The sequence below is a fragment of the Salinisphaera orenii subsp. halophila YIM 95161 genome (genome assembly GCF_003732545.1).
GTDB classification, from domain to species: Bacteria; Pseudomonadota; Gammaproteobacteria; order Nevskiales; family Salinisphaeraceae; genus Salinisphaera; species Salinisphaera orenii_A.
Window position 1 is genome coordinate 1 of record NZ_AYKF01000057.1, and the last position, 56,432, is coordinate 56,432.

Here is a 56,432-nt window from a genome sequence, read left to right on the forward strand (position 1 = left end):
GGCTCGAAGCGCAGCTTCACGTTGGAGTCGCTGCCGTAAGTGCCCGCGGGCGTCTCGATACCGATGACGTCCGGCGAGGGCGCGCCCTGGCCGAGCAGGCCGTGCTTGAAGCTGAATTCGGCGACGCGCTGCATGGTCTCGAGCAGCTCGTCGTCGTTCATCAGCTCGGCGGCCTCGGCCGGATCGGTATAGAGGTGGGTCGCGTCGAGCTGTTCGCGATAGCCCGCGACGTCGGTGCCGGCGGCTTCGGCCATGATCTCGAGCGCTTCTTCGTCGTTCTCGGCGATGTGGTCCATGACCTCGTACCAGGCGCCGGCGAGCGCCTTGCCGAAGTCCGGGTTGTTCTTCAGCGTCTCGGTGTTGACCACCATCATGTCCAGGATTTCGCGCGGGATCTGCTTGGACGTGTAGACGACGTGGCTGTCGGGCATTTCGTCGATCGACATCAGCTGCGGGTTCCAGGCCGCCACGGCGTTGACGTCGTCGTTGGCGAACACGCCGACGATGTCGGCATCCGAGGTGTTGACCGTCTCGATGTCGCGCTCGGTCAGGCCGACGGATTCCAGCGCCCGGGCGAGGAAGTAGTGGGAGACGCTGAACTGCACGAGATTGACCTGTCGGCCTTCGATATCGGCGAGATCGTCGCTGCCCTTGAGCACGATGCCGTCATTGCCGTCGGAATAGTCGTTGATCAGCAGTGCGGTCGAATCCACGCCCGAGGCCGCGGGGATGGTCAGCGCATCCATGTTGGTCATGGCGCAGCCGTCCATGTTGCCGGAGGTGTACTGGTTGACCGACTCGATGTAGTCGTTGATCTGGACCACCTCGATATCGATGTCGTATTTGTCGGCCCACTTGTCGACGATGCCCGCCTTGTCGGCATAGGCCCACGGCATCCAGCCGGCGTAGATGGACCAGCACACGCGGAAGCTGTCGCGGCTGCCCTCGGCCGCGTGGACCGGAGCGAAAGCGGAAAGGGCCATCGTCACGATGGCGAGGAGAGTGGCGATGCGGTAACGGGCGGGCATGGAAAGCCTCCGGTTTGCGGCGGAAAAACACGGGGGTACCGGTAGCAGCGCTGCCTGGTGACCTCCCGGGCTTTTGTCCCGCCGTGTAACCCCGCAGACCGTGTCAGCCGGCGAGGTCGACCGCTCTCGGACCAGTCGCTGCCGATCTCTCGGCAGCCGGAACCCTAGCGTTCCATTGCATATCTGATTGTGTGGCAGCCGAAACTGCCGATACCCGATCTATGTCGTCATCCGCTACCTAGCAGGATTCCTGCCAAGTCGCGCCTCTGCTTTTATTTCATAAAGTTAAGTAGTGGCGGCGGTGTCGGGGCCGGGTTCGTCGCGGGTGGCCGCTGCGCCCTGATCGCGCGTGATGCACCGCCGCGGTGCGTTCTGCTGGTGCAGGTCGTGCTCAGCGCTCGGGCTGGTCGCGCGAGCGTGAGATCCGGAGTTCCTGGGCGAGCAGATGACGCGCCAGTTCGACCAGGTCGCCGATGCTGTCGACCACGGCGTCGGGACGGTCCGGGTGGCGGGTGGTGCCGGGAAAGATCCGGTCGAGCCACGCCTGATCCCAGCCCGCGCCGTTGTAGAAAACCGCGGTCACGCCCGCACGCTTGGCCGCGATGACGTCGGTGGTGGAGTCGCCGACGTACCAGGTGTGCTCGTCGGCGTCGCGGCCGAGGTTGCGCAGCGCGCACAGCAGCAGGTCGGGATGCGGTTTGCGGTGGTCCACGTCGTTGCCGCAGGTCAGGGTGTCGAACAGATCGGCCCAGCCGGTGCCGTCGACGATGGCGAGCTCGTGGTTCATGAACTCGCGGTTGCGGTTGGAGATCACGCCCAGGATGAGGCCGAGCGAACGCAGGTGCTCGAGGTGGGCCCGGATATCGGGCTCGAGCGGGGTCACCTCGCCGACGAATTTGCGGTAGGCCTCGTCGAAGGCGCCGTGCGCGCGCTGCTTGGCGTCAGGATTGTCGCCGAACAGCACCTCGAAGATGTCCGTGCGCGAGATCCTGCGCTCGGCGACGATGCGCGGGTGCAGCGCACGGTTGTCGCGGACGTACTTGACGAGCTTCGCGTCTTCGATGGTCTTGGACTGATCGGGCGAGAGCAGTTCGTCCAGCAGGCCGAGTTCGTCCAGCCGCGGCAACACGTCGTCGACGGCGTGATACATGGCGTCGTGGGTGTCCACGAGCGTGGCGTGCCAGTCGATCAGGATGACCGCAGGCGAGGCATGCGGCAGTTGGCGAATGCTCACGATCTGGCTTCGGTTTGGATCTCGGAGCGGGCGGCGGCGTGTCGGTTCCGGGCGGCGAGTGGCCGGCGGCGATCGAGCGCCGGGCCGGCCCGCCGACGGCGCTTGCCGCCGGCGGATGGCTTCGAGTCGGGTTCGTCCCTGCCTCAGGCCGGCAGCGCGCCGGTTTCCTTGGCCTTGTGCGTCGAGATCGCGTCCATGAGCTCGGGGGCCAGCACGTCATAGGGCTGCAGACCGAGCTCACGCAGGCGATCGCGTACCGCGCCCATGTTGTCCGGATTCTCGCCGGTCTCGATGATGGAAGAGACGAAGGCAGCGAACTTCGGCTCCGACCAGCCGGACTCCGAGGACAGCTCGGTGTGGACGAAATCCAGACCGTGGAAGGGATGATGCCGATCCTCGATACGGCCGAACATGTGCACGCCGCATTCCTTGCAGGCGTGACGCTGGATGGCCGCGCTCGAGTCGACCACTTCGAGCTTGTCTTCGTTCTCGACCACGCTTACCGCGTCGCGGGAGACGACCGCGATCAGGGCGAAGCGGGCGCCGTCCGGCTTCCAGCACTTGCTGCAGCCGCAGGCGTGATTATGGGCGGTCTGCGCTCCGACCTTGACCTTCACCGGATTGCTGCTGCAGTGGCAGCTGAGCGTGCCGCCGGCGAAGTTCTCGCTGCCGGGTGTGATGCCGTTGTCGATGGATGGATGGATCGCCGGTTTGCCGTTCACCGTGCCGCCCGATGCCGGCCCCTTCGACGTCGAACTGTCGGCCTGTGGCGGTCGTGCGGCGGTGTCTTCGTCGCTTTTGCCGGTCAGGGCGTTGATGATCTTCCTGAGCATGATTGTGCCTCCTTCTCGCAGAGCGGTTTATTGATATCGGGTGTCATCGAGCGTCGCGATCGACGCCTGTGTCGATCACGCTCGATGCATAACCACTCGTACTATCAGGTGCACGACCGCTTCTGTCCAATAGGGATTGTGCGCGCCTCGCATAACGCGCTGTTATGCGAGGCGTCACCGCGGTCCCGAATGCGGGGGCGCGGGCCGCCGTTCAGGCCGCGTCCTGATCTTCCGCCTCGGCGGCGAAGTTCTCCACCATGTCGAGCAGAATCTGGGCGCTTTCGATCTGATAGGCGTCGATCTCGTCCTCGCTGCCGGCGTTCTGCGCACGCAGCTCCTGTTCCTGCGGGGACTCGCCCTCTTCGCTTTCCTCGAACGCTTCGTAGTTCTCGAAGGGGGGCTTGCCCTTGGCTTCGCGCTGGGCGTTGGCCAGTTCCAGGCTGCGCTGCTTGATGGCCTCCTGTTCGGCGCGGCGCTCGGCCAGGTTGAGCGATACTTCGGTGCGCTGACTCTGCTCGCGGGCGAGTTCGATCCGATTGACCCGATACTGGTAGTCGGCTGCATCGGCGACGCGCGCCTCGTGCTGGCGCTCGAGCGTGTCGATCATGCCCTTGAGCTGATTCGACTTGGGGTAGACGGTCGGGTCGATGCGATCCCAGGGCAGCGCATTCGGCAGCGCCGACTCGCCGATCTTCTCCGGATCGACCGTGGCCGGGAAGGAGATGTCCGGGGTCACGCCGCGATCCTGGGTGCTCTCGCCGGTCACGCGATAGAACTTGGCCTGGGTCAGCTTGATCTGGCCCTCGGACAGCGGCAGCAGCGTCTGCACCGTCCCCTTGCCGAAGGTGCGGGTGCCGAGCACCAGGGCGCGCCCGTAGTCCTGCAGCGCGCCGGCCACGATCTCGGAGGCCGAGGCGCTCAGCCGATTGACCATGACCGCGAGCGGGCCGTCATAGAACGGGCCGGAATTGCGATCGCCCAGCACCTGGGTTTCGCCCGCGGCGTCGCGGATCTGGACCGCCGGGGCGGACTTCATGAACAGGCCCGTGAGCTTCATGGCCTCGCCCAGCGCGCCGCCGCCGTTGTTGCGCAGATCGAGCACGACGCCGGCCACGTCCGCCTGCTTGAGTTCGCGGAGCAGCTTCTTCACGTCCTCGGCGGTACCGTTGTAGAACGAGGGCAGGGCGATCAGCCCGACCTTGACGGTCTCGCCGCCGCGCTCGAGTTCGATGATCTGCTTGCGGGCGGCCTGATCCTTGAGCTCGATCTTGTCGCGCTCGAGCTTGACCGTCTTGGTCTGGCTGTTGTCGGCGGGCGAGATCTGCAGACGCACGGTGGAGCCCTTCTCGCCGCGGATGAGCTGCACGGTCTCGTCCAGGCGCATGCCCACCACGTCCACGAACTCGCCGTCCTCGCCCTGGGCGACGGCGGTGATGCGATCGGTGGGCTTGAGCTTGCCGGACTTGGCCGCCGGGCCGCCGGGGATGAGCCGCACGAGCTCGGCGTAGCCGTTCTTCGAGCGCAGCTCCGCACCGATGCCCTGCAGCTGCAGGTTCATGTCGATGTTGAAGTCCTCGGAGCGCCGCGGGGAGAAGTAGTCGGTGTGCGGATCGTAGCTGTGGGTGTAGGCGTCCATGTAGGCCGAAAAGGCGTCCACCGGTTCGGCCTGACGCAGCTGCTTGAGTTCGTTGGAATAGCGCTGGGTCAGCCGTTTCTGGATCTCGGCGTCGTCCAGATCGTCGAGCTTGAGATTGATGATCTGGTTTTCGAGCTGCTGGGTCCACAACGCCCGGCGCGCGGCCGCATCCTCCGGCCACGGCGCCTCCTCGCGGTCGACGTCGAAGCTCTCGTCGTCGGTGATGTCGAAGGAGTCGATGCCCTCCTCGATGCGGTCCAGCGCCCACTGGTCGATCTGGATGCGACGCTTTTGATAGGTGTTGTAGATGTCGAACGCCGCACGCGTCTCGCCCTCCTTGAGTTCGTCGTCCAGCGCGTGTTCGTACTTGTCGCGCAGGCGCTCGATGTCGGATTCGAGAAACACGCCGCGGGTGCCGTCGAGCTCGTCGATGTAGGCGTTGAAGAACTTCTCGGAGAAGTCGTCGTCGAGCGTGACCTTGTTGTAGTGATTCTCCTGGAGCTGCTCGACGATCTCACGATCGATCTCGTCCTGATTGTCCTCGGGCTCGAGCGGCTGGTAGCCGTCGGCTTTGCCGCCGCCGGCGTCAGGCACCGCCTCGGGCGTGTCCGAGGCGCAGCCGGCCTGTGCGAACAGGGCGAGGGTCGTCACCAGGGTCAGGGCGAGTTTGCGCATGAAGAACTCGTTGTCGTTGGGGCATGTGCGAACCGCCTCGACGGATTCGCAGTCGCGGCCGCTGGGGGGCCGCTTGTGTGCAATGGTCGTGTGTACAGGCTTTATCGCGCGACGGATTCACGATACACGATCCGAACCTTTCAGCTGGACAGTTCGAGCCGGGGAAATGTTTCGGCAGCGGCTCGTTTCCGACGCGTCGAGGCCGTCGCAGGCCACAAGATGCCTGTTTTCATGCGACCGTGCCAGAGATCGGGCCCGGATGCGCTCCGGTTCAATCCGTAGTGTCGACAGCGCAGGCGGCTTCCGGGGGCCCGCCCTCGGGCAGACGGAAGAAAGTGAGCTCGTGCTTGTTGTGCGCCAGATGCAGCAATCGAGCCCCCGGAATCGCCAGAAAACGCGCGCAGAGGGCGGCGTCGACTGGCCCCTGACACTTGATCGTGATGATGACCGCTGCAAGGGGGCAGGCGGCACACCAGTAGCGCGCCAGCTCGAGCAGACGCTCGGGATAGGCGATCAGATCAGAACAGATCCAGTCCAAATCGCCCACATCGTCCGCGCGCACCGCGAAGGCGTCGCCCGCGCGATGCTCGATCCCGGGTCGGCCCGCCAGCGCCGGCGCCAGCTCGGCCCGGTCGACCGAGATCACCGTGGCCCCGAGCGTGGCGAGCACCCAGGTCCAGCCGCCGGGCGCTGCCCCCAGATCGAGGCAGCGATCGCCGGGGCCCGGCCGTCGGCGGGCCAGCGTCAACGCCTCCCAGAGCTTGAGATAGGCGCGGTTGGGCGGGTTGTCGCGATCCTCGACGAAGGCCGGTGTACCGTCGGCGAAGGCACTGGTCGTCACCGGCGAGGCGATGAGCGTGTGCCGGTCCCACAGCGTCCAGGCGCCCAGCGCCGCGGTCGGCGGATCGGCCGGAAAGGTCAGGGCGCGAAACCGGATCGGCGGCAGCCGGTCGGCGATCAGCCGCGCCCGGCGATGATGCGCCACGGGATGCAGCGCCCAGTTGCGCTGCAGTGCCCGCAGCGCCCGTGCGCCGTCGCCGATGGAGTCGATGGTGATCGTCCGGGGCGCCAGCCAGCTGTTCCGGGCCCAGGCGGCCGGCCGCGCGGCGCCGGCGACGAAGACCAGATCGTCGGCGACCGCCACCACCCGCTCGCCGCGCTCCGATATCTCGTCGATCAGCGCGTCGACGTGCTCTGCCGCGGCGACGTGGATCACGTCGTGACCCGTGGGCGTGTCCGAGCCGGACGCAGCCACGTCTACGCCAGGAGCAGCCGGAGCGCCGGCAGCAGCAGGATGAGCGCGAGTGCGCGTGCAAAGGTCTTCTGATTCACGCGGTAGTGCAGCCGGTTGCCGACGAGTATGCCGAGCGTGATGCCGGGCACCGTGGCCAGCGCCATCAGGGCGAGTTCGCCGCTGAGCAGACCCAGCTGCGCATACACGAGGTTCTGCACCACGGTGCCGAAGAAGAAACCCATCGTGAGCACCGAGCGGGCCAGCGCCTTCGGATAGCGCAGGCTGACGTAGATCAGCAGCGGAATCGGCGAGACGCCCACCGCGCCGACGATCACCCCCGAGACCAGGCTGCAGCCGCCGAGTGCCGCGCCCTCCGCGGTCGAGGTCGGCGGCGCCGTGCTCGGTGTCGGCGTGCGCCAGAGCATCAGCGCCACGTAGACCAGAATGACGCTGCCCAGCCCGCGTCGCAGCAGTTCCGCCGGCAGGAACGCCAGCAGCTGGGCGCCGATGACAACGCCCGCGGACAGCCCCAGCGCCGCGATCGGCCCGCGGCGCCAGTCCATCTCGTGCCGGGTCAGCCAGGCGAGGATGAGGTTGGGCACCATCACCACCATGGCCACCACCGGGATCACCTCGCGAAACGGAAACAGCATCACCAGCAGGGTGGCGGTGACGGTGCCCGAGCCGAAGCCGGTCAGACCCTGCGCACAGGCGCCGGCCAGCGCGGCCAGATTGAACAGCACGATCTGCATGTCCGGGCGTCTCTCCGATGGGCGGCCGTGCAGGAGCGGCGGCGCGACAGGGTAACCGAGCCCGCCCGTCGGCGTCGTGCGCGGCCCGTCGCCTCGACGCGCATCGAGGCGGGTGACGGCAAGCCGGCGAAGAGGCCGCGTGCGGTACAGTCGGCGTCCGCTTCGGCCGTATCGGCGACCGCAGCGCCCCGGGCGCCCGGATCGATATCGGGGACTGCTAGGGTCGCCAGTGTGTGCGCAACCGCCTATGCCGCGAGACCGGCGCCACCCCTACCGCGAGTGCGAAGCCGTGAGCGACGTTGCCCCGCCGCTCGAACGGCACGATTCGCACACGAATCGGCGGAAGGCCACACGGGCGTGCCGGACGACGATCGCGGTGGCGGGGCGGCCGTGTCCGCTGTCCGTGGCCGACAGGCGCGCCGGTGCGACGCCGTCGGCCTTGGGAATGTGGCGTGCCGGCGCCCGGCCTGATCCAGGTTGCGGATGAGTTGGATCGCAGGAGGCGAGCACGACGCCTGGCGATATCTGCCGTGCCGGCTTGCCTGGCGTGCCGCGACGGCGGATCGGGCGCGATCGCCAGCGGTGGTCGGCCGCCGGCAGCGGTTCGAGCGCGTCCGGCCGGCCGTCGCGCCCCAGAGCGCGCCTCGCGGCATGCGGAGTGGCCAGCGCCTCGATCATGCCCGTGACGCTCGCCGGAGGCGACGGTGCGCGGGCCACACCCCGCCGCGCCGTCCGGCGGTCAGAGGCGCGTTGCGGTGCTTGGGCACGGCCCCGGCTGGCGCGTGCCGGCCGGGGCCGTTCCACATCCGTAGAATCGGCGGCATGATTCGACCACCGCTTTACGCGATTTCACGCACGTGCGCCTGACTCGTCTGCAGCACCTGGCCGCATTCGACCGCCTGGCCGACAGCCTGCGCGTGCTCATCGCGCTGGCCGGCGTGGTGGTGTTCACGGGGCTGCGGGACGACCCGCACGAGCTGATCCCCCTGCTGCTGGGCGTGATCGCCAGCGCCATCGCGGAGACCGACGACCACTGGCGTCACCGGGCCCGGGCGCTGGCCGTGACCCTGCTGTGCTTCTCTCTGGCGGCGCTCACCGTCGAAGCCCTGTTCGGCCACCCCTGGGCGTTCGCGCCGGCGCTGTTCGCGGGCTGCTTCGTGCTGGTGATGATGGGAGCGATCAGCGGCCGCTACGCGACCATCGCCAACGCCACGCTGCTGCTGTCCGTCTACACCATGATCGGCGTGGACCAGCACAGCCAGCCCGGGGCGCCGTTCTGGCGCGAGCCGCTGCTGCTGGTGGCCGGGGCCGGCTGGTACGGGGTGCTGGCGCTGGCCTGGAACGCGGTGTTCGTGCGCCGCCCGGTGCGCCATGCGCTGGCGCGACTGTACGACGCGCTCGGCGCCTATCTGGACTGCAAGGCCGAGCTGTTCGAGCCGGTGCGCGATCCGGACATCCCCGGCAAGCGCATGCGCCTGGCGCAGGCCAATGCCCGGGTCGTGGCCGCGCTCAACGACACCCGGCTGGCGCTCATCGATCGGCTGGAGGGGCGACGCTCGCGCTCGGCCATGGATGCCAACCTGCGGCTGTATCTGGCCGCTCAGGATATCCACGAGCGCGCCAGCTCCGCGCATTATCCCTACCAGGCGCTGGCACGCGTGTACTTCCACAGCGATCTGCTGTTCCGCTGTCAGCGTCTGATCCGGCAGATGGGGCGCGCCTGTCGCAGCCGGGCCGAGGTCCTGCGCGTCGGTGAGCCGTTCACCGATACCGGCGGGGTGGAGCAGGCGCGCGCGGATTTCGAGGCCGCCATCGAACACCAGCACGCCGCGCCGTCGCCGGCCGGCGAGGATCTGCGCTACGCCGTCGACGAGCTGGCGGGCAACATGGCGCGGCTGGCCGAACGCGTCGGCGCGGCGCACGAGGCCGCCGAGGACTGGCCCGACCGTGTCCTGCAGAACCCGCTGCCGCGCACGCCCGCCGAGTCCTGGCGGCGGGTCACGGTCCAGCTCACCCCGGCGTCGTCGCGCTTTCGGCACGGGCTGCGGCTCGCACTGGCCATGCTCGCCGGCTATGTCGTGCTGGAGCTGGTGCACCCCGATCAGGGCTACTGGATTCTGCTGACCACCATGCTGGTCTGCCAGCCGGACTACGGCGCCACCCGCCAGCGCTTCGTCCAGCGCGTGGGCGGGACCGCGCTCGGTCTGTTCGTGGGCTGGGTGCTGCTGCGTCTGTTCCCGGCGCCGGAATTCCAGCTGTTGCTGATGATCGGTGCCGGCGTGGCCTTCTTCGCCGCGCGTTTCCGGCGGTATTTCGTCGCCGCGGGTGCGATCAGCGTGTTCGTGCTGCTGGCCTTCAACCAGGTCGGCAACGGCTTCGACCTGATCCTGCCGCGCCTGCTGGATACGGTCATCGGCGGGGCGATCGCCGCCGCGGCGATGCTGCTCGTGCTGCCGGACTGGCGCGAGCGCGAACTGCACCAGCGTCTGGCCGAGGCCCTGGCGGCCTACGGCCGCTACCTGCGCGCGATCTTCGCGCAGTACGGCAGCGGCAAGCGCGACGATCTCGACTACCGCATCGCCCGCCGCGACGCCCACAACGCCGACGCTGCGGTGAGCACCCATGTGGCCTCGGCCCTGCGCGATCCGCGCGGCTCGCGCGGCGACAGCCGCGAAGCGCTCGCCGTGCTCGCCTGCGCGCAGACGCTGATCGGGCACCTGTCCACGCTGGGCGCCCACCGGGCGGCCCTGGACGCGCGTGACGACAACGGCCGGCTCGCCGAGGCGGTGACCTATGTCGCCGACAGCCTGGAGGAGGCCGGCCATGCGCTCATTCGCGGCGAGCCGATGCCGGTCGACAGCGACCACGAGGCGGCACTGCGGGCCCGTCTCGCGGCCTGGCCGGCGGACGACGACGGCACGCGACGCCTGCTGGCGATGCAGCTGCGGCTGCTCATCGACGAATTGTCGGTGCTGCGCCGCATCGGCCAGGCCCTGGTGCGCTGAGGTTCAGCCGCGCTCGGCGCGGGTGTCGTCCCCGGGCATCGGCAGGCTGGCGAGATGGAATTCGCGCAGCACCTTGATCGTCGGTCGCAGCATGAAGTTCACCGAGCCGATCACGAAGCACCAGATCGCGGCCGTCTCCAGACTCTTGTAGAAGAACAGGATCGAGCCGACCAGAAACATCAGCGCTGCGCAGAAATCATTGAGCGTGTAGAGTTTTTCGTAGATGCCGTAAACGCGGGCGTGCGTTGGGCTCGGATGCGCGCCCGGCCGGGTTTCGAACGGTTTCATCGGCACTCCTTGGCGATCGTGTCGCGGCCATTGTAGGCGTGCGGTCACGTGAGCTGTCTTGGGTGAACTACGGAGTCGGCCGCCGCGGCGGCAGCGCGGTCGCGGCCGGCGGCGACGGCAAGGGCCGGTGCGCGGGTTGTCCGCGTCGGTGAGCGCGCTGGGGCCATGGGCACGGCGCCTCGAAGTCGGCCGGTTCCGGTTCGGTGTCTGCCAGTCCGGCCGGTTTGCGCCTTTGTGTCGGTGCAGCGGTGCCGTGGGGTCGGCGTCGTCGAACGGCTCTTCAGCACGCCAGTGTCAGCAGCAATACGACGAGAGGCGGCCCCGGGACCCGGATGCCGAGAGGCCCGGGTTGCAGCGCGCTTCGCGCGCGACCGGCGCCGTAGAGCGATCGATGGACGACAGACGTCGGCCGGTGCGCTGCGCTTTCCCGCATCGCGGAGTGCGCGGAAGCTGGGTGCGGGTATCGCCAACCAAGGGCGGGCAGTTCGGCAAACCGGGTTCTTGCCGAGCGCGGCAGAAGCACGCGTATCGCCGCGCGAGTGGCGCTCCCTACGAGAATCGAACTCGTGTTTCCGCCTTGAGAGGGCGGCGTCCTGGACCGCTAGACGAAGGGAGCGTCGCGGCGCGAGCCGCACAGTATAGCGTTGTTGCGTAATGTCTCAAGGGCTGGCGTGAACGCGCGCGTTCATTCGGGCCCGCCGCGTGATTCGACGAGCCCGTTGTAGCGGGCCACGAAGCGCCGGTCGATGCGGTCCTTGATGCGCCACAGCCAGTGCCCCGCGGGCGCGATCGGCAGCCCGCGCGAGGCCACCGCGCGCCGGTCGCCGGTGCTGATCAGGGCCAGCGCGTGGCGTGGCGGGTCAAAGCGCCGCAGTCGGCGGCCTTGAACACTGCGGCGCAGATTGGCCGCGAGCACGCGCCCCTGGCGTACGGCGGTGACGCCGGCGCGCGGCGCCCCGGCCGGCGTGCTGGCGAGGTCGCCGCCGGCAAAGACCGTTTCGTGCGAGCTCGATCGCAGCGTCGCCGCGACCTGTACGAAGCCGTCGTCGTCGCGGCGCAGGCCGCTGCCGGCCAGCCACGCCGGCGCCTCGGCGCCGGCCGCCCAGATCACGCGCTCGGCAGCGATGCGGCGGCCGTCGGCGGTGACGAGCGCGCCCGGTGGCGTGTCGACGACCGCTTGTCCGGTGTGCACGGTGATCCCTGCGATTGTCAGGGCCCGAATCAGATAACGCCGGACCGGCTGCGGGTGGTCGGTCAGCAGGGCCGGCGAACGGGTGAACAGCGCCAGCCGCGGTGGGGCGGGCCGGTTTCGGCAGCGGTGGGCGAGTGCCAACGCCAGTTCCACGCCGCCGGCGCCGCCGCCCACGATCGCCACCGGCGCGGCGCGGGTTTCGTGCGCCAGTGCGTCGACGGCCGCGAGCAGCGGCCCGGTCGGCTTGACCGCGATGACGTGTGACGCCGCCGCCGGCGGCCGGGGCGGCGCGCCGATGTTCAGTGAGAGCCGGTCGTAGGCCAGCGTGCGGCCGTCGTCCAGCGTCAGCCGCGCGGCGTCCGCGTCGAGGCCGGCGGCGGCGGCGCGTATCCATCGGGCACCGGCGTAGCCGGCCAGGCCAATCAGATCGATCTCGATCTCGGTGCGGCGGTAGTGGCCGGCGATCCAGCCGGGCAGCATGCCGGAGTAGACCATGCGCGCCTGCGGCTCGACCAGGACGATCTCGAGGCCCGGCAGCGGCCGTTGGCCGAAAGCCCGCAGCACTTCGACGTGGGCGTGGCCGCCGCCGACCAGCAGCAGCCGCTTCCGGGCTGTCGTCGTCATCGGCGGCCGGGCGGGGCGTTCATCGGAGTGCCGCCATGCCTTCGGTGCTCAGCCGCCAGAGGATCAGCACGGCATAGATCGTCACCAGGGCGATGCAGACCAGCGTGATCGTGCGCGGACCCTTCTGTTCGGGCACCGGCTCGCCGCGCAGACGCCGCAGGCGGATGATGACCAGACGCACGGCGAGCCAGCCGACGAACGACAGGATCAGCAGGCCGAGGAGCAGCTTCATGTCGGCTCAGCCGCCGGACAGCGGCGCCGTCAGCCGCTCGACGAACAGCCCGGCGAGCCGGGGCTCGAGGCAGAGCGCGAATACGACGCCGAAGGCCGCTCCCCACAGATGCGCGCTGTGGTTGATGTGGTCGTGGCCGAAGCGGCCGGCATACAGGCCGTAGGCCGTGTAGAGGCCCGCGAACACGATCGCCGGCAGCGGAAAGAAGAAGACATAGATAGTCGACCACGGCGCGATCAGGATATAGACGAACAGCACCGCCGAAACCGCCCCCGAAGCGCCCAGGCTGCGGTATCGCGAATCGTGTCGGTGAGCCAGATAGCTAGGCAGGATCGCGACCACGATCGCGGCGAGATAGAACAGCGCGTAGCCCGCCATGCCGATGTAGCGGGTGAAAAACCCCTCGATCGCGCGGCCGAAGAAGAACAGCGTGATCATGTTGAACAGCAGGTGCGGGGCGTCCGCGTGCACGAAGCCGTGGGTCAGCAGCCGCCAGGCCTCGCCGCGGTTGACCGCGGGCGGCCAGAACAGCAGGCGTTCGAGCTGGGTCCGGTTCTGGAACCCGGTCATGGACAGCGCGCAGGTCAGCGCGATCAGGGCAATCGTGATGGCCATGGGCGTTCTTCGGCTGGAAACGACGAACCACCGACGACGCCGGCGGCGCTCCGATTATACGGGCGCCGGCGTCGCCGGGTGTCTTGGTAGCGTCCTGGTTGGCGTCGAGAAGGCCGGCCGGTCCGTTCGCGCGCCGCCGCCGTGCGCCGGCCGCGCCGCGGTTCGCTTGGCCCCGGCGTAACCGGTGTCGCGGCCCCTGGCGTGCGCGTTAGCGCTTGACCGCCGAATGCGCGCGCCCGGCCGCGCCGAGCATGATCTTGCCGATGCGCAGCCCCGCCTGGCCGGCGGTCTCGCCGCGGTGGAAATCCTCGTTGCGCGGGTCGAGCTCGTAGAGATGGTGGCCGCCGTGCGGCGAGGTGGTCACATAGTCCACGCGCTCGGCCTCCGGCACGTCGGCGCGCTTCTGCAGGCGATACAGCAGGTACACCGCCAGCAACAGCAGGAAGCCGGTGTTGGTGAAGAACAGGCCGTTCGGGCCCGCCCGGTCCATGACCGAGGCGGCCACCACCGGGCCGATGCAGCTGCCGATGCCGTAGGCCAGCAGCAGTGTCGTGCTCGCGGCCGTGATCTGATGCGTGGGCATCTGATCGTTGGTGATAGCCACCGCCACCGGGTACAGCGCCGCCGCCAGCCCCATGTAGAGGCCGACCATGCCGATGAGGGCGTACGGATGCACCGTGCCCATGGCGGGAATGGCGATGCTCGCGCCGGCGGCCACGGCCAGCACTCCGAACAACACCCGCCGGCGATTGAAGCGATCGCACATCCGCCCGACCGGCCAGGCCGCGACCATCGCGCCGACGATGGCGCTGGCCATGAACAGCGACACGCGATCGGTGCTCAGGCCGACGCGGTCGGCGTAGACCGGCGCCATGGCGTAGAAGGCGCTGGTGAGCAGGCCGCCGATCAGGGAGCCGCTCACGCCCACGGGCGATACCTTGTAGAGCCGCTTCAGCGAGATGCGCTCGGCGTCCTCGGTCGCAGGCGCGTGCATGCGCGTCAACGACAGCGGGATCACGGCGAGCGTGACCAGGATCGCGGCCAGCGTGTACGGCAGGGTCGAATCCGGCGAGCCGATGTTGATCAGCAGCTGACCCGACGCGGTCGAGAGGAAGAACACGACCTGATACACCGCGAACAGGCGCGCCCGGTTCTCGTTGGTCGCGCGGCTGGAGAACCAGCTCTCCATGACGATCATCAGCCCGGCCATGGCGAAGCCCGCCAGCCCGCGCAGCGCGGCCCAGAGGGGGGCGTTCACCGCCAGCGGATAGATCTGGATGCTGACCGCCAGCGTGGTCGCGAACACGGCGAAGGCGCGGATATGGCCCACGCGCTCGACCACGCGTTCGGCGAAGACCGTGCCGCCGACGAAGCCGATCGAATAGCAGACCATGATCCAGCCGATCAGACTGGTGGAGAAGTTCTCCATGCTCAGTCGCAGGCCGAGCAGCGTCATCAGGAAGGCGTTGCCGGCGACCAGCAGCACGATGCTGGAGATCAGGGCGATCAGGGACGTGGCCAGTTTCGTCATGGCGGAACTCGAAGAGCGGCGAAGAGGGCGTCGCCCGTCCGGGGCGGCGCTGGATTGTGGTTACGGTATCGGCGGCAGGCGCGAGACCCTGCCCCCCGGGGCGTCATGCGCTTTCGACGTGCAGCCTCAGCTGCGGATGATCGAAGGCCACCCGGCCGGCGATGGCCGCGACGGCCTCGATCGGCTGCCTGTAGGCCCAGGCGGCGTCCTCGAGCGTCTCGCCGCCGGGCAGCTGCAGATGGTAGTACTGCGCCTCGCCCTTGTGGGGACAGTGCGTGCGTGTGGTCGAGGGATTGAGCCGATCCGGCGCGATATCCGCGTGCGGCAGGTACCACCGCGTCGGATAGCCGCGTTCGTGCAGCGTGATCGCATCGCGCGAATCGGCCAGCAGCACCTCGCCCGCGGACACGCGAACCCGTACCGGGGCTGCCTCGAGATGGATGCGATCATCACGCTTCGCCGCCATGGCGCTGCTCCGGCCGGAGAATAGGGAACGCGCGAGCGCACACCGGTCCGCGCGTACGCTAAGAATTGGTTGTCCACCACCGGTTTTCAAGACGCCACCGCGCGCTGTCATGAAAGTTTCTTGGCGCATCCGCGCGCGGTGGCCGCGGGCCGGGCCGGCGCTGCTAATCTGACGCCCTTTGGGGCGGCGGCCGATAGGGCCGGAACGACAGGAGCAGCGCATGGATTTCTTCTACAACCGGGCCGACGATGTCGTCGACGAGGTCCTCGACGGCTGGAGCCGGCTGGCGCCGACCGCGCGCAGCGCGCGCGCCTCGGGCGTACGCGTGATCGTCGATCGCGACTGGTCGCGCGATCACGTGGCCGTGCTCTCCGGCGGCGGCGCGGGCCACGAGCCCGCGCATGCGGGCTTCGTCGGTCGCGGCATGCTCGCCGCGGCCATCGCCGGCGATCTGTTCACCTCGCCGAGCGTGGCGGCGGTGCTCGCCGGCATCCGCGCGACCTGCGGGCCCGCGGGCTGCCTGCTGGTCATCAAGAACTACACCGGCGACCGGCTCAATTTCGGCCTGGCCGCCGAGCGTGCCCGCCGCGAGGGCTATCGGGTGCGCTCGGTGATCGTGGCGGACGATATCGCGCTGGCCGGCACCGACCAGCCGCGGGGGCTCGCCGGCACCGTGCTCGTGCACAAGATCGCGGGGCACGTGGCCGCCGACGGCGCCGATCTGGACACCGTGGCCGACACCGCCCAACGCGTCTGCGACGGCCTGTGTTCGATCGGCCTCGCCCTGTCCAGCGCCACGCTGCCCGGGCATGCCATCGATCCGCGCGCGCCGGAGCTCGGTCTGGGCATCCACAACGAACCGGGCGTCTCCGCGGTCGCGCCGCGGGATGCGGCCGAGGCCATGGCGCTCGCGCTCGAGCCGCTGCTCGCGGCCGCCGACGCCCGTTTCGGTGCGGACGTACCGATGGTGGTGCTGCTCAACAACATGGGCAGCTGTTCCACTCAGGAGATGGGCGTGCTGCTCGACGCCCTGCTGAGCCGACTGCCGGCGGCGCGCGTGGCCCGCCTGATCACCCCCGCACCGGTGATGACGTCGCTGAACATGCACGGTTTCTCGGTCACGCTGCTGCCCGCCCATGACGACTTCATCGAGGCGCTGGCCTCGCCGGTCGCGGCCATCGGCTGGCCCGGCATGCATATCCCGCATGCGGTCGAGACCTTCGAGCCCGAGCTCGACACGCGGGAGCCGGCACGGACCGGGCGTCGCGACGCGGCACGCGAAGATGCGATCCGCGCCGTGGTCGATGCCCTGATCGACGCTCGCGACGAGCTGGATGCCCTGGATGCGAAGACCGGCGACGGCGACACCGGCGCGACGTTCGCCGCCGGCGCCCGGGCGGTCGCTGCCGCGCTGGACGCGGGGGTCCTGGCCAGCGGTGACGACGCCGGTCTCGCCGAAGGCATCGGCGATATCCTCGCCCGCGACATGGGCGGCTCCGCCGGCGTGCTGCTGTCGATCCTGGCGACGGCGACCGGCGCCGGCCTGAACGAGGGCCGTGACTGGGCCGCGGCGCTGGCTGTCGGGGTCGAGCGCATGCGCCACTACGGCGGCGCCGCGCCGGGCGATCGCACCCTTCTGGACGCGCTGATGCCGGCGATCGACGCCCTCGCGGACAACGGCGATCTGACCGCCGCCGCGGCGGCCGCGCGTGCCGGCGCCGATGCCACCGCGAGGATGACCGAGGCCCATGCCGGGCGTGCCGCGCAGGTGCGCGCCGACGCCCTGACCGGCGTGACCGATCCGGGCGCCGAGGCGATCGCACGCATCTGGGCGGTGTTGGCGCAGGCCTGACGGAACCACGAGGAGCGAATTGGAACGCGGCCGCCGCCGACCGGCCGTGCGCCGCCTCTCGCGCGGGCGCGGCGGGCTGTCGGCGGGCGGTCGCTGGTGTCCTGTCCCGCAAGTAAGCTTCCACTGCGCGCGGCCCTCACCGCGGCGAACGGCGTTGCGAAACCGCGCCGTATGGCCCGATACGGATTGGTTTCGCGCCTTGCCCGCCACGCCGATGGCTCACGCTCGTCCGGTAAGCAACTTACGAGACGGGACACACTAGTGGCCGTTGCGGCGTGGGGTTCAACGCGCCTCGAGCGCGCGTTCGACGAAATCCAGCCGGTCCTGCCCGAAGAACATCGCCTCGCCGACGAAGAAACTCGGCGCGCCGAACACGCCGCGGGCCACCGCCGCGTCCGTGGCCTCGCGCAGCGCCTGCTTGGTCTCGGTGGACTCGATCCGGGCGCGAAAGTCCTCGGCGTCGAGTCCCGCCGTGTGCAGGACGTCGGCGATCACCGCGGGGTCGGCCATGTCGCGGTTGTCGGCCCAGAAGGCCCGGAACACGGCCTCGACGTAGGTCGGGAACGCCGGCGTGTCGAGATACGCCATCGCCCCGCGCATCACCGCGATCGTGTTGATGGGAAAGGCGTCGTTGAAATGGAATTCGATGCCGTGCACATCGATGAAGCGCTGCATGTCGGTGCGCATGTGGCGGCGTTTGGCCGTGCACGGCGTGGCCGCCGGCGAGGTATTGCCGGTGGCCTTGAACACGCCGCCGAGCAGCATCGGCCGCGGGATCAGGCGTGCGCCGGTGCGTTCGAGCAGGGCCGGCAGCCGCGCGTGGGCGATATAGGCGTTCGGACTGCCGAAATCGAAGAAGAACTCAAGGCTCTTGTCGGTCATCGGGATATCTCCGGGTCAGGCCGCGGGACCCGCGTGGGTCCCGCCGGCGATTGTTGTCGTGACGAACGAGGGGCGGGGCGCGACAACGCCGTGGGGCACGGGCCGACGCCGATGCCGGGTGGCGGGGCTGCAGCCGCGTGCCTGCGGGCTGTGTGCGCGGTCGTGCCTCGCGGCCTCGTGCCGCCGCGCCGCGGCACTACCCGCGTCGGGGGGCCGCGTCCTGCGGGAACCCGCTCCTGAGTCGCCATGCGGCTCGTGCGGCTCGTGGCGATCGGCCTCAGAATTGCTCCAGCCACGGCCGCAGGTCGAGTTCGTGGGTCCAGGCGTCGCGCGGCTGGCAGTGCAGCTGCCAGTAGGCGTCGGCGATGTGTTCCGGGTCGAGGATGCCGGCGCGGTCCCTAAGGGCGTAGCGTTCCGGAAAGTTGTCGCGGATGAAGTCGGTGTCGATGGCGCCGTCGATGACGGTGTGGGCGACATGGATGCCCTCGGGGCCGAGTTCGCGGGCCATGCTCTGGGCCAGCGAGCGCAGCGCGAACTTGGCGCCGGAGAACGCTGCGAAGCCCGCCCCGCCGCGCACCGAGGCGGTCGCGCCCGTGAAGATGATCGTGCCGCGGCCCCGCGGGCGCATCGCGCGGGCGGCCTCGCGGCCGGTGAGGAAACCGGCGAAGGCCGACATCTGCCAGACCTTGTGATAGACGCGGGCGGTGGTCTCGGTGATGTCGAAGCGCACGTTACCGCCGATGTTGAACACGACGGCCTCGAGCGGGCCCACCTCGGCCTCGATGGTCTCGACCATGGCTACCACCTCGTCCTCCTCGCGAGCGTCGCAGCCGAAAGCCCGGGCGGCGCCGCCTTCGGATTCGATCCGGCGTACGAGTGGTTCCAGCCGCTCGGCGCGGCGCCGCGCCACGCAGGCGACATGACCCTCGCGCGCGAAGCGCCGGGCGATTGCGCCGCCGGTCGCGTCGCCCGCGCCGACGACCAGCACCGCGGGCCGGGCGGCGCTCATGACGCCGCCTCGGCGTCGAACACGAGACAGGTGGTCGTGGCGTGGGCGTAGAGCCGGTCGTCCGGACCGAACAGCCGGGCCTCGGCGGTCGCCACGCGGCGGCCGACGTGGATCACCTCGCCGACGGCGCGCACCCGGGCGACCCGATCGGTCAGCGCGCGCACGTAGTTCACCTTGAGTTCGAGCGTGGTGTAGGCCCGGCCCGCGGCGAGCGTGCTGTGGACCGCGCAGCCCACGGCCGAGTCCAGCAGGGCCGCGAACCAGCCGCCGTGGACGCTGCCCAGCGGATTGTAGTGGGCCTGCGCCGGCGCGCCCTGGAACACCGCGCGGCCGTGTTCGACCTCGACCAGCCGGAAATCCAGCGTCCGGCCGATCGGGGCGGCCGGGCCGTGGCCGCGCAGCACGGCCTGCAGCCGATCTAGGCCGCTGCGACGATCCGGTTCCTGCGTCGGGGCGGGGTCGGGCGTGGCGCTGGCCAGCTGCTGTTCCGTCGCCAGCCAGTCCTCGAGTCGTGCCGTCATCCATCATGCTCCATAAGTAATTGCATATACAAATATCAGGACGGCACTGCGGCGTCAACGCGCGGCCGGATCAGCCGCGGTAGCGATAGCGTAGGTGCTCGTCCTTGCTCGGGCCGGCGATGTGCCAGATCAGGTCGAAGCCGTTGTCCACCAGCTCCAGCCGGGCCCGGTAGCGGTCCGCGCCGCAGTGGTGGGCGCGGCAGCACGCGAGCGCGCCGGCGGTGGCCGGGGCCAGTTCGAACAGCGGTACCGGCCGCTCGCGGCCGAAACGCTCGTGCGCCAGCGACAGCCGATCGTCGGTCCGCTGCCAGTGGTAGACGTTGCGAAACGCCACCGCGCGGTCGTGACTGGCCGGCACGAAGCGGCCGTGCTCGTGCAGGCGGATGCCGTCGGCCTCGCTCACGGCCTCGATGCGGGCCTCGCCGTGGCCGCGCCAGCCGGTGCCCGATCCGGGTCCGGGGGTCGCTTCGAAGCACAGGCGTTTCAGCCCGGCCAGACGTCGCCACGTCTCTATAATGGGCGCGCTGTTTTCAGACGACGGGGCCGATCCCGGCATGGCGATACTCGTGGGTGTGACGGTGCTGTGGGCGTTTTCCTTCAGCCTGATCGGAGTCTATCTGTCCGGCCAGGTCGATAGCAGCTTCGCCGTGCTCACGCGCATCACGCTGGCGCTGGCGGTGTTCGCGCCGATGATGCGCTTCCGCGGCATCGGCCGGCGGCCGGTGTTGGGGCTGATGGCCGTGGGCGCGCTCGAGCTGGGGCTGATGTATTTCTTCTTCTACCACGCGTTCACGCTGCTCAGTGTGCCCGAGGTGCTGCTGTTCACCATCTTCACCCCGGTTTACATCACCCTCATCGAGGATCTGCTCGCGCGGCGTTTCAGCCCCGGCTATCTGGCCACCGCCCTGGTCGCGGTGGCCGGGGCGGCGGTGATTCGCTACACCGAGCTCGGCTCGGACTACTGGGCCGGCTTCGCGGTCGTCCAGGGCGCAAACCTGTGTTTCGCCGCCGGGCAGGTGGGGTATCGCCGGCTGGCGCCGCGGCTGCCGGCGGACGTACCGCTCCACGCTCTGTTCGGCTGGTTCTTCGCCGGCGCCTGGCCGCTGGCCGCGCTGCTGTTTCTGCTGATCGGCGATCGCACCATGCTGCCGACGACCGGCCTGCAGTGGGGCGTGCTGCTCTGGCTCGGGCTGATGTCGTCGGGGCTGGGCTACTACGCCTGGAACCGCGGCGCGGTCCGGGTGGACGCGGGCACGCTCGCGGTCATGAACAACGCGCTGATTCCGGCCGGTCTGGCGGTGAATCTGCTGATCTGGAATCGCGACGCCGATCTCGCGCGCCTGGCCGCCGGGGCGGTGATCATCGTCGCGGCGCTGGTGATCAATCGGCTGTGGGTGCGCCGGCGGGCGTCTCAGCCGGGTTCCGCGTCCACCGGCTGATCGAGCGCTTCGGTCAGCGTATCGAGCAGGGCGTGCAGCCGGACCACTTCGGCCTCGCCGAGGCGGGCGTTGAGCGCCTGCTGGGCCCGTTTCCAGCAGCGCTGCGCCTCGCGGCGTCGGGCGGCGCCGTCCACAGTGGCCGCGATCAGGCGGCTGCGCCCGTCCGCGCCGCTGTGGCGCGTGATCCAGCCCTGGCGTTCGAGCGTGGTCAGGGTGCGGGTGAGCGTGGAATTGTCCAGGTGCATGCGCTGCGCGAGTTCGCCCGCCCGCAGCGGGCCGTTGACCACGATCTGCGACAGCAGCGAATACTGGGTGCCGCGCATGCCGGCGGCGGCGAGGTATTCGTCGTAGTGGCGGGCGACCACGCGACCCAGCTGGTGCAGCTTGAAGTTGGTGCAGCCCTGCGGCCGTGCTGTGTCCGTATCCATGACGTCATTGTGCGTGTCGCCGGTGCCTTGGCAAGCCGCCCGTCGCCGTGCGGGCTCATCCGGCCGCGGCTGGCGAGGCGCTCGGCCCTCGATCGTTCGCTCGGACGGTATCAGCGTCTTGCATCGGCGGCCCCGGTGTCGGCGCAGCGTGCCGAGATCACCTGCAGCGCGCCCAGCCAGATCAGCGGCACGATCTCGATGAAGATGCGCTGTTCGACCAGGCGGCCGACCACGACCGCGAACAAAGCCAGCGGCAGGGCGAAACCGATCAGGGCCAGCGCCAGCCGGCGGTCGAGATGACGGCGCCAGACCAGCAGCGGCAGGTATAGGCCGGCCGCAAAGCGGGCGATGTAGGTCAGCGCATACAGCGGACTCGACAGTGCGATCAGGTTGTAGACCAGATGGAACTCGTACTGGGTGCTGCCCAGCTGCGCGTTCGGGTTGACGTTGTCGGCGAACAGCCACTGCAGTGGCAGCTGAATCGCCGCGAACAGCAGCGCCTGCGCGGCGAGAAAAGCCGCCCAGCGTGTGAACGACAGCCGCTGCCAGAACAGCAGCGCGACGAACGGCAACAGGAAGACCGTGGTTTCGCGGTTGAACGTGGCTACGGCGAACACGGCCAGATAGGCCGCGATGCCCGCGGCGTGCGGCCGTTCGGCCAGCCGCGAGAGCATGAGCACGAGCGCGAGCGTGAACACCGCCGCCGGCAGATCGTAGACGTAGTAGTAGATCGCACGCGGTTCCCACGTGCCGAGGTCGAGTCTGTCGTCGCTGGCCGAAAAGGACTGCGTGATCTGCAGATCGGGTGTGATCAGATGCAGCAGCATCGGAATGACGATGGTGAAGGCCAGCAGCCGTCGCGATAGCGTGCTTTCGCCGATGCCGAACTGCGCGAGTGCGCGATAGGCCACACCGATCAGGGCCATCCAGAAGCCCATCTCCATCAAACCGAACAGCAGGGTTTCGCCCAGGGGCGCGACAGCCTGGATACCGGCGGCTGCGGCCGGCAGCAGCACGCGGTGCTGGAAGGGCTCGACCGCGTCGAAGTCGATCAGCCGGGCGAATGTGCTCAGCTCGAACGGCTCGGTCGTCGTCAGACGCAGACACGTCAGAAACAGCGCGATCAGCCCTGCGGCGGACAGCCATAGAAGCCGTTCGGTGCGGGCATCGGCCGCAGGTGTTCGAGGGGCGACGGATAGAGACATGGCGAGGCGGCGGCCGAGCGGTGTTCGATTACGAAAGCAATAACGCCTGCGACCGCGCGGAAGTTCCACTCAGCCGCTGCGCGCCCCGCCCCGGCATTCGCGCCGTTTCAGTCTAGCAGCACGGCGGCGCGAGGAATGTGATTTGCGCGCGGCCGGTGGCTTCGACGACACCGCCGGCGTCATCGTCGTGCGGTTGACGCGCTGGCGGCGGTGTCGTGGATGGCGGCCGGTGTACCGGCTGAAGTCGTCCCGGAGGTGACCACGCTGTGCCGGCGCGAAAACGGCAAGTGTGACGCCCATCGATTCGTCGACGCAGCCTTTCGCCTGCGTCCGCTGAAGTCGCAGGCTGCGGCTGGCCAGCATGCGCCGACTTTTGCGGAAAAGACCGGCGCGAGCGCGTCGAGGCGTGTCGCGATGCGGTGCACACCGAGGCGTCGATGGCGACGCCGGCGATCCGGCTGGCCAGCCGTTGTGCGGGCACCGGTTCGGTCGCGGTCTTAAGCCAGTCGTCGCCTCGGACGGTGCCCGCGCCCACGGCGTCGGTGGCCACGACCACGTAGTCGCCGTTGGCCGCGGCGTCGCCGCAGCGCGTGGCCATCGCGACCCGGCCGGGAGCAACAGGATGAGCGCGATCGTCCGACGCATTGTTTCTGCTCGTCGGGCCGGGGCCGTACCGCTCCGGGCGCGGGCGAATCGCCGTGACCTGCTATCGTTTCGGGCTCGTTCGAATCACCGTGTCGGAGATTGCATGAGAGCCGCCATTCTGAAACAGCCGGGAGGACTGGAACGCATCGAGACCGTGGAACGCGCGGCGCCGGAGCCGCGCGACGACGAACTGCTGGTCCGGGTGCATGCCAGTTCGCTCAACTATCACGACTATGCGGTCGCCAACGGCAGCATTCCGACCGAGGACGGCCGCGTGCTCATGTCCGACGGCGCCGGCGAGGTCGTGGCGGCGGGCCGCGACGTCGAGGCATTCGCGGTCGGCGATGCGGTGATCTCGACGTTCTTTCCGCACTGGACGGACGGCCCGATCTCGCCGGCCAAGCGCGCCGGCACGCCGGGCGACCGCGGCCCGGGCATGGCCGCGGAGTACGTCGTCGGCCCGGTCGGCGCCTTCACCCGCGCGCCGGCGGGCTGGTCGCACGCCGAAGCGGCGACGCTGCCCTGCGCCGCGCTGACCGCCTGGCGCGCGCTCATGGTCGAGGCGCGCATCAAGCCGGGCGACACCGTGTTGACGATGGGCACCGGCGGCGTGTCGATATTCGCGCTGCAGTTCGCCCGCGCCGCCGGGGCGCGGGTGATCGCCACCTCCGGTTCCGACACCAAGCTCGAGCGCCTGCGCGCGCTCGGCGCGGATCACGTGATCAACTATGCCGCGGACCCGAAATGGGGCAAGACCGCGAAACGGCTGACCGACGGTCGCGGCGTCGACGCGGTGGTCGAGATCGGCGGCCCGGAGACCCTCGGCCAGTCGATCGCGGCCTGCCGCATGGGCGGCCATATCAGCCTGATCGGCGTACTCACGGGCGTGGCCGGCGAGGTGCCGACCGCGCTGTTCTTCTACAACAACCTCCGCATGAGCGGCATCACCGTCGGCAGCCGGGCCCAGCAGCAGGACATGGTGCGCGCGATCGAGGCCAACGACATGCGGCCGGTCATCGACACCACCTTCGCGCTCGACGAGCTGGCCGACGCTTTCCGCCATCAGGCCGCCGGCCGGCACTTCGGCAAGATCGGGGTTTCGATCCCGTGAGCGCGTCGGCGCCGCTCGAGCCCGGTTGCCGCATCGCGCTGCTGGCCACCGGCGGTACGCTGGAAAAGCGCTACGACCCGCATACGGGCACGCTCGCGCTCGGCGCGCCGGTGGTCGAGGAACTGCTGGCCACGCTGGTGCAGCCAGACGTCGCGGTGGACGTCGAGCGCGTGATGGCCGTCGATTCACTGGACATGGACGACGCCGGGCGCGATGCGATCGTGGCCGCCGTCGCACGCCGCATCGCCGCGGGCGGCTGCGATGCGGTGATCGTCACCCACGGCACCGATACGCTCGCCGAGACCGCCGCCGCGCTGGTCGCCGGACTGAACGCGCCGGCGGTGCCGGTGGTGCTCACCGGGGCGATGGTGCCCTGGGCCTGCGCGGGCAGCGACGCGGCCCAGAATCTCGCCCAGGCGCTGATGGCCGCGCGCCTGCTCGCTCCGGGCGTGCACGTGGTCTTTCACTCGCGGGTCGTGCCCGGCGAGCGGGTGGTCAAGGACTACGCGCGTCTCACGCTCGTCGACGGCCGCCCGGGCTGAGGCGGCCCCGGCGGGCGTGGCACGGTCGGATCGGATGACGGGTAGGTTTGGACGCCCGGAGGCGGCCGGCGCATGAGCCGGGTCGTGCGCAATCTCACCGAGGGACCGATCGTCAGCGCTCTGGTGCGCCTGGCCGTGCCGATCGTGTTCGCCAATCTGCTCCAGACCGCCTATCAGCTGATCGACACCTTCTGGGTCGGCCGGCTGGGTGCGGCCGCGGTGGCCGCGGTCTCGCTGAGCTTTCCGGTGATCTTCTTTCTCATCTCGCTCGGTCTGGGCCTGGCGATCGCCGGCACCATCCTCGTGTCCCAGTACAGCGGCCGCGGTGACACCGTCCAGGTTAACCGGGTCGCGGCCCAGGCGCTGGTCGGCGTCATCGCGCTGTCGCTGGTGCTGGCCGTGGCCGGGGTATTCATTGCGGCGCGGCTGGCGGCGTTTCTCGGCGCCGACGCCGAGGTGCTGCCCATGGCCACGGCCTACATGCGGGTCTCGTTCGTCGGTCTGCCGTTCCTGTTCGCCTACGTCATCTTCCAGTCGCTGATGCGCGGCGTGGGCGACGCCGCGACGCCGCTCTACATCGTCACCGGGACGGTGGTGCTCAATTTCTTTCTCGACCCGCTGTTCATCCTCGGCTGGGGACCGATGCCGGCGCTCGGCGTCTCCGGCGCGGCGCTGGCCACGGTGGTCACCCAGGGGCTGGCGGCGGTGGTGGGGCTGTGGATGCTGTTCTCGGGCCGCTACGGCATCGCCCTGCGCGCGCGGCATCTGCGTCCGGATCCGCGGCTGCTGTGGCGTCTGTTCAAGCTCGGCGCGCCGTCGGCGGTGGAGCAGTCCACACGCGCGCTGGGACTGATGCTCATGACCATTCTGGTCTCCGGCTTCGGCACCGTGACCCTGGCCGCCTACGGCATCGGCACGCGCATGCTCAGCTTCGTCATCATCCCGGCGCTGGGTCTGTCGCAGGCGACCTCGGCGCTCGTCGGCCAGAACATCGGCGCGGGCAAGATCGCGCGCGCCGAACGCACCACCTGGCTGAGTGCGGTCGTGGCCCTGGTCACCTTGTCCGCCTTCGGGGTACTGGCCTTCATCTGGGCGGAGGCGATCGTGGCGCTGTTCGTGCCGAACGCGCCCGCAGTGATCGCGGAGGGCGCGACGTTCGTGCGCTTCACCGCGCTGGCCTACGGCCTGATCGGCGCCCAGATCGTGATCACCGGCGGTTTCCGCGGCTCGGGCAACACCCTCGTGGCGATGGCCATCGCCCTGATCTCGCTCTGGATGCTGCAGTTTCCGCTGGCCTGGCTGTTGTCCGAGCGCACCGGGCTGGGAGCGCTGGGCATCTGGATCGCCTATCCGGTGCAGAACGTGCTGACCGCGGCGATCGCCGCGATCTGGTTCGCCCGCGGGACCTGGAAGCGACGCCAGGTCATCGAGGCGGATGACCCCGAACGCGCCGCCGCCCGCTATAGGCCCGGAACGCTGACAAACACGACACTGCGCTGACCGGCTTTCAGGCGGTCTCGATGTCTGCGTTGGCGGGTGTCACCTGGGCCGGGCGCGCGTCGCCGCCGGCATCGCAGCGACCGAGATGGATCGCACAGACGACACGCAGCATCGAGGCGAGATTCGCGACCTCGCCGCGCTCGGAGACGATTTCACTGTAGAGCTCGCCGATGAATTCGGATACGGAATAGCCCTGCTGGCCGGCCAGCGCTTCGAGAATCCGCCAGAACTCGTGTTCCAGCCGGACGCTGGTCACGCAGCCGTGCAGACGGATCGAGCGGGTGGTGCTGCGATAGCGCGCCGGGTCCGCCGATGCGTAGATATGGCACATGTCTCCTCCGGATTGCGTTTTGCCCGCAATTTGATCGTTAGCGGTCTGAAACTAACGCTCGCGCCGGTCATCGGCAATGTAGTAGGCGGGTGTTACCACCGCCCGAGTCGCCCGCGCTAGCCTCGAAGTCGAGACAAAGAGACGGACTTGAGTCCGCCGTGGACGCCGAGGAGATCACACCATGTCCGATCATGCCGTATCGCGGCGCGCGTTTCTGCGCGCCGGCGGGGCCGTGCTCACGGGGACGCTGGCATCCACCAGCGGCGTGCTGGCACTGATCGCGCCGTCGACGAGCTGGGCGCTGGAACTCGAGGCCCTCGACGCCCATCAGGGGGCGACCGTGCTGCAGTTCACCCGGCACGTCTTTCCGCATGATCGCCTGGACGACGCGGTCTATGCCCTGGTCGTCAAGGATCTCGATGCCGGCGCGGCCGAGGACCCGACGACTCGCCGCATGCTGATCGACGCCGTCCGTCGGCTCGACGAGGCCTCGGGCGGCGAGTGGCTGTCGCGCAGCGCGGCCGAGCAGTTCGTTCAGGTCCAGGCGATGGAGGCCACGCCGTTCTTCGTCAAGGTCCACAGCACGGCGGTCGTGTCACTCTACGACAATGACATGGCCTTCGCCCATTTCGGCTATCCCGGCAGGAAGGGTGATCCGGGCTATATCCATCGCGGATTCAACGATCTGCACTGGCTGCCCGATCCGCCGGACGGGGCCAGCGGCCCCGTCCCCGAAACGGCCTGAGGAGGCGAGCATGGATATGTACGACAACCGAACGACTTTCGCCGCGGACGACGACGGCGTCGTGGTGGTGATCGGCTCGGGTGCGGGCGGCGGCACGCTGGCCAACGAGCTCGCGCAGAAAGGTGTGGACGTGGTGCTTCTCGAGGCGGGCGGGCTGCACACCACCGATGAATTCATCGCCGACGAATGGCCGTCGTTCAGTCAGCTCGCCTGGACCGACACCCGCACGACCATGGGCGACTGGCGGGTGGCGCGCGATTTTCCCAATCTGCCGGCCTGGATCTGCAAGGCCGTCGGTGGCACCACGGTGCACTGGGCCGGCGCCAGCCTGCGCATCGAGCCGCACGAGTTCCGCGCCCGCAGCACGTACGGCGATCTGGCGGGCGCCACGCTGCGCGACTGGCCGCTGTCTGCCGACGATCTCGCGTCCTACTACGACACCGCCGAGAAGAAGCTCAACGTCACACGGACCAACGGCCTGCCGGGCCTGCCGGCGAACAACAACTTCAAGGTCATGCATGCCGGGGCGACACGCCTCGGTTATGAGACCTGCCACACCGGTCGCATGGCGATCAACAGCGTCAACAAGGACGGCCGGAATCACTGCATGCAGCGCGGCTTCTGCTTCCAGGGCTGTCGCTATGCCGCGAAGTGGTCGACGCTATACACCGAAATTCCGGCCGCATTGCAGACCGGCCGGGTCGAGCTGCGCACCCGCGTGCACGTCGCGCGGATCGACCACGACGACAACGACCGCGTGACCGGCGTCGTCTACTTCGATGCCGACGGCCGCGAGCGGCGTCAGGCCGCGCGGGTAGCCGCGGTGGCCGGCAATTCGATCGAGACGCCCCGGCTGCTTCTCAATTCCGAGTCGTCACGATTCCCCAACGGTCTGGCCAACGGTTCGGATCAGGTCGGGCGCAACTACATGCGCCATACCACCGGCACCGTCTGGGGCGTGTTCGACAAGCCGGTGGAGATGTACAAGGGCACGACCATGGCCGGCATCGTCCAGGACGAGGCGCGTCACGATCCGAAGCGTGGGTTCGTCGGCGGCTACGAGATGGAAACGATCTCCCTCGGTCTGCCGTTCATGGCGGCGTTCTTCAACCCGGGCGGCTGGGGCCGCGGTTTCACCGAGGCCATGGAGCAGTATCGCCACATGGCCGGGATGTGGCTGGTGGGCGAGGACATGCCGCAGGCCGACAATCGGGTCACGCTCAGCAGCGAGGCCAGGGACGCTTTCGGTCTGCCCGTCGCCAACGTCCACTACACCGATCACGCCAACGACGTCGCCATGCGCGAGCACGCCTACACCCGGGGCGCGGCGATCTACGAGGCGGCGGGTGCGACCCGCACCTACCGGACGCCGCCGTATCCGTCGACGCACAATCTCGGAACCTGCCGTATGAGCGAGCGCGCCGCGGACGGCGTCTGCAACGGCCACGGACAGAGCCACGAACTGGCCAATCTGTTTATCTCCGACGGCAGCCAGTTCACGACCAGCGCGGCCGAGAATCCGACGTTGACCATCGTCACGCTGGCGATACGCCAGGCCGATTACATCGCGGAACGAATGCGCGCACGGGCGATCTAGCTAGCCGGCGGGTGATGGACGGGCGATGACCACGCCCCAGCATCATCCGCTCGAACCAAACCGTGGCCCGGTACGTCGAGGCCCGGCCGTGCTGCGTGGCCGGGCAGCTGCTGCTCCGGCCCGGCTCGTTCAGTGTTCGCGCAGGGCGCGGATGAGTTCGTCCTTGCTCATTTCCGAACGCTGGCCGATGCCGATCTGCTGCGCCTTCTCGTAGAGCGCATCGACCGACCAGTCCTCGTATTCGGGATGCCGCCCGCCCTTCCGGCCGGCGGCTTCGCGGTCGGTATTGGCGATGCGTGCGGCCTTTTCCTTGCTCATGCCATCGTCGCGGAGGGCGTCGTACTGCTCCGGATCCTTGATCCGGCGGTTATCGTCCCGGCTGTCGCTCATGTCATGCTCCAATGTTTAGCTGGCCTTCATTGTGGCGGCCCGTCCGCAACGGGGAACTCGTGAAACTACCTAGGCAATCCCACGGCCGGGCGAGGGCGCGCGCATGACTGCGGCCGACCCGGATCTCCAGATCCACGCCGCCAACGCGACGGGGCGGGACTATGTCGTGGGCGACATCCACGGCTGTTTCTACATGCTCGACGCGCTGCTGGAACGCATCGGCTTCGATGCGACGCGCGACCGGCTGTTCTCGGTCGGCGATCTCGTCGATCGCGGGCCGGACAGCGAGCGCGCCGCGGAATATCTCGATCGGCCCTGGTTTCATGCGATCCGCGGCAATCACGAGGACATGCTTCTGGACGCGGTCGCCGAGGGCGGCGAGGCGGCCTCGCTCTGGCGCATGAACGGCGGCGGCTGGTTCGATGCTCTGGATGCGGCGAGCCGGGCGGCGTTGACGCGCCGGGTCGCGGCGCTGCCGCATGCGATCGAGGTCGCGCTGCCGAGCGGCGGCTGCGCGGTACTCGTGCACGGCGATCTGCCCGGCCGGGACTGGCCGGCGCTGCGGGCCGGGCTCGCCGCGGGTACGCTGCGCGAGGACGATCGGGTGGCCATGGTCTGGGATCGCGAGAGCGCCCGCCGGATCGAGACCGGCCGCGGCGGGGTCGAGGTGACCGGCGCGGCCGTGGTGTTCCTCGGCCATACCCCGATGCCGGCCCCGATCGCCTCGGCCAACACGCGCTGGATCGATACCGGCGCCTTCATGGGGCGCCGCCTGACGCTGGCCGAGCTGGCCGCCGATGGCCGCGTCTGGTCGCTGGCCGCGGATCTGGAGGACTGCGAACACGACTGGCGGCACGTCGGCACGCCGGGCTGATGCGCCCGGCTGATGCGTAGCGTCGATGCGGCGCGTCATTCGCCGCCGGTGAGCGAGGCGCAGTCGCTGGTCGGGGGGCGGCCGGCGAAGCGTTCGTCCAGCCAGGCGACCGCCGCGCCGGCGTGCGTGACCGCGGCACTGATGTGCTCGCCGAAGGCGAGATCGAAGCGCACCGGCACACCCGCGCGGCAGTAGCGCCGCGCCAGGGCGAGGGCGTCCGCGCGGGGCGTCACCTGGTCGAACCGGGCGTGATAATAGAGCAGCGGCGCGTCGAAGCCGCGCTGACCGAGCGTGTTGGCGGCGGCGACCCGCGCCAGCGCCGGCTGCTCGAGCGGTTCGTCGACGGTGGTGTATTCCGCGAAGGTGTCGAAGCTGTAGCCCGACAGCAGCGGGTCCTTCACCCAGGCCAGCTCCTGGCCGACGCAGCTCTCGGCCAGATCCGCGAACATCGCCCGGCCGCGCGCGTTGAGCAGCGCATCGACGTCGATCTCCTCATGGGCCCGGCTCAGCCCGATCACGGCCGCGAAGTACAGGCCGGCGAACAGGCCGCCGTCGATATGCCGTGCGGTGCCGACGAGATCGGCCGGCGGGCCGCCGGCAGCCACGCCCGCGATCGGCAGCTCCGGCGCGTAGTCGGCGGCCAGCTCGGCCGCCCAGAGACTGGCGAAGGCGCCGCCCGAATAGCCCCAGAGCGCGACCGGCGCCTGCGCGTCGATCGGCGTGTCGGCCAGCAACGCCCGCGCCGCGCGGATGCCGTCGAGCACGCCGTGGCCGGCGTTGGGCCCGGCCAGGAACTGGGCCTCCGGGCCCTCGTAGTCCGGCAGCACGACGATCCAGCCGCGGCTGAGCGCCTTGTTCATCAGCCCGTGTTCGACCATCGAGCCGGACAGGATCTCGCGGGAGGGCGCGCAGCGACGCGTGAGCGCATCGTAGGCCACCTGGTAGGACAACAGCCGCGGTTCGGGATCCGCGGGGATCAGCACCGTGGCCACGTTGATTTGGGGGCGGCCGTGGGAGTTCGTGCTGCGGTAGGCCACCTGCCAGGCGCGTGCGTCGACGTCGAAGAAGTAGTAGGCCTGTGGCGCGATCGGCCGGTAGCGCAGGATCATGCCCGGCGGGGTCGCGGCCAGTTCGGCCGGCAGGCCACGGGCGTGGAACGGATCGTCGTCGGGCTCGGCGAACGGGGCGGCCGGTGCCGGATAGGCCGCGGCGCCGGCTGCGACGGCCTCCGGCGGCATCGCCGCGCCGACGGCGGGCGGCCGCCCGGCGCAGCCGACGACCTGGGCCAGGACCAAGGCCAGGGACAACAGCAGACCGGCGGCGGGCCAACGCAATCGCGACTCCCATTCAGGCCGCCGCGACCGCGGCGGCGCGATCGCCGAGACTATACGCTCAGATGTTTCTGCACCAGGTCGTCGGTGAGGGCGTCGATCTCGCCCTCGGCGACGAGCCGGCCGTTCTCGAGAATGCGGAACTCGTCGGCCACGCGCCGGGCGAAGGGCAGTTTCTGCTCGACCAGCAGCACGGTGAGGCCGTCCTCACGGTTGAGTCGTTCCAGCGTGTCGCCGATCTGGGCGACGATGTTCGGCTGAATGCCTTCGCAGGGTTCGTCGAGGATCAGCAGGCGCGGCTCGAACACCAGCACGCGCCCGATCGCCAGCTGCTGCTGCTGGCCGCCGGACAGGTCGCCGCCGCGGCGGTTGCGCATCTCCTTGAGCACGGGAAACAGCTCGTAGACGCGTTCGAGGGCGTTCGCCGAGCGATCCGCACGCACGTGCACGCCGAGCTGCAGATTCTCGGCAACCGTCAGCTGCGGAAAGATCTCGCGCCCCTGGGGCACGTAGCCCACGCCCAGGCGGGCGCGCCGGTCAGCCGGCAGCCGCAGCAGGTCGGTGTCGTCGAGCCGGACCTCGCCCCTGGCGTGCACGAGCCCCATCACGCACTTGAGCAGGGTGGTCTTGCCCATGCCGTTGCGGCCCATCAGGCAGCTGATGCGCCCGGGCGTGACGGTCATGTCGACGTTCCAGAGGATATGGCTGCCGCCGTAGTACTGGTCGAGCCCGCGCAGGGTCAGGCTCGCGGCCCGGCGGTCGGGCGTGGTTGCGGCATCATTCACCGAGATAGACCTCCACGACGCGCGGGTCGTTCTGGATGGTGTCCATGGGCCCTTCGGCCAGCACCCGGCCCTCGTGCAGCACGGTCACGGTGCGCGCGATCGAGCGCACGAATTCCATGTCGTGCTCGACGACCACCACCGAGCGTTTGCCGGCCAGACGGGTGAGCAGATCGGCGGTGCGTTCGACCTCCTGGGGCGTCATGCCCGCGACCGGTTCGTCGATGAGCAGCAGCTCGGGCTCCTGCATGAGCAGCATGCCGATCTCCAGCCACTGTTTCTGGCCGTGGGACAGGCTGCCGGCGGCGTCGTGCCGGCGCTCGGCCAGGCCGACGAGCTCGAGCGTCTCGTCGATATGCGCGGCCTGTTCGCCGGACAATCGCGCCAGCAGCACCGGCCAGACGCCGCGCGCTCCGGCCATCGCCAGTTCCAGATTCTCGTGCACGGTATGACGCTCGAACACGGTGGGCTTCTGGAACTTGCGGCCGATGCCGGCCTGGGCGACGCCCGGCTCGTCGAGGCTGAGCAGGTCGATGTTCTGGCCGAACCAGGCGCGTCCGGCGTCGGGGCGGGTCTTGCCGGTGATCACGTCCATCATCGTGGTCTTGCCGGCGCCGTTGGGGCCGATGATGCAGCGCAGCTCGCCGGCGTCGACGTAGAGCGTGAGCGCGTCCAGTGCCTTGAAGCCGTCGAAGGACACGGTGATGTCCTCGACGTAGAGGATGGTGCCGTGGCGCACGTCCGGCTTCGCCCCCGCGGCCGGGCGGTTGACGAAGTCGAACACCCGCGAGCGATCGGAAAAGCTTTCCAGCAGGGCCGGTGTTTTCATGACGGCTCCTTTCGGCGCATCCGCCGGCGTAGTTGCGACACCAGGCCGACGATGCCCTTGGGCAGAAACAGAGTGACGGCCACGAACAGGATGCCCAGCGCATAGGGCCAGATCTCCGGGTAGGCGCCGGTCAGCCAGGTCTTGGCGAAGTTGACCGCGCCCGCGCCGAGCGCGGCGCCGTAGAGCGTACCGCGCCCGCCGACGGCGACCCAGACCACGGCCTCGATCGAGGCGATGGGCGAGAACTCGCTGGGATTGATGATGCCGACCTGCGGCACGTAGAGCGCGCCGGCGACGCCGGCGAGCATCGCCGAGACGGTGAAGATCCACAGCTTGTAGTACGCCACGCGGTAGCCGGTGAAGCGGGTGCGGCTCTCGGCGTCGCGGATCGCCTCGAGCACACGCCCGAGCCGCGAGGTGACGATGAAGCGGGCGATCAGGAAACCGAGCAGCAGACCGACGCCGGAGGCCACGAATAGGGCGTTGCGGGTGCCGTCGGCCGACAGCTCGTAGCCCAGGATATCCTTGAAGTCGGTCAGGCCGTTGTTGCCGCCGAAGCCCATCTCGTTGCGAAAGAAGGCCAGCATCAGGGCATAGGTCATCGCCTGGGTGATGATGGCGAAATACACGCCGGTCACCCGGGAACGAAACGCCAGCCCGCCGAAGACGAGCGCCAGCAGACCCGGCACGAGTACGACCATGGCCATGGCGAAGGGAAAGATATCCATCCCGTGCCAGTACCAGGGCAGATGCTCCCAGTCGAGAAAGACCATGAAATCCGGCAGCACCGGGTTGCCGTAGACGCCTCGGTCCCCGATCTGGCGCATCAGGTACATGCCCATGGCATAGCCGCCGAGGCCGAAGAACGCGGTGTGGCCGAGGCTGAGGATGCCGCAGTAGCCCCAGATCAGATCGATGGCGACCGCGAGCAGGGCGTAGGTGAGATATTTGCCGATCAGCGCGACCGTATAGTCGGTCACGTGCAGGGCGCTGGCCTCGGGCAGGTAGACGTTGCACAGCGGGACCGCCACCGTCAGCGCGATCAGTACGACCACGAAGATCAGGCTGCCGGTATCGCCGAGCATGCGCGTGAGCACGGGGCCGTGATTGGAATGACGCATCACGAGCCCTCCGCCGCGCGGCCCTTCTGCGGGAACAGCCCGCGCGGTCGCTGCTGGATGAACAGAATCAGGAATATCAGCATCAGGATCTTGGCCAGCACCGTGCCGGTGTGTGGCTCCAGGAACTTGGTGAGCACGCCCAGCGACAGGCCGCCGACCAGCGTGCCCCAGAGATTGCTGACGCCGCCGAAGACCACGACCATGAACGAGTCGATGATGTAGGCCTGACCGAGGTTGGGCCCGACGTTGGTCAGCTGCGACAGCGCCACCCCGGCGATGCCGGCGATACCCGACCCGAGGCCGAATGTGAGCGCGTCCAGGCGCTGGGTACGGATGCCCATCGCCCGTGCCATGTCGCGGTTCTGGCTGACCGCGCGTACCTTCAGGCCCAGCGAGGTGCGGTTCATCACCAGGATCAGCGCCGCGAACACGGCCAGCGAGAAGGCGACGATCACCAGCCGGTTTTCGGTGAGCGCGAACATGTCGTTGAAGTGCAGCTGGCCGCTCATCCACTCCGGTGCCGAGACCGAGCGGTTGAGCGGCGTGAATACCGTGCGTACGAGCTGCTGCAGGAACAGGCTGACGCCGAAGGTCGCCAGAAGCGTCTCCAGCGGGCGGCCGTAGAGCCACTGCACGATCGAGCGTTCGATCAGGATGCCGACCAGCCCGGAGACCACGAACGCCGCGGGGACCGCGAGCACCAGCGCCAGCCCGACGTGGCCGGGCAGCAGCTGCTGCATGACAAACGCGGTGTAGGCGCCGAGCATGATCAGCTCGCCGTGGGCCATGTTGATCACACCCATTACGCCGAAGGTGATCGCCAGGCCGATGCCCGCGAGCACCAGGATCGAGCCCAGGCTCAGGCCGAAGAACAGCGTCTCGAGCTGGTCGTAGACGCCGCGCCACCAGTCGATGCGCTCGACCTCCGCGGCGACCGCGGCGCGCAGTTGCGCCTGGTCGCGGTCTTCGGTGTCCTCTGGAATGAGCAGTAGGATGTTGTTCAGACGGTTGTAGACCATCTGGTTGAAATCGCCCGACAGCCGTTCGACGGCCGCGAGCTTGGCGGCGTTGTCGCCGGTGTTGAGGTCGTTGATCGCCAGCGCCCGGTCGATCGCCTCGCGCACGGCGTCGTCGCTTTCCTCCGGGCGGTGGGCGCGCAGGGCGTCGGCGGCCGTGTCGTCGAGTTTTTCGGTCATGGTCTCGACCGCGGCCAGACGCGTCTCGGCGTCGTCGGCCTGCAGGCGCAGCCGGGCCTGGCCGGACTCGATGCTGCCGCGCAGGCCGACGTTGGTGCGCACCGGCTCGAAGTCGCGGGTGGCGGCTTTGCCGGCGGCCTCGAAGGTGATCGGGTCGCGCAGCACATAGGTTTCGTCGCGCTCCTCGGCGGCGACGAATATCGTCTGATCGGATTCGCGCACGACCAGCCGGTTGTCCGCGAAGGCGGTGAGCAGTTCCGCGGTGTGCGCGTTCGGATTCGCGACCAGGCGGTTCAGGATGTCGCGTTTCTCTGGATAGCTGGCGTCGGCGAGCTCGGCGATTGTCGCTGCGTACTCGGTGCTGTCCTCGTCTTCACCGGTGTCGGCTCCGGGCTCGGATTCGCCATCGGCGCCGGCTTGCGCCTCGGCGGTATCGCCGGGTTCGTCGCTCGCCTGGGCGTCGCGGCCACTTTCGACCGTCGCGTCATTGGCGGGCGCGGGGGATTCGGACGTGGCCGGCGTTGCCTCGCTCGCGTTCGAATCGGTGTTCTGGCCTTCGTTCTGGCCGTTGTTCTGCGCCAGGGCGCACGGCGCGAGCGCGAGCACTGCAAGCAGCGCCAGCACGGCGGCGGCCGTTGTTCCCCGTGGTGTGCATGTCCGCATGATGGACTCGGTTTTGGCTGTGAAAGACACCGGACCCGCTCGGGCCCGGTGTCGCCTCTGTGGATCGAGGTCAGGCCGTGCGGGCCGTTATTCCTCGTCCTCGGCCATGTCGCTCATCTGTCCACTGCATTCCTCGGTTTCGGTGTTGTAGTGACCGCAGTCGAGATCCACCCAGTCAGCCTTGAGCTTGGCGCTCTCGGGCAGGAAATCCGACCACGCGTCGCCCGGGACTTCCTCGTCGGTCTCCCAGACCACCGAGAACTGGCCGTTGTCGGTGATCTCGCCGATGTAGACGGGCTTGGTGATGTGGTGATTGGGCAGCAGCTCGGCGGTGCCACCGGTGAGGTTGTCGACCTTCAGGCCCGGCAGCGTGTCGATCACCGTATCCACATCCGTGGTACCCGCCTTCTTGACCGCCTTCACCCAGAGGTTGAAGCCGATATAGGTGGCTTCCATCGGGTCGTTGGTCACGCGGTCGTCGTCGCCGGTGTAGTCGTGCCAGTTCTCGATGAACCGTTCGTTGGCCGGCGTATCGATGCTCTGGAAGTAGTTCCAGGCCGCCAGATGGCCGAGCAGCGGATCGGTATCGATGCCCGAGAGTTCCTGTTCGCCCACGGAGAATGCCACGACCGGAATGTCCGCGGCCGAGATCTGCTGGTTGGCCAATTCCTTGTAGAAGGGCACATTGGCGTCGCCATTGATGGTCGAGACCACGGCGGTCGGCTTGCCCATCGAGCCGAAGGCCTTCACCCGTGAGACGATGCTCTGCCAGTCCGAATGGCCGAACGGCGTGTAGTTGACCATGATGTCCGAGTCGGCCACGCCCTGATCCTTCAGATACTGCTCGAGGATCTTGTTGGTCGTGCGCGGATAGACATAGTCGGTACCCAGCAGCACCCAGCGTTCGATGCCCACCTGATTCATCAGGTAGTTCACGGCCGGGATCGCCTGCTGATTGGGCGCCGCGCCCGTGTAGACGATGTTGCGCGAGGATTCCTCGCCCTCGTACTGCACCGGGTAGAACAGCAGCCCGTTCAATTCCTCGAACACCGGCAGCACCGACTTGCGCGAGACCGACGTCCAGGTGCCGAAGACCACGTCGACCTTCTCCTGGGCCAGCAGCTGGCGCGCCTTTTCGGCGAACAGCGGCCAGTCGGATGCGGGGTCCACGACCACCGGCTCGAGATCGCAGCCCAGCAGGCCGCCCTTCTCGTTCTGCTGCTTGATCAGCATCAGCGCGGTGTCCTTGAGCGTGGATTCGCTGATGGCCATGGTTCCGGACAGCGAGTGCAGCACGCCGACCTTGATCGGGCATTCGACATCGGCGTTGGCGTCGCCGTCGGCGGCGTGGGCTGAACCCAGACCGCCGGCAGCCAGCAGCGCCGGTGCGACCCAGCGCGTGATGAGCGTGTGTTTCGTCCAGTTCTTCATCGTGATGTCCCCCTGATGTGACGGGTGGTAGCGGATGATTTCGTGTGTTGTCACGCGTCAGGCCGGCGTATCCGCCAGCGCGGCCCGCGCCTCGTAGAGCCCTTCGAGCGTGATCTTTCGCACCTCGCGCCGGCTGGCTTCGATATGCGCCGCCAGCAGGCGCTGCGCGGCGGCGGCACGCCGGTCGGCGAGTGCCGCGAGAATCGCCGCGTGTTCGTCGTAGGTGGCGGCGATGCGCGCCGAGACCGTGAAATCCAGCCGGCGGATCACGCGGATGCGTTCGGTCACGTCGCGGTGAATGCGCGCCATCTCTTCGTTGCCGGCGGCGGCGACCAGGCCGGCGTGAAACTGTTCGTCCAGATGCCAGGCCCGCGTGCTGTCGGCGGTGCGCCGGGCCGCGGGTACCCGCCAGACCGCCTCAAGCTCGGCCAGTGCGGCGGGCTGGTCGGCACGCGCGCAGAGGCGACGCACGGCGGCGCTTTCGATCACCACGCGAACCTCGTAGAGTTCGTCGAAACGGGCGAAGTCGAAACGCCGCACCTGCCAGCCGCCGCCGGCCGGCGTTTCGACATAGCCCTCGCGCTGCAGCCGGAACAGGGCTTCGCGCACCGGCGTGCGGCTGGCGCCCACCCGGGCGGCGATCCCGTTCTCCGAGAGCCGATCGCCCGGCATCAGCCGGAAATCGAAGATGTCCGCCTTGAGCCGGTCGTGCACGCGATCGGCCAGCGGCATCCGGGGCCGGCCCGGCGCGGCGGGCTCGGTCGCGGCCGTGTTGCGGGTGGCCGGCGTGCTCACGCGGCCGCCTCGTCGGCGATCACCAGCAGCGCGTCGCCGGCCGAGACCAGCGTGCCCTCGCTGCAGCGCAGGGCGCGAACCACGCCGGCGGCGGGCGCTTCGACCGCGAACTCCATCTTCATCGCTTCGACGACGAGCAGGGTGTCGCCTGCGGCCACGCGGTCGCCCTCGGCAACGTGCAGCTTCCAGACGTTGCCGGAGACGTCTGCACTTACCGCCTCGCCCTCGACCGTGTCCTTGATCGGCGCGGCGGCGGGGCCGGCCTCGGCCTCGGGTTCGGCCGCGGCCTGGGCCTGCCAGTGCTCGACTTCCTTCGCGAAGGCCGCGCTCTGGCGCTCGCGAAACGCGGCAATGTCGTCGGCGTTGGCGTCGAGAAACTGCCGGTACTCGGCGAAATCGAAGACCTCTTCGGTAATCTCGGCGTGCAGCCGGCCGGCGCGAAAGTCCGCGCGCATCTCGGTGAGCGTGTCCTCGTCCACCGGGTAATAGCGCACCTGGTCGAAAAAGCGCAACAGCCACGGCTCGCCCGGATCGAACTGTTCGTTGTGGCCGAATTTGTTCCAGATCGGCAGGGTGCGCCCGACCAGCTGATAGCCGCCCGGCGAATCCATGCCGTAGATGCACATGTACACGCCGCCGATGCCGACCGTGCCCTCGGCGGTATAGGTGCGTGCCGGGTTGTATTTGGAGGTGACCAGGCGGTGGCGCGGGTCGATCGGCACCGCGCAGGGGGCGCCGAGATAGACATCGCCCAGGCCCAGCACCATGTAGCTGGCCGCCAGGATCGTGTCGCGTACCTGCTCGCGCGTGTCCAGACCGTTGATGCGCTGGATGAAGTCGACGTTGTTGGGCAGCCAGGGCGCGGTGTCGCGCACGGACTGGCGATAGCGATCCACCGCGTCGAGCGTGGCGCTGTCCTCGAAGGCCAGCGGCAGATGCAGCACGCGGGTGGGCAGTTTCAGGTCGTCGACTTCGGGCAGATCGGCCTCGAGGGCGACCAGCGCGTCGACGAGATCGGCCTGATGGATCACCCGGCCGTCGTAGTTGACCTGCAGCGAACGCACGCCGGGCGAGAGCTCGAGAATGCCCTCGACCGGGTTCTTGTCGAGCGCCTGCATGAGCAGGTACACGCGCAGGCGAAAACGCAGATCGAGTTCGTTGGGCCCGTATTCGATCAGGATGTAGCGATCGCCGGCCTGGCGATAGGCCACCGCCGGCCGGCTGCCCGCGGCGGGCCGCTCGGCGAGCACGCAGGGCGACACGGTATCCGCCGGCGCGGGGATGGGCAGCGCCTCGCGCGTGTCGGCCACGGCGAGTGCGTCGCAGGCGGCGTCATGCTCGTGCTGGCGGGCGGTGGCTTCGTCGAAGCCCAGCGCCACGAAGCGGATGGTGTCGCCCGGCGACACCTGGCCGACTTTCCACAGCTCGGCCGCAGCGATGGTGACCGGACAGACGAAGCCGCCCAGGCTCGGCCCGTCGCGGGTCAGGATCACGGGCATGTCGCCGGTGAAGTTGATGGAGCCGACCGCGTACTCGGTGTCGTGGATATTGGAGGGGTGCAGCCCGGCCTCGCCGCCGTCCTCGCGGGCAAAGGTGGGCTTGGGGCCGTTCAGGCGGATGCCGAGGCGATTGGAGTTGTAGTGGACTTCCCAATCGGTGGCGAAGAAGGCCTCGATCGAATCCTGCGTGAAGAAATCGGGCGCGCCGTGCGGGCCGTAGAGCACGCCGATCTCCCAGTGCGTGGGATAGTCCGGCACGAGCGCGGTGGGCGCGGCCTGCGGCTCGCGGATAGGCGCCGGCGTGGGCGCGTTGGGTCTGGAAGCATCGCAGATCGCGAGCATGTCGGTCGCGCGCAGCGGTCGGCCGGCGTGGCCGCCGAACTGGCCGAGCGCGAAGGTCGACTTGCTGCCCAGATAGTCCGGCACGTCGATACCGCCGCGTACCGCCAGATAGCTGCGACAGCCGGCCTCGGCCTTGCCGACCACGAGAGTCTGGCCGGCCGCGACCGTGACCGGCGCCCAGAACTCGATCGGCGTGTCGTCGAGCGTGGCCGGGGTGGTCGCGCCCGTGAGGGCGATCACCGCATCGGTATGAAAACGTATCGTCGGCCCGAGGATCGTGCACTCGATCCCGGCCGCCGACGGGTCGTTGCCGACGATCGCATTGGCCAGGCGAAACGCGTAGTCGTCCATCGGCCCGGAGGGCGGCACGCCGATATGCCAGTAGCCGGTGCGCCCCGGATAATCCTGGATCGTGGTGTAGGTGCCGGGTTTGACGATCTCCAGCACCGGCGGCGCGTAGGCGAAGTCGGCCAGGAAGGCGGTCGAAACCTCGCCGGCGGCGAATCGTTCGTCGGCCACGATCTGGCGCAGATAATCAAGGTTGGTTGCGATGCCGGACAGCCGTGTGGCGTCGAGCGCATTCGCCAGCCGCGCAAGTGCTTCGTCGCGGGTGTCGCCGTGCACGATCAGCTTGGCGATCATCGGATCGAAGTGCGACGACACCTCGGTGCCGGCGGCCACCCAGGTATCGACCCGGACATGATCGGGGAACACGACTTCGGTGAGCACGCCGGGCGAGGGCGCGAAATCGAGCGCCGGCTGTTCGGCATACAGGCGCACTTCGAAGGCCGCGCCCTGCGGATTCGCCTCGAAAGCGGCGAGATCGGGCGGCGTGCCGGCCGCGGTCCGCACCATCCATTCGACCAGGTCCACGCCGGTCGTGGCCTCGGTGATCGGATGCTCCACCTGCAGGCGCGTGTTGACCTCCAGAAAATAGAATTCGTCGCGCGCGCCGTCGTAGATGTATTCCACGGTGCCGGCGGAGCGGTAGTTCACCGACTCGCCCAGGCTCACCGCGGCCGCCATCATAGCGTCGCGGGTGGCCGCGGGCAGATGCGGCGCCGGGGTTTCCTCAACCACTTTCTGATTGCGCCGCTGCAACGAGCAGTCGCGCTCGCCGAGTGCGACGACCGTACCGCGGCCGTCGCCGAAGATCTGGACCTCGACGTGGCGCGCCTTCTCGATGAAGCGCTCGAGAAACACGCCGTCGTCGGAGAAATAGTTCTTGCCGAGGCGCGCGACCTTGTCGAAGGCGGCTTCCAGCTCGGCCTCGTCGTTGCAGCGCGACAGTCCGATCCCGCCGCCGCCGGCGGTGGACTTGAGCATGACCGGATAGCCGAGTTCGGCCGCGGCGGTCTTCGCGTCGTCGAGGCTGTCGAGCAGGCCGGTGCCGGGCGCCAGCGGCACGCCGGCGGCCTCGGCCAGCTCGCGTGCGGCTGCTTGAGGCCGAACTGTTCGATCTGCTCGGGCGTGGGCCCGGCGAAGGCGATACCTTCGGCCTCGCAGCGGCGGGCGAAGTCGGCGTTCTCCGAAAGGAAGCCGTAGCCGGGCAGGATCGCCTGCGCGCCGGATTCGCGGGCGGCTTTCAGCACCGCGTCCACGTTCAGATAGCTTTCGGCCGCGCTATCGCCGCCGAGCGCGATCGCCACGTCGGCGGCGTCCAGATGGGTGCTGTCGCGGTCGCTGTCGGCATAGACCGCGACGCTGCGAATGCCCATCGCCTTGAGGGTGCGCGCGCTGCGCACGGCGATTTCGCCGCGGTTGGCGATGAGGACGGTGTCGAGTTCAGCCATGATCGCTGTGCTCCGGGTTGGCCATGAAGGCGCGCCAGCCGCCGTATTCGGTGATGTCGCGAGCGGTGTCGGCGGCCCAGCCCTCGCAGATGAAGCTCTTGACTTCGCGCCCGTCGGCCAGCGTCAGCGTGCCGATGCCCAGCGGCGCCGGGATGAGGGCGACGAAGGAGCCGAAGGCCGCCACCGGCACATCCCACAGCTCGACCTCGATCGCGGCCCCGCCGCTGGCCGGTTCGCGGATCAGCCCCGGTTTGGGCGGCGTGGTGCCGGCAAGCGCGAGCAGTCGGTATTCGGGTGCGGTCGTGGTCTGTTCCACGAACCGCGCGTCGCGTTCGGTGAGCTGCCCGTTCAAAGGCATGCCCCGCAGGTGCGCGCCGACCACCGCGAGCCGGATGTGATCCGGCGGCGGCGTTTGCGACGTGACGTTCGGGATCGCGTCGGCGGGCCGGTCGCTGTTGCCCAGCGGCCAGCGCCGGTGGTTCTGCCAGTCGCGGCCGAGCGCGGCGAGGCGCGCGTCCTGCCAGGCCGGGGCGATCAGGGTGATGCCGGCCGGCAGGCCGTCGCCGCGAAAGCCGCCGGGCAGGGCGAGCGCGCAGCAGTCGAGTAGGTTCACGAAATTGGTGTAGGTGCCGAGGCGGCTGTTGCGTTCGATCGGCTCGGCCGCGATCTCGGCCTGGCTGTATATCGTCGGTGCCGTCGGCACGATCAGGGCGTCGATCGGCGCGAACGCCGCGTCGGCCGCGCGCCGCAGCTCGGCGAGGCGGTATTCGGCGCGAAACGCATCGACCGCGCGGGGTGTGCGGCCCGCGGCAATGATCTCGGCGACGGCGGGGTCCGCGTCGGCCGGGTGGATGTCGATGAATTCGCCGACCGCGGCGTAGCGCTCGGCGATCCATGGCCCCTGGTAGAGCAGGGCGGCGGCCTCGGCGAACGGCGCGTAGTCGATCGTCACGATCTCGGCGCCGAGCGCGCGCCAGTCGGCGACGGCGGCTTCGAAGGCTTTCTGCGCGCGCGCATCGCCGAAGAATTCCGGCGAGTCCGGCACGCCCAGCCGCCAGCGTGTCGTCGTCCCCGGTACCGCGGCCGCCGGCGCGGGGCGCGGTCGGGCATAGGCGTCGGCGGGATCGAAGTCGACCAGCACGTCGGCGACGCGGTCCGCGTCATCGACCGTGAGCGTGAACAGCGACACGCAGTCCAGCGTCCGGCAGGCGGGCACCACGCCGCGGGTGCTGATCGCGCCGCAGGTGGCCTTGAGGCCGACGATGTTGTTGAAGCCCGCCGGCACCCGACCCGATCCGGCGGTATCCGTGCCGAGCGAGAAGGGCACCTGGCCGCGGGCCACGACCACCGCCGACCCCGAACTGGAGCCGCCGCTGATCATGCGCTCGTCGAAGGCGTTGGGCACCGCGCCGAAGGGCGAGCGCGTGCCCACGAGGCCGGTGGCGAACTGGTCGAGGTTGGTCTTGCCGATCAGCACGGCGCCGGCCGCCTGCAGGCAGGTGACCGCGTGGGCGCTGGTTTCCGGGGTATAAGTGAAGGCCGGGCAGCCGGCGGTCGTCGGCAGGCCGGCGACATCGATGTTGTCCTTGACCGCGAACGGCACGCCGTAGAGCGGCAGGCGATCGATATCGCCGTCGACGGCGGCCAGGCGCTCGCCCAACGCGGCGAGCTGGCCCGCCAGATGGCTCTCGTCGGCGACGCATATCCAGGCGCTGTCGTCGGCCGCGATGGCACGGCGCAGTGCCGTCAGGTGTGTCTCGGGCGTCGCGTCGCCGCTGCGGTAGTCGGCGAGCCAATGTTCAACGGTGAGTGGCGGCATCGGTCTGCATACGAGGATGTATACAACGACTGAAGCAAGCGCTGTGCCACATCACCGGAAGGCCGCAAAACGCCGATCCGGCCCCGCGGCCGGCCGGATCGTGCGGCCTCGGGTGACATCGGCTGCGTTCTCGTGGTGCAGATGCCTCACCAGGGTGCGGCGCGCGGCACCGGGCGACGCCGCCGCCCGAGATGGGCCCGGAGCGTCGGGACGCGCCGGTCGATGCCCCCTCTGGCGGCCGAAAACGTGTGCTGGAAACGGCCGGATGTGTCGCGGGTATTGCAACTCCGCGGCGACTGGCCGATATATCTCTCCAATGGCGCACTCAACGACGCCGCGAGGCGATATGTCGCGTGGAAACGCCCACTCTGAAAATTGAAATCGCCTGTTGGCACGATCGCGAACGCCCCGCGACCGGTCGGCGCCTGTTGGTCGGCGAACCCGAAGCGGCCGGTCTGAACCGGGCCGGTTACGACGCGCGCATGGCCGCGCTTGCGCCGGCGCCCTCGATCTGGGCCGATGACGCCGAGCCGAACATCCTGATGCGTCGCTACGAGCTTCAGCTCGATCGCATGCCCGCCTCGGTGTTCGGTGCCCTCACCGGCCTCGCGCAAGAGCCGGGCCTGGTCCTGCTCGTCGAACGGGCCTGGATCGGCAACGTGCTGGCGCGTTATCTGCGCGACTGGGCCGCGCGTACCCCGCGCATGGAGCGGCGGATGAACCGGGCCTGGCAGCAGTCCCGCCACGCCGCCCAAGTCGTGTTCGACGCCATCGATCCGTCGCCCGACTCGGCGCCGCCGACGCGTGGCGACGGTGATCAAGGATCCTGAAAACGCAAGGCAAACGCTGGCTCAACGTCTTGTGGGCTGCCGCACGTCGCCTCCTTCAAGGTCCGAGCTATCGATCGCCGCGCGCCGCGATCGAGCTGTGCAACGGCGCAGGGGGACATGAGGAATGGTTCATGGGCGGCCCGATTCACGGGTACGAGCGGCCATGACATTTACGAGGTGCGGCCTCCGTGTTGTCGCGTGCGGGTGCCGAGGTGAGACCCGGTGCGCACGACGCCTCGTCCTGCCGTCCCAAAGTACCGGGCGCGGGCTCGCATGACGTGTTGGCCGGGCCGGGCCGCGCTCGGGTGGCCCGGTCGCAGTGGTCACGGGGCCTGCGATATGGGACCCGGACGACATGCGGTGTGCGGATTGGATAGGCGCCGTGGCCGGATGATGTCGCCGCGTGGGGCGAGGACGACGGGCATGTCGCAGCCCCGGTCTAGCTCCGCCAACCCCATGGGTGTGTCGGCGATATCGCCGTGTGTCGTGCGGTCCGAGTCACCGGGGCCTTAAACCCGTGCGTCTCGGGGCAGTTGGGGTAGACCGCCCGCCGGTGCGCGACCGGCACGGCGGATACGGCCCGCGGAAGGCGTGAGCCGTGGCGAAGACTGCGCCCGCTCGGTTTCGTTGACGGTGGGCAGCAATCGTGGCCGCGCGAATCGCACCGCCGTCAACGGCGATGACGAGTCGGGTGCCGAGCGTCCATGCGCTACGCGCCGGGCGTGTCACGGCGCGGGGCAGAGAGATCGGCCCCGGTGGGTGCCGGCTCGAAGGCTGCGTCCAGAGCGCGGTGCGACCAGGGCCGGCGCCATCGCCTGGCCGGAGCATCGCCCGGGGCGGCCGCGCCCGCGCGGTGCGTATCGCCGGATTCTAGAAGATGCCGGCCTCGAGACCCGCGGCGAGCGTCAGCCCCAGCTCCTCGCACTGGGTCTCGAAGGCATCATCGAAGGCGCCGCGGCAGATCAGCGGGTCGCAGACCGCCTTCCAGCGCAGGCCGGTGGTGATGCTGGCCACCGCGCGTTGCGTGCCCGTGCCGTCGCGGCCGGCGCGCACGTACAGGGCGTAGGGCAGCGCCTCGGTGTGGTCGATGCATTCGTAGTAGATGCGGTCGAAGAAATCCTTGAGCGCGCCGCTCATGTACCCGAGGTTCTCCGGCGTGCCGAGCACTACGGCGTCCGCGGCCAGCACGTCGTCGGCGCTGGCCTCAAGCGGCGCGATCCACTCGGCCTCAACGTCGGTGACGTCCGGGTGGCGCGCCCCGCGCAGTACGGCCTCGGCTAGGCGGCCGGTATTCGGGGAGGGGGCGTGGGCGACGATCAGCAGGCGTTTCATGGCCTCAGTCTAGGGGCTGTCAGCACGTCATACGAGCGCCGCGTTGGTGCCCGCACATCGTGTGCGGCAAGGCGTGAGTCGCCGGTCGTGGCGCGTCACGAGCGAGACTGACACCGTCGCAGCGCGCCCCTGGTCGATTGTTCATGTGCAGCCCAACTCTTCGGGCCAAGTGCTCTGGGTCGGCAATCCCGCGTTGTCGCACGCTGGCGCAGAGCGACTGTGCGGCGCGCACGACGCCGGGTCTTGCCGCCCATGGCCAATGTTCAGGACGCGCCTGGCGCGAACTCGCATGAAGTGTTGACAGGCCCCGACCGCCCGGGGCCAGGGCGATCGTGACGCCCCATAACGAGAATCCCGCAGCTGCCTGTGTATCATTCAGGCCATGAATATCCGTGACATCGACCTGAATCTGCTCGTCTTCCTCGACGCTCTGCTGCGCGAGAAGAGCGTGACCAAGGCCGCATTGGCCATGGACATCAGCCAGCCGGCGATGAGCAACGCCCTGCGGCGGCTGCGCAAGCTGCTGGGCGATCCGGTGCTGGTACGCACGGCCTCCGGCATGCAGCCCACCGCCCGCGCCGAGGCCCTGCGGCGGCCGGTGCGTAACGCGCTCTCCCAGATGGAGGCCGCGATCGCGCCCAACCGCGCCTTCGAGCCGTCCACCGCCGAACGCCTGTTCACCATTCTGATCACCGACTACGCCGCCTCGGTGCTGATGCCCCGGGTGGTGGGGGTGCTGGAGGAGGAGGCGCCCAACATCGCGCTCAACATCCTCTCTGCGGGCAGCGACGCCATCGACCAGGTCGAGCGCGGCGAGGCCGATTTTCTGGTCAATCGCTTCGGCAAGCTGCCGGCGAACTTCCACCAGCAGCGCCTGTGGAGCGACCGCATGGCCTGTCTCATCCGCAAGGACCATCCGGCGCTGCTGGCCGCCGGCGGCGAGCTGACGCTGGAGACGTTCCTGTCGGAGAAGCATATTCTGATCACCCAGACCGGGGTCGGTCTGAGCCGGATCGACGAGGTCCTGGCCGACGCCGGCCGCTCGCGGCGGATCAGCGTGCTCACCCGCCATTACCAGCTCCCGCGCGAGCTGGTCGCCAACAGCAACATGATCGTGGCACTCCCGGCGCGCATCGCCCGCTACCAGGCCCGGCATCTCGGCCTCGCCGTGCTCGAGCCGCCGCTCAAGCTGCCGGCCTTCGACATCGGCATCGCCTGGGGCGCGCTCGACCATCACGACGTCGCCCATCGCTGGCTGCGCGAACGCATCGTCACCATCGCGCGCGAGGCACTTCAGCAGGGCCCGCACCACGCCTGACCGCAGCGGTGGTCGACGACTGTGGCGGCAGCCGGCCGCGCGGCGTCTCGCCGGTGGGTGCGCGGGCGGCGCGGGCCCGTGCCGGGTCGCCGCGGCACGGCGGTACGTCGAATGGGAGACCATACGCGGTGTGGCAGGCCGATGAGGGCCGGGCGGCCGGTCGCGGCTTCGTTCGCGGTAGCGCCGACACGACGCCGTCGGACCGGCTGTTGCGTGCGAAGGCGCGGGACGCGTCGGCAGGCAATCGCCTGCAGCGGATCGCGGATGCCCGAACCATCGTGCGGGCGCTTTCAGCCGGGGCGTCCGGAAGCGATCGACGGCGGCCGCGCATCAAGGCAGCGTTGGTCTGAGACCTTGGTCGCAGGGATGCGCTTTCGTGATTGTAAATTTCGAGCGTTCGCTATATTTTTAATCCGAGGAGGAAACGCATGACCGACAGCCCCAACGAACGATTCGATCTCACCGGCCGCGTGGCCCTGATCACGGGCGCCGGCGGCGGCCTGGGCGCCGGCTTTGCCGAAGCGCTCGCCGCGGCCGGCGCCCTGACCGTGCTGTGCGCACGCCGTGAAGGCCCGCTCGAGGCGGTGGCCGAGCGTATCCGAGCTGCGGGCGGCGAGGCGGCCGTGATCCCGATGGACGTGGCTGATAGCGCCTCGGTTGCGGCGGGCTTCGACGCCGCCGAGGCGCAGTTCGGCACCGTCGACGTGGCGGTCTGCAACGCCGGCATCGCGATGGCGGGCTTCGCCATGGACATGCCCGAGGCCGACTGGCTCAAGACCATCGAGGTCAATCTCAACGGCTGCTGGCGCGTCGCCATGGAGACCGGCCGGCGCCTGCGCGCCGCCGAGAAGCCCGGCAGCGTGATCAACATCAGCTCGATTCTGGGCCACCGCGTGGCCGCCGCGGTCGCGCCCTATGCGGCCTCCAAGGGCGCGCTGGAACAGCTCACGCGCAGCCTGGCGCTGGAATGGGCGCGCTACGGGATCCGCGTGAACGCGATCGCACCGGGCTATATCGCCACCGATCTCAACCGCGAGTTCTTCGAAAGCGAGCCGGGACAGAAGATGATCAAGCGCATTCCGCAGAAACGCCTCGGCGACGTCGACGATCTGGTCGGCGCGCTGCTGCTGCTGGCCTCGGACGCCGGCCGCTACATGACCGGCTCGACCATCGCCGTCGACGGCGGCCATCTGCAATCCTCGCTTTAGGACGCTTTCCATGGACTTCAGCCTTCCCGCCGAGATCGAGGACTATCGCCAGCGCATCCGCGCCTTCGTGGAGGCCGAGCTGATCCCGCTCGAGGCGGATCCGGCGAACTACGACGCCCACGAGAACATCGCCCCCGACGTGCTCGAGCGCATGAAGGCCAAGGCCAAGGACGCCGGCCTGTGGTCGCTGCAGATGCCGCGCGCCCGCGGCGGCCAGGAACTGTCGATCGTCGGCATGGCCGCCTGCTACGAGGAGATGAACCGTTCGATCTTCGGGCCGGTGGTGTTCAATTCGGCCGCGCCCGACGACGGCAACATGATCGTGCTGGAGCGCGTCGGCACCGATGCGCAGAAGGCGTGGTTCCTGCAGCCGATCGTCGACGGCGAGGTGCGTTCGTCGTTCGCGATGACCGAACCGCCGCCCGGCGCGGGTTCCGATCCGACCGCGATGCGCACCACCGCCACGCGCGACGGCGACGACTGGGTGATCCACGGCCACAAGCACTACATCACCGGCGCGGGCGTGGCCAAACACTTCATCCTCATCGCGCGCACGTCGGAGGACACCCGCAAGGGCCTGACCGCATTCCTGTTCCACGCCGACGATCCCGGCTGGGAGATCGTGCGCCGCATCCCGATCATGGGGCCGGAGGAGCACGGCGGGCACTGCGAGATCCGCTTCGACGGCCTGCGCATTCCCGATCGCAACCGGCTGATGGAGATTGGCGACGGGCTCAAGGTCACCCAGATTCGTCTGGGCACCGCACGCCTGACCCACTGCATGCGCTGGCTGGGCCTGGCGCGGCGGTCGATGGAGATCGCGGCCGACTACGTCGCCAACCGCGAATCCTTCGGCATCCGCCTGGCCGATCGCGAAGGCGTGCAGAACATGCTCGGCGAGGCGGCGATGGCGATCCAGACCGGCCGGCTGCTCACCATGCACGCCGCCTGGCAGCTCGACCAGGGCAGCTTCGCGCGCAAGGAGGTCTCGATGGCCAAGGTCAACGTATCCGAAACGCTGCACCAGGCGGTGGATACGGCCATTCAGCTCAACGGTGCGCGCGGCTATTCCAAGGACACGGTGCTGGAATGGATCTATCGCTACGCGCGCCAGGCGCGGCTGGTCGACGGCGCTTCGGAGGTGCACAAGATGGTGTTCTCGCGCACATTGATGAGCGAGGGCGCCGACTTCTGGCGCTGGGACTGATGCCGGCGACGCGCACGACATAGCAGGACAGCCCGGCGGTACCGCGCCGCCAGAACGCGCGGGCCGCCTTGTTCGACAGGACAGGGCCTTTTCGGAGGAGACCCCATGGCACAGGCCGACTACGAGCAGCTGGCGCGCAATCCGGCGAACCATTCGCCGCTCACGCCCGTGAGCTTTCTCAGGCGCTCGGCTTATATCTATCCCGAGCGCACGGCGGTCATCGACAGCGATGTCACGCTCACCTACCGGGCGTTCGACGAGCGCTGCCGGCGTCTGGCCAGCGCGCTGTCCGAACGCGGCATCGAAAAGGGCGACACGGTCGCGGTGCTCTGTCGCAACACCCACGAAATGCTCGAGGCCCGCTACGCGATCCCGATGCTCGGTGCGGTGATGAACCCGATCAACACGCGCCTGGATGCGGCCACCATCGCCTTCATCCTCGAGCACGGCGACGCGAAGCTGCTGATCTGCGATCACGCCTTCGGTAACGAGGCCGGCCCCGCGCTGGAACGCCTCGACGCGCCGCCCGAGACGGTCGTGGTCAGCAGCCACCAAGGTGCGACCGGCGAACTCTACGGCGAGCCGTATGAAGACCTGATCGCGGACGGCGACGCCGCCTTCGACTGGGACAAGGTCGCCGACGAGTGGGACGCGCTCACGCTGCTCTATACCTCGGGCACCACGGGTGACCCGAAGGGCGTGGTCTATCACCACCGCGGCGGCTATCTGGCGGCGATGAGCAACGCCATGGCCTTCAACATGACGGCCGACTCGGTCTATCTGTGGACCCTGCCGATGTTCCACTGCGACGGCTGGGGCTATGTGTGGTCGGTGACCGCGGCGGGCGCGACCCACGTGTGCCTGGACCGTATCGATTCCGAGCTCATCCACGAGCGTATCGAAGCCCACGGCGTGACCCACATGTGCGGCGCGCCCATCGTGCTGAATACGCTGCTCGGCGATTTCGACGCCCGCGGCATCACGCTGAGCGCACCCGCGGCGTTCGCGCTCGGCGGCGCGGCGCCGCCGGCCACCGTCATCCGCAAGGCCCAGGAGATCGGCTTCGACATCACCCATCTCTACGGGCTGACCGAAACCTACGGCCCGTCCGCGCTGTGTGTGTGGCAGCCGGAATGGGCCGAACTGGAGATCGACGCGCTGGCCGGGCGCATGGCGCGCCAGGGCGTGGCCAACTTCGCGATCGACGATTTCACCGTGCTCGACGTCGACGGCACGCCCGTGCCCCACGACGGCGAGACCATCGGCGAGATCTGCATTCGCGGCAACACCGTCATGGCCGGCTATCTGAAGAACCCGTCCAAGACCGACGAGGCCTTCGCCGACGGCTGGTTCCATTCCGGCGATCTGGCCGTGACCCATCCGGACGGCTATATCGAGATCAAGGACCGCGCCAAGGACATCATCATCTCGGGCGGGGAGAACATCTCCAGCCTCGAGATCGAGGAGGTGCTCTACCGCCACGAGGCGGTGGTCGAGGCCGCGGTGGTCGCCCAGCCGGACGATAAATGGGGCGAGACCCCCTGCGCCTTCGTGACCCTGCGCGCCGACGCGGCGCTCGACGAGCGCGCGCTCATCGATTTCTGCCGCGAGCATATGGCGCACTTCAAGGCGCCCAAGCGCGTGGTCTTCGGCGAACTGCCCAAGACCGCGACCGGCAAGATCCGCAAGAACGTGCTGCGCGAGCAGCTCTGAGGGGCGTCTGCGACGAATGGACGGCCCATGAACGCGCATCGATGCGCTAAAGGTGGAACCGCGACGCCCACCGCGAGATAGACGGGGCGTCGCGCCGGAACACATCGGCCGATCGCCCGCGGCGGATGTGCAACAGAAAACATCAACGGGTGCGCAACGAGGAGAAAACGACATGGCTTCGACAGCAATTCGGCGCATGGCCGTGGCGGCACTTGCCGCGGCCGGCATCGTCGGCAGCATGGCCGCCCAGGCGGCCGAGGATCCGATCAAGCTCGGCGCGGTTTATATCCGCTCCGGCAGTGCCTCCAGCTACGGCGAATTCGCCGAGCAGGGCATGAAGCTCGCGATCGAGCAGATCAACGACAACGGCGGCGTGCTCGGGCGTCAGCTCGAATACGAGATCGAGGACAGCCAGGGCAACTCCGGCACCGCGATCCAGGCCATGCGCAAGCTGGTCTATCAGGAGAACGTCGACGCGCTCATGGGCATCGACAGTTCCGGCGTGGCCCAGGGCGTGGCCTCCACCGTGCCCCAGCTGCAGAAGCCGCTGATCATCACCCACGCCGCCACGCCCGACGTGACCGGCAAGATGTGTAACGACTACGTCTATCGCATCAGCGTCAATATCATCCAGAACATGCGCGGCGCGGCCGAGATCGCGGCCGAGAGCGGGGCTAAGCGCTGGACCACGATCGGCCCGGACTATGCCTTCGGGCGCCAGTCCTGGGACTTCTTCAGCGAAGCGCTCAAGGAAAAGAATCCCGACGCCGAGCTGATGAGCGAAACCGCCTTCCCGCGCTTCGGCGCCGAGGAGTTCACGCCCTTCATCAACAGCATCATGGATGCCGACCCGGACGGCGTGCTGATCTCGCTGTGGGGCGGTGACCTGGTCAACTTCGTGCGCCAGGCCAGCGATATGGGCTTCTTCGACGAGGACATCGAGGTGATGTTCACCGTCGGCGCGGCGACCGAGGTGCTCGACGCGCTCGGCGACAAGATGCCCGAAGGCGTATGGCTGGGCACGCGCTACTGGTTCGACGCCTACGACAACGAAACCAACCGCGACTTCGTGGCCGCCTACAAGGAGCGCTACGACAAGGCGCCGAGCTACAACGCCGAAGGCGCCTACGCGGCGGTCTACGCCTACAAGGCGGCCATGGAGAAGGCCGGCACCACCGACGGCCCGAAGGTCGCCGAGGCGCTGTCGGGGATGAGCTTCGATTCGCCGATGGGCGAGATCACCTTCCGTGCCGGAGACCATCAGACGCTGGTCGGGCCGACCTGGGGCAAGGCCGGGCCGATGGACGACGAGTTCGGCATCCGCAGCCTCACCGACGTGCACGTGTTCGACGGCAAGGACGTCACCCCGGCGGTCGAGGAGACCGGCTGCTCGCTCTAGTCGCTTGGCACGCAGACGTCGCGGTCCGGCTCGCGCCGGGCCGCGCCGCCGTGCGTGATCGTGCCCCTGCATCGTCGGAGACTCGACATGACCGCATTCTTCACCGCCCTGCTCAACAGTCTGGACATCGGTCTGCTGCTGTTCGTGATCGCGGTCGGGCTGAACATCGTGTTCGGCGTGCTCAACGTCATCAACTTCGCCCACGGCGCGCTCTACATGATCGGCGCCTACCTGGGATTCAGCCTCATCGCCATGCTCGGCTGGCCGTTCTGGGCCGCGCTGATCGTCGCGCCGCTCGGTGTGGCCGCCCTCGCGGTGGTGCTCGACCGGCTTGTGCTGCGCTTCATCTACGGGCGTGAGATCACCGACAGCCTGCTGCTCACCTTCGCGCTGCTGCTCGTGCTCAACGAGTCAGTGCGCATGATCTGGGGCTCGGGCATCCACGTGGTCGAGCCGCCGGCGCTGCTGGCCGGCACGCTCGACCTGCCGGGTGGCGTGCGTTACCCGGTCTACAACCTGTTCGTGATCGGCGTGGGGCTGGCGATGCTCGCCGGGCTTTGGGCGCTGTTCAACCGCAGCCGGGTGGGGCGCATCATGCGTGCGGCCTCGCTGGATGCCGACATGGCCAAGGCGCTGGGCATCAACACGCGGCTGGTGGTCACCGGTGCCTTCGCCTTCGGCGCCTGGTTGGCCGCGGTCGGCGGCGTGGTCGCCGCACCCATGCGCGCGATCGATCCGGGCATGGGCGACAAGATCATCATCGAGTCGTTCATCGTGGTCGTCATCGGCGGCCTGGGCAGCTTCCCGGGGGCGCTGATCGGCGCGCTCGTGCTCGGGGCGATCCACGCGTTCGGCGGCCGCTATTTCCCCGAGGTCAACATGGTGCTGCCCTTCATCGGCATGGCGCTGGTGCTGCTGGTCAAGCCCAACGGCCTGATGGGCAAGGGAGCGGCGTGATGAAGAACGCAATCGTGCTGATCGTGCTCGCCGCTGTGCTGGCGGGCCTCGTTGCGCTGCCGTGGGTGGCGCCTTATTTCTATATCTTTCTGGGCACCGAGGTGCTGATCCTCGGCCTGTTCGCGGCCAGCTTCAATCTGGTGTTCGGTTACAGCGGCATGCTCAGCTTCGGCCATGCCGCCTTCTACGGCATCGGCGCCTACGCCACCGCGCTGATCCTGCTGCATCTGGAGTGGCCGTTTCTGGCCTGCCTGGTCGTGGCCATGGGCGCCGGCGCGCTGCTGGCGCTGGTGATCGGTTTTCTCAGCGTGCGGCTGGATGAAGTCTATTTCGCCATGCTCACGCTGGCCTTCGGCATGATGGTCTTCGCCGTGGCGCACCAATGGCGTTCGGTCACCAACGGCAGCGACGGCATCGCCGGCTTCATGCTCGGCGATTTCGCACCGGGGGTCGACTGGTCACTCGGCGACCCCGCCGTCTACTATCACGTCGTGCTCGGCGTGGTGGTGGTCGCCGCGGCGGTGCTGTATCTGATCTGTCGCTCGTCGTTCGGGCTCATCCTGCGTGCGATCCGCCAGAACCCGGAACGGGTGTCCTTCTGCGGCCTGGACGTGCGCCGCTACCGACTGGCCGCCTTCACCGTGGCCGGTGCGTTCGCGGGGCTGTCCGGCGCGCTGATGGCGCCGTTCCTGCGCGTGGCCAGCCCCGAGATGCTGCACTGGTCGATGTCGGCCGAGCCCGTGCTGATGTCGATTCTCGGCGGCACCGGCTACTTTCTCGGACCGTTCTTCGGCGCCGCCATCTTCGTGCTGCTGGAAAGCTGGATCACCGGCTTCACCGACGCCTGGATGCTGGTGCTGGGCGTGATGCTCGCGCTGATGGTCATGTTCTTCCGCCGCGGCGTGCTCGGCACGCTGCTCGACTGGGTGCAGGGCAACCATGACTGATACCACCACCAACGAATCCGGCCCCGTGCTGCAGATCCGCGATCTCAGCCGTCGTTTCGGCGGGGTGGCGGCGGTCTCCGGCATCGATCTGGACGTCGCGCCGCGCGAGACCGTGGCCATCATCGGCCCCAACGGCGCCGGCAAGACCACGCTCTACAACATGGTCTCCGGCCGGCTCAAGCCGACCACCGGCACGCTCACCTTCGAAGGCCGCGACATCACCGGGCTGGCGCCGCACCGCATCAGCCGGCTCGGCGTATCGCGCTCGTTCCAGATCAACAACATCTTCACCGAGATGACGGTGCGCGAGAACGTGGAGGTCGCACTCACCGCCCTCCACGGCTGGGGCAAGCGCTGGTTCAACGTCGCCACCCGCGCCAAACCGCTGCAGGACGAGGCCGATACCCTGCTCGAGCGGCTGTCCCTGGGCGAGCTCGCGCAGAAGCGCGCCGGCACCATCAGCTACGGCGACAAGCGCCTGCTCGAGATCGCCGTCGTGCTGGCCACGCGTCCGCGCCTGGTGCTGCTCGACGAACCCACCGCCGGCATGACGCCGCAGGAAACCAAACGCGTCACCGCGCTCATCAAGAGCCTCGCCGAAAGCGGCGACTACACCTTCCTCATCACCGAGCACGACATGGACGTCGTCTTCGGGGTGGCCGATCGCATCCTGGTCATGCACCGCGGCGAGGCGCTCGTCGTCGGCACGCCGGCCGAAGTGCGCGACCACCCGGAGGTGCGCCGCGCCTATCTCGGCGAGGAAGACGAAGAGGACGCCGAGGACAAGGAGACCGCGTCATGATGCTCGAACTCGACGACGTGCATACCTACTACGGCGAAAGCCACGCGCTGCAGGGCGTGACCCTTCAGCTCGCCGAAGGCGAGACGGTCTGCCTGCTCGGGCGCAACGGCGCCGGCAAGTCGACCACGCTCAAGAGCATCATCGGCCTCACGCCGCCGCGCCGCGGGCGCGTCGTGTTCGAGGGCGACGAGATCCAGCGCAGGCCCGCCCATCGGATCGCGCGCATGGGCATCGGCCTCGTGCCCGAGGACCGGCGCATCTTTCCGGGCCTGTCGGTGCGCGAAAACCTCGACGTCGCCCAGCGCAAACGCCGCGGCGAGACGCCGAAGTGGTCGATCGAACGCATCTTCGACAACTATCCCATGCTCGCCGAACTCGCCAACCAGGACGGCGCGACCCTGTCCGGCGGTCAGCAGCAGATGCTCGCCGTCGCCCGCTCGCTGATGACCGAACCGCGCCTGCTCCTGCTCGACGAACCCAACGAAGGCCTCGCCCCGGTCATCGTCAAGCAGATCGGCGCGCTCATCGACGACCTCGCCGCCACCACCACCATGCTGTTCACCGACCAGAGCGTGCACTTCGCCCTCAAGCACGCCAAACGCGCCTACATCCTCGAAAAAGGGCGCATCGTCCACGAGGCCGACGCCGCCGAGCTGCGGGAGGATACGGCCACGCAGGACCGGTTTCTGTCGGTGGCCTGAG

51 protein-coding genes, 1 tRNA gene, 1 pseudogene and 1 riboswitch are annotated in these 56,432 nt (G+C 68.9%); of the genes and pseudogenes, 20 read left to right on the forward strand and 33 right to left on the reverse strand.

The genetic code is table 11. From position 1 onward, the window contains the following. The 7 genes from SAHL_RS03350 to SAHL_RS17455 all read right to left on the reverse strand — a co-directional run. The coding region (locus SAHL_RS03350; protein ID WP_123589991.1) for a putative urea ABC transporter substrate-binding protein at positions 1–1,028 on the reverse strand (1,028 nt) is incomplete at its 3' end. 60 nt (positions 1,029–1,088) lie between these two features. Next, a riboswitch (guanidine-I (ykkC/yxkD leader) is annotated at positions 1,089–1,207 on the reverse strand. 212 nt (positions 1,208–1,419) lie between these two features. Further along, positions 1,420–2,262: an HAD family hydrolase gene (locus SAHL_RS03355; RefSeq protein WP_123589992.1), complete on the reverse strand. Its 843-nt coding sequence runs from the start codon at positions 2,260–2,262 to the stop codon at positions 1,420–1,422. Positions 2,263–2,405: 143 nt separating this feature from the next. Then, a complete protein-coding gene (gene gfa / locus SAHL_RS03360; protein WP_123589993.1) occupies positions 2,406–3,095 on the reverse strand; it encodes an S-(hydroxymethyl)glutathione synthase in 690 nt (229 codons plus the stop codon). Between the two features lie 211 nt (positions 3,096–3,306). Further along, positions 3,307–5,406 carry a carboxy terminal-processing peptidase gene (locus SAHL_RS03365; protein WP_123589994.1) on the reverse strand — a complete coding sequence of 700 codons (2,100 nt, stop codon included), beginning with the start codon at positions 5,404–5,406 and terminating at the stop codon, positions 3,307–3,309. Between the two features lie 271 nt (positions 5,407–5,677). Further along, positions 5,678–6,661 carry an SAM-dependent methyltransferase gene (locus SAHL_RS03370; protein WP_123589995.1) on the reverse strand — a complete coding sequence of 328 codons (984 nt, stop codon included), beginning with the start codon at positions 6,659–6,661 and terminating at the stop codon, positions 5,678–5,680. A gap of 2 nt (positions 6,662–6,663) precedes the next feature. Beyond that, positions 6,664–7,392 (reverse strand): sulfite exporter TauE/SafE family protein, encoded by a 729-nt coding sequence (locus SAHL_RS03375; protein WP_123589996.1) that lies wholly within the window; start codon positions 7,390–7,392, stop codon positions 6,664–6,666. A gap of 270 nt (positions 7,393–7,662) precedes the next feature. After that, positions 7,663–8,070 carry a hypothetical protein gene (locus SAHL_RS17455; RefSeq protein WP_148045465.1) on the reverse strand — a complete coding sequence of 136 codons (408 nt, stop codon included), beginning with the start codon at positions 8,068–8,070 and terminating at the stop codon, positions 7,663–7,665. A 179-nt stretch (positions 8,071–8,249) separates the two neighbouring features. Here SAHL_RS17455 and yccS point away from each other — a divergent pair, with 179 nt between their 5' ends. Next, positions 8,250–10,397: a YccS family putative transporter gene (gene yccS / locus SAHL_RS03380; protein ID WP_123589997.1), complete on the forward strand. Its 2,148-nt coding sequence runs from the start codon at positions 8,250–8,252 to the stop codon at positions 10,395–10,397. A gap of 3 nt (positions 10,398–10,400) precedes the next feature. Here the strand turns inward: yccS and SAHL_RS03385 are convergent, their stop codons facing one another. From SAHL_RS03385 to SAHL_RS03415, 7 genes are all read right to left on the reverse strand, one after another. Next, a complete protein-coding gene (locus SAHL_RS03385) occupies positions 10,401–10,685 on the reverse strand; it encodes a YrhK family protein (protein WP_123589998.1) in 285 nt (94 codons plus the stop codon). A gap of 540 nt (positions 10,686–11,225) precedes the next feature. After that, a tRNA-Glu gene (locus SAHL_RS03390) sits at positions 11,226–11,301 on the reverse strand. A 69-nt stretch (positions 11,302–11,370) separates the two neighbouring features. Beyond that, positions 11,371–12,501 (reverse strand): FAD-dependent oxidoreductase, encoded by a 1,131-nt coding sequence (locus SAHL_RS03395; protein WP_123589999.1) that lies wholly within the window; start codon positions 12,499–12,501, stop codon positions 11,371–11,373. Between the two features lie 19 nt (positions 12,502–12,520). Continuing rightward, positions 12,521–12,733 (reverse strand): hypothetical protein, encoded by a 213-nt coding sequence (locus tag SAHL_RS03400; RefSeq protein WP_123590000.1) that lies wholly within the window; start codon positions 12,731–12,733, stop codon positions 12,521–12,523. Between the two features lie 6 nt (positions 12,734–12,739). Then, positions 12,740–13,348, reverse strand: coding sequence for a rhomboid family intramembrane serine protease (locus SAHL_RS03405; protein ID WP_123590001.1), 609 nt, complete (start codon positions 13,346–13,348; stop codon positions 12,740–12,742). 208 nt (positions 13,349–13,556) lie between these two features. After that, positions 13,557–14,879 (reverse strand): MFS transporter, encoded by a 1,323-nt coding sequence (locus tag SAHL_RS03410; RefSeq protein ID WP_123590002.1) that lies wholly within the window; start codon positions 14,877–14,879, stop codon positions 13,557–13,559. Positions 14,880–14,982: 103 nt separating this feature from the next. Further along, positions 14,983–15,345, reverse strand: coding sequence for a DUF427 domain-containing protein (locus SAHL_RS03415; protein WP_123590003.1), 363 nt, complete (start codon positions 15,343–15,345; stop codon positions 14,983–14,985). Between the two features lie 220 nt (positions 15,346–15,565). Here SAHL_RS03415 and SAHL_RS03420 point away from each other — a divergent pair, with 220 nt between their 5' ends. Beyond that, positions 15,566–17,197 (forward strand): dihydroxyacetone kinase subunit DhaK, encoded by a 1,632-nt coding sequence (locus SAHL_RS03420; protein WP_123590004.1) that lies wholly within the window; start codon positions 15,566–15,568, stop codon positions 17,195–17,197. Between the two features lie 282 nt (positions 17,198–17,479). Here SAHL_RS03420 and SAHL_RS03425 read toward each other — a convergent pair whose 3' ends face one another. The 4 genes from SAHL_RS03425 to SAHL_RS03440 all read right to left on the reverse strand — a co-directional run bounded on the left by SAHL_RS03425 (position 17,480) and on the right by SAHL_RS03440 (position 20,165). Continuing rightward, entirely contained in the window at positions 17,480–18,079 is a 600-nt protein-coding gene (locus SAHL_RS03425; RefSeq protein WP_123590005.1) for a 2-hydroxychromene-2-carboxylate isomerase, read from the reverse strand. 277 nt (positions 18,080–18,356) lie between these two features. Then, positions 18,357–19,088 (reverse strand): SDR family oxidoreductase, encoded by a 732-nt coding sequence (locus tag SAHL_RS03430; protein ID WP_123590006.1) that lies wholly within the window; start codon positions 19,086–19,088, stop codon positions 18,357–18,359. Next, positions 19,085–19,609: a PaaI family thioesterase gene (locus SAHL_RS03435; protein WP_123590007.1), complete on the reverse strand. Its 525-nt coding sequence runs from the start codon at positions 19,607–19,609 to the stop codon at positions 19,085–19,087. Before SAHL_RS03435 ends, SAHL_RS03430 begins: the two co-directional genes overlap by 4 nt. A 70-nt stretch (positions 19,610–19,679) precedes the next feature. Further along, a complete protein-coding gene (locus SAHL_RS03440) occupies positions 19,680–20,165 on the reverse strand; it encodes a DUF6314 family protein (RefSeq protein ID WP_148045466.1) in 486 nt (161 codons plus the stop codon). On the opposite strand from SAHL_RS03440, the gene SAHL_RS03445 reads away from it, so the two are divergent. Next, positions 20,164–21,048 carry an EamA/DMT transporter family protein gene (locus SAHL_RS03445; RefSeq protein ID WP_123590039.1) on the forward strand — a complete coding sequence of 295 codons (885 nt, stop codon included), beginning with the start codon at positions 20,164–20,166 and terminating at the stop codon, positions 21,046–21,048. The two genes, SAHL_RS03440 and SAHL_RS03445, sit on opposite strands and share 2 nt — an antisense overlap. Here the strand turns inward: SAHL_RS03445 and SAHL_RS03450 are convergent. The 3 genes from SAHL_RS03450 to SAHL_RS17460 all read right to left on the reverse strand — a co-directional run bounded on the left by SAHL_RS03450 (position 21,021) and on the right by SAHL_RS17460 (position 23,044). Further along, positions 21,021–21,476: a MarR family winged helix-turn-helix transcriptional regulator gene (locus SAHL_RS03450; protein ID WP_123590009.1), complete on the reverse strand. Its 456-nt coding sequence runs from the start codon at positions 21,474–21,476 to the stop codon at positions 21,021–21,023. The two genes, SAHL_RS03445 and SAHL_RS03450, sit on opposite strands and share 28 nt — an antisense overlap. Before the next feature lie 110 nt (positions 21,477–21,586). Continuing rightward, the gene (locus tag SAHL_RS03455; RefSeq protein ID WP_123590010.1) at positions 21,587–22,681 is read right to left on the reverse strand and encodes a hypothetical protein; all 1,095 of its coding nucleotides are present in this window, start codon (positions 22,679–22,681) and stop codon (positions 21,587–21,589) included. A gap of 69 nt (positions 22,682–22,750) precedes the next feature. Next, positions 22,751–23,044: a hypothetical protein gene (locus SAHL_RS17460; protein ID WP_148045467.1), complete on the reverse strand. Its 294-nt coding sequence runs from the start codon at positions 23,042–23,044 to the stop codon at positions 22,751–22,753. A 385-nt stretch (positions 23,045–23,429) separates the two neighbouring features. On the opposite strand from SAHL_RS17460, the gene SAHL_RS03460 reads away from it, so the two are divergent. From SAHL_RS03460 to SAHL_RS03470, 3 genes are all read left to right on the forward strand, one after another. Then, positions 23,430–24,437: a zinc-dependent alcohol dehydrogenase family protein gene (locus SAHL_RS03460; RefSeq protein ID WP_123590011.1), complete on the forward strand. Its 1,008-nt coding sequence runs from the start codon at positions 23,430–23,432 to the stop codon at positions 24,435–24,437. Then, on the forward strand, positions 24,434–24,979 hold the full coding sequence (locus SAHL_RS03465; RefSeq protein WP_123590012.1) for an asparaginase: 546 nt from the start codon (positions 24,434–24,436) through the stop codon (positions 24,977–24,979). The genes SAHL_RS03460 and SAHL_RS03465 overlap by 4 nt, the downstream gene beginning before the upstream one ends. 72 nt (positions 24,980–25,051) lie before the next feature. After that, on the forward strand, positions 25,052–26,479 hold the full coding sequence (locus SAHL_RS03470; RefSeq protein WP_123590013.1) for an MATE family efflux transporter: 1,428 nt from the start codon (positions 25,052–25,054) through the stop codon (positions 26,477–26,479). Positions 26,480–26,486: 7 nt separating this feature from the next. On the opposite strand, the gene SAHL_RS03475 is transcribed toward SAHL_RS03470, so the two are convergent. After that, positions 26,487–26,810 carry a ribbon-helix-helix domain-containing protein gene (locus SAHL_RS03475; protein ID WP_123590014.1) on the reverse strand — a complete coding sequence of 108 codons (324 nt, stop codon included), beginning with the start codon at positions 26,808–26,810 and terminating at the stop codon, positions 26,487–26,489. Positions 26,811–26,991: 181 nt separating this feature from the next. On the opposite strand from SAHL_RS03475, the gene SAHL_RS03480 reads away from it, so the two are divergent. Together SAHL_RS03480 and SAHL_RS03485 are read left to right on the forward strand one after the other, a co-directional pair. After that, entirely contained in the window at positions 26,992–27,555 is a 564-nt protein-coding gene (locus SAHL_RS03480; protein WP_123590015.1) for a tat (twin-arginine translocation) pathway signal sequence, read from the forward strand. Between the two features lie 10 nt (positions 27,556–27,565). Beyond that, positions 27,566–29,152 carry a GMC family oxidoreductase gene (locus tag SAHL_RS03485; RefSeq protein ID WP_123590016.1) on the forward strand — a complete coding sequence of 529 codons (1,587 nt, stop codon included), beginning with the start codon at positions 27,566–27,568 and terminating at the stop codon, positions 29,150–29,152. Positions 29,153–29,281: 129 nt separating this feature from the next. Here SAHL_RS03485 and SAHL_RS03490 read toward each other — a convergent pair whose 3' ends face one another. Beyond that, positions 29,282–29,542 carry a DUF7218 family protein gene (locus SAHL_RS03490; protein ID WP_123590017.1) on the reverse strand — a complete coding sequence of 87 codons (261 nt, stop codon included), beginning with the start codon at positions 29,540–29,542 and terminating at the stop codon, positions 29,282–29,284. A 103-nt stretch (positions 29,543–29,645) separates the two neighbouring features. On the opposite strand from SAHL_RS03490, the gene SAHL_RS03495 reads away from it, so the two are divergent. Next, entirely contained in the window at positions 29,646–30,416 is a 771-nt protein-coding gene (locus tag SAHL_RS03495; protein ID WP_123590018.1) for a metallophosphoesterase, read from the forward strand. A gap of 35 nt (positions 30,417–30,451) precedes the next feature. On the opposite strand, the gene SAHL_RS03500 is transcribed toward SAHL_RS03495, so the two are convergent. The 9 genes and pseudogenes from SAHL_RS03500 to atzF form a co-directional block, all read right to left on the reverse strand. Then, positions 30,452–31,750, reverse strand: a complete 1,299-nt coding sequence (locus SAHL_RS03500; protein ID WP_123590019.1) for a lipase family protein — start codon at positions 31,748–31,750, stop codon at positions 30,452–30,454. A 50-nt stretch (positions 31,751–31,800) separates the two neighbouring features. Further along, positions 31,801–32,532 carry an urea ABC transporter ATP-binding subunit UrtE gene (gene urtE, locus SAHL_RS03505; protein ID WP_221177811.1) on the reverse strand — a complete coding sequence of 244 codons (732 nt, stop codon included), beginning with the start codon at positions 32,530–32,532 and terminating at the stop codon, positions 31,801–31,803. After that, entirely contained in the window at positions 32,525–33,358 is an 834-nt protein-coding gene (urtD, locus tag SAHL_RS03510; RefSeq protein ID WP_123590020.1) for an urea ABC transporter ATP-binding protein UrtD, read from the reverse strand. The genes urtE and urtD overlap by 8 nt, the downstream gene beginning before the upstream one ends. Then, a complete protein-coding gene (urtC, locus tag SAHL_RS03515; RefSeq protein WP_123590021.1) occupies positions 33,355–34,479 on the reverse strand; it encodes an urea ABC transporter permease subunit UrtC in 1,125 nt (374 codons plus the stop codon). The genes urtD and urtC overlap by 4 nt, the downstream gene beginning before the upstream one ends. Next, positions 34,479–36,299: an urea ABC transporter permease subunit UrtB gene (gene urtB, locus SAHL_RS03520; protein ID WP_245968374.1), complete on the reverse strand. Its 1,821-nt coding sequence runs from the start codon at positions 36,297–36,299 to the stop codon at positions 34,479–34,481. Before urtB ends, urtC begins: the two co-directional genes overlap by 1 nt. Positions 36,300–36,425: 126 nt before the next feature. Continuing rightward, on the reverse strand, positions 36,426–37,769 hold the full coding sequence (urtA, locus tag SAHL_RS03525; RefSeq protein ID WP_123590023.1) for an urea ABC transporter substrate-binding protein: 1,344 nt from the start codon (positions 37,767–37,769) through the stop codon (positions 36,426–36,428). A 57-nt stretch (positions 37,770–37,826) separates the two neighbouring features. Further along, a complete protein-coding gene (locus SAHL_RS03530) occupies positions 37,827–38,501 on the reverse strand; it encodes an FCD domain-containing protein (RefSeq protein WP_123590041.1) in 675 nt (224 codons plus the stop codon). Between the two features lie 59 nt (positions 38,502–38,560). Next, a pseudogene (gene uca / locus SAHL_RS03535) lies at positions 38,561–42,198 on the reverse strand (urea carboxylase). Then, positions 42,191–44,017: an allophanate hydrolase gene (gene atzF, locus SAHL_RS03540; RefSeq protein ID WP_123590024.1), complete on the reverse strand. Its 1,827-nt coding sequence runs from the start codon at positions 44,015–44,017 to the stop codon at positions 42,191–42,193. The pseudogene uca and the gene atzF overlap by 8 nt, the downstream one beginning before the upstream one ends. A gap of 353 nt (positions 44,018–44,370) precedes the next feature. Between atzF and SAHL_RS03545 the strand changes: the two genes are divergently transcribed. Continuing rightward, positions 44,371–44,847: a hypothetical protein gene (locus tag SAHL_RS03545; RefSeq protein WP_148045468.1), complete on the forward strand. Its 477-nt coding sequence runs from the start codon at positions 44,371–44,373 to the stop codon at positions 44,845–44,847. Between the two features lie 870 nt (positions 44,848–45,717). Here the strand turns inward: SAHL_RS03545 and SAHL_RS03550 are convergent. Next, positions 45,718–46,179, reverse strand: a complete 462-nt coding sequence (locus SAHL_RS03550) for a flavodoxin family protein (RefSeq protein WP_123590026.1) — start codon at positions 46,177–46,179, stop codon at positions 45,718–45,720. 382 nt (positions 46,180–46,561) lie between these two features. Here SAHL_RS03550 and SAHL_RS03555 point away from each other — a divergent pair, with 382 nt between their 5' ends. From SAHL_RS03555 to SAHL_RS03595, 10 genes are all read left to right on the forward strand, one after another. Beyond that, entirely contained in the window at positions 46,562–47,497 is a 936-nt protein-coding gene (locus SAHL_RS03555) for a LysR family transcriptional regulator (RefSeq protein WP_123590027.1), read from the forward strand. Positions 47,498–47,625: 128 nt separating this feature from the next. Further along, positions 47,626–47,847 carry a hypothetical protein gene (locus SAHL_RS17465; RefSeq protein WP_148045469.1) on the forward strand — a complete coding sequence of 74 codons (222 nt, stop codon included), beginning with the start codon at positions 47,626–47,628 and terminating at the stop codon, positions 47,845–47,847. Between the two features lie 78 nt (positions 47,848–47,925). Beyond that, positions 47,926–48,705 (forward strand): SDR family NAD(P)-dependent oxidoreductase, encoded by a 780-nt coding sequence (locus SAHL_RS03560; RefSeq protein WP_123590028.1) that lies wholly within the window; start codon positions 47,926–47,928, stop codon positions 48,703–48,705. Between the two features lie 10 nt (positions 48,706–48,715). Continuing rightward, complete coding sequence (locus SAHL_RS03565; protein WP_123590029.1) at positions 48,716–49,912, forward strand: acyl-CoA dehydrogenase family protein; 1,197 nt, start codon at positions 48,716–48,718, stop codon at positions 49,910–49,912. A 105-nt stretch (positions 49,913–50,017) separates the two neighbouring features. Beyond that, positions 50,018–51,625 carry a long-chain-fatty-acid--CoA ligase gene (locus SAHL_RS03570; protein ID WP_123590030.1) on the forward strand — a complete coding sequence of 536 codons (1,608 nt, stop codon included), beginning with the start codon at positions 50,018–50,020 and terminating at the stop codon, positions 51,623–51,625. Between the two features lie 172 nt (positions 51,626–51,797). Continuing rightward, entirely contained in the window at positions 51,798–53,024 is a 1,227-nt protein-coding gene (locus SAHL_RS03575; RefSeq protein WP_123590031.1) for an ABC transporter substrate-binding protein, read from the forward strand. An 87-nt stretch (positions 53,025–53,111) separates the two neighbouring features. Continuing rightward, the gene (locus SAHL_RS03580; protein WP_123590032.1) at positions 53,112–53,981 is read left to right on the forward strand and encodes a branched-chain amino acid ABC transporter permease; all 870 of its coding nucleotides are present in this window, start codon (positions 53,112–53,114) and stop codon (positions 53,979–53,981) included. Beyond that, positions 53,981–54,928 (forward strand): branched-chain amino acid ABC transporter permease, encoded by a 948-nt coding sequence (locus SAHL_RS03585; RefSeq protein ID WP_123590033.1) that lies wholly within the window; start codon positions 53,981–53,983, stop codon positions 54,926–54,928. Before SAHL_RS03580 ends, SAHL_RS03585 begins: the two co-directional genes overlap by 1 nt. After that, positions 54,921–55,730, forward strand: coding sequence for an ABC transporter ATP-binding protein (locus tag SAHL_RS03590; RefSeq protein ID WP_123590034.1), 810 nt, complete (start codon positions 54,921–54,923; stop codon positions 55,728–55,730). The genes SAHL_RS03585 and SAHL_RS03590 overlap by 8 nt, the downstream gene beginning before the upstream one ends. Beyond that, positions 55,727–56,431, forward strand: a complete 705-nt coding sequence (locus SAHL_RS03595; protein WP_123590035.1) for an ABC transporter ATP-binding protein — start codon at positions 55,727–55,729, stop codon at positions 56,429–56,431. The genes SAHL_RS03590 and SAHL_RS03595 overlap by 4 nt, the downstream gene beginning before the upstream one ends. Position 56,432 lies beyond the last annotated feature (1 nt).

What these genes read in the sequence shown, in the direction of transcription:
- SAHL_RS03575 (WP_123590031.1), top strand. Translation starts at nt 51,798, where the DNA reads ATGGCTTCGACAGCAATTCGGCGCATGGCCGTGGCGGCACTTGCCGCG.
- SAHL_RS03400 (WP_123590000.1), bottom strand. Translation starts at nt 12,733, where the DNA reads ATGAAGCTGCTCCTCGGCCTGCTGATCCTGTCGTTCGTCGGCTGGCTC.
- SAHL_RS03405 (WP_123590001.1), bottom strand. Translation starts at nt 13,348, where the DNA reads ATGGCCATCACGATTGCCCTGATCGCGCTGACCTGCGCGCTGTCCATG.
- SAHL_RS03485 (WP_123590016.1), top strand. Translation starts at nt 27,566, where the DNA reads ATGGATATGTACGACAACCGAACGACTTTCGCCGCGGACGACGACGGC.
- SAHL_RS03475 (WP_123590014.1), bottom strand. Translation starts at nt 26,810, where the DNA reads ATGTGCCATATCTACGCATCGGCGGACCCGGCGCGCTATCGCAGCACC.
- SAHL_RS03590 (WP_123590034.1), top strand. Translation starts at nt 54,921, where the DNA reads ATGACTGATACCACCACCAACGAATCCGGCCCCGTGCTGCAGATCCGC.
- SAHL_RS03595 (WP_123590035.1), top strand. Translation starts at nt 55,727, where the DNA reads ATGATGCTCGAACTCGACGACGTGCATACCTACTACGGCGAAAGCCAC.
- SAHL_RS03430 (WP_123590006.1), bottom strand. Translation starts at nt 19,088, where the DNA reads ATGAGCGCCGCCCGGCCCGCGGTGCTGGTCGTCGGCGCGGGCGACGCG.
- SAHL_RS03570 (WP_123590030.1), top strand. Translation starts at nt 50,018, where the DNA reads ATGGCACAGGCCGACTACGAGCAGCTGGCGCGCAATCCGGCGAACCAT.
- SAHL_RS03455 (WP_123590010.1), bottom strand. Translation starts at nt 22,681, where the DNA reads ATGTCTCTATCCGTCGCCCCTCGAACACCTGCGGCCGATGCCCGCACC.
- SAHL_RS03425 (WP_123590005.1), bottom strand. Translation starts at nt 18,079, where the DNA reads ATGACCGACAAGAGCCTTGAGTTCTTCTTCGATTTCGGCAGTCCGAAC.
- SAHL_RS03470 (WP_123590013.1), top strand. Translation starts at nt 25,052, where the DNA reads ATGAGCCGGGTCGTGCGCAATCTCACCGAGGGACCGATCGTCAGCGCT.
- gfa (WP_123589993.1), bottom strand. Translation starts at nt 3,095, where the DNA reads ATGCTCAGGAAGATCATCAACGCCCTGACCGGCAAAAGCGACGAAGAC.
- SAHL_RS03580 (WP_123590032.1), top strand. Translation starts at nt 53,112, where the DNA reads ATGACCGCATTCTTCACCGCCCTGCTCAACAGTCTGGACATCGGTCTG.
- SAHL_RS03415 (WP_123590003.1), bottom strand. Translation starts at nt 15,345, where the DNA reads ATGGCGGCGAAGCGTGATGATCGCATCCATCTCGAGGCAGCCCCGGTA.
- SAHL_RS03565 (WP_123590029.1), top strand. Translation starts at nt 48,716, where the DNA reads ATGGACTTCAGCCTTCCCGCCGAGATCGAGGACTATCGCCAGCGCATC.
- SAHL_RS03490 (WP_123590017.1), bottom strand. Translation starts at nt 29,542, where the DNA reads ATGAGCGACAGCCGGGACGATAACCGCCGGATCAAGGATCCGGAGCAG.
- SAHL_RS03385 (WP_123589998.1), bottom strand. Translation starts at nt 10,685, where the DNA reads ATGAAACCGTTCGAAACCCGGCCGGGCGCGCATCCGAGCCCAACGCAC.
- urtD (WP_123590020.1), bottom strand. Translation starts at nt 33,358, where the DNA reads ATGAAAACACCGGCCCTGCTGGAAAGCTTTTCCGATCGCTCGCGGGTG.
- SAHL_RS03395 (WP_123589999.1), bottom strand. Translation starts at nt 12,501, where the DNA reads ATGACGACGACAGCCCGGAAGCGGCTGCTGCTGGTCGGCGGCGGCCAC.
- SAHL_RS03365 (WP_123589994.1), bottom strand. Translation starts at nt 5,406, where the DNA reads ATGCGCAAACTCGCCCTGACCCTGGTGACGACCCTCGCCCTGTTCGCA.
- SAHL_RS17460 (WP_148045467.1), bottom strand. Translation starts at nt 23,044, where the DNA reads ATGCTGGCCAGCCGCAGCCTGCGACTTCAGCGGACGCAGGCGAAAGGC.
- SAHL_RS03460 (WP_123590011.1), top strand. Translation starts at nt 23,430, where the DNA reads ATGAGAGCCGCCATTCTGAAACAGCCGGGAGGACTGGAACGCATCGAG.
- SAHL_RS03555 (WP_123590027.1), top strand. Translation starts at nt 46,562, where the DNA reads ATGAATATCCGTGACATCGACCTGAATCTGCTCGTCTTCCTCGACGCT.
- SAHL_RS03375 (WP_123589996.1), bottom strand. Translation starts at nt 7,392, where the DNA reads ATGCAGATCGTGCTGTTCAATCTGGCCGCGCTGGCCGGCGCCTGTGCG.
- SAHL_RS03585 (WP_123590033.1), top strand. Translation starts at nt 53,981, where the DNA reads ATGAAGAACGCAATCGTGCTGATCGTGCTCGCCGCTGTGCTGGCGGGC.
- SAHL_RS03530 (WP_123590041.1), bottom strand. Translation starts at nt 38,501, where the DNA reads ATGCCGCTGGCCGATCGCGTGCACGACCGGCTCAAGGCGGACATCTTC.
- SAHL_RS03435 (WP_123590007.1), bottom strand. Translation starts at nt 19,609, where the DNA reads ATGACGGCACGACTCGAGGACTGGCTGGCGACGGAACAGCAGCTGGCC.
- SAHL_RS03420 (WP_123590004.1), top strand. Translation starts at nt 15,566, where the DNA reads ATGGATTTCTTCTACAACCGGGCCGACGATGTCGTCGACGAGGTCCTC.
- SAHL_RS03440 (WP_148045466.1), bottom strand. Translation starts at nt 20,165, where the DNA reads ATGCCGGGATCGGCCCCGTCGTCTGAAAACAGCGCGCCCATTATAGAG.
- SAHL_RS03560 (WP_123590028.1), top strand. Translation starts at nt 47,926, where the DNA reads ATGACCGACAGCCCCAACGAACGATTCGATCTCACCGGCCGCGTGGCC.
- urtC (WP_123590021.1), bottom strand. Translation starts at nt 34,479, where the DNA reads ATGCGTCATTCCAATCACGGCCCCGTGCTCACGCGCATGCTCGGCGAT.
- SAHL_RS03445 (WP_123590039.1), top strand. Translation starts at nt 20,164, where the DNA reads ATGGCGATACTCGTGGGTGTGACGGTGCTGTGGGCGTTTTCCTTCAGC.
- SAHL_RS03450 (WP_123590009.1), bottom strand. Translation starts at nt 21,476, where the DNA reads ATGGATACGGACACAGCACGGCCGCAGGGCTGCACCAACTTCAAGCTG.
- urtA (WP_123590023.1), bottom strand. Translation starts at nt 37,769, where the DNA reads ATGAAGAACTGGACGAAACACACGCTCATCACGCGCTGGGTCGCACCG.
- SAHL_RS03480 (WP_123590015.1), top strand. Translation starts at nt 26,992, where the DNA reads ATGTCCGATCATGCCGTATCGCGGCGCGCGTTTCTGCGCGCCGGCGGG.
- SAHL_RS03550 (WP_123590026.1), bottom strand. Translation starts at nt 46,179, where the DNA reads ATGAAACGCCTGCTGATCGTCGCCCACGCCCCCTCCCCGAATACCGGC.
- SAHL_RS03495 (WP_123590018.1), top strand. Translation starts at nt 29,646, where the DNA reads ATGACTGCGGCCGACCCGGATCTCCAGATCCACGCCGCCAACGCGACG.
- atzF (WP_123590024.1), bottom strand. Translation starts at nt 44,017, where the DNA reads ATGCCGCCACTCACCGTTGAACATTGGCTCGCCGACTACCGCAGCGGC.
- SAHL_RS17455 (WP_148045465.1), bottom strand. Translation starts at nt 8,070, where the DNA reads ATGATCGAGGCGCTGGCCACTCCGCATGCCGCGAGGCGCGCTCTGGGG.
- SAHL_RS03410 (WP_123590002.1), bottom strand. Translation starts at nt 14,879, where the DNA reads ATGACGAAACTGGCCACGTCCCTGATCGCCCTGATCTCCAGCATCGTG.